Source organism: Nitrosomonas sp. Nm51 (assembly GCF_900111165.1).
Taxonomy (GTDB): Bacteria; Pseudomonadota; Gammaproteobacteria; order Burkholderiales; family Nitrosomonadaceae; genus Nitrosomonas.
Map to the genome: position 1 here is coordinate 115,344 of NZ_FOGH01000003.1, position 54,743 is coordinate 170,086.

48 protein-coding genes and 1 riboswitch (1 of these 49 only partly in view) are annotated in these 54,743 nt (G+C 48.9%); of the genes, 26 read left to right on the forward strand and 22 right to left on the reverse strand.

Going from position 1 to position 54,743, the window contains the following annotated elements; genetic code table 11:
- The 9 genes from BMY60_RS15615 to BMY60_RS02475 form a co-directional block, all read right to left on the reverse strand.
- On the reverse strand, positions 1–121 hold the 5' portion of the coding sequence (locus BMY60_RS15615; RefSeq protein ID WP_177166546.1) for a hypothetical protein. Its footprint begins 38 nt before the window's first position; only the first 121 of its 159 coding nucleotides appear in the window; its start codon is at positions 119–121; its stop codon lies beyond the left edge, outside the window.
- A 171-nt stretch (positions 122–292) separates the two neighbouring features.
- Positions 293–475 (reverse strand): hypothetical protein, encoded by a 183-nt coding sequence (locus tag BMY60_RS02435; RefSeq protein ID WP_090330925.1) that lies wholly within the window; start codon positions 473–475, stop codon positions 293–295.
- Between the two features lie 35 nt (positions 476–510).
- Positions 511–858, reverse strand: a complete 348-nt coding sequence (smbP, locus tag BMY60_RS02440) for a small metal-binding protein SmbP (RefSeq protein WP_090330927.1) — start codon at positions 856–858, stop codon at positions 511–513.
- 129 nt (positions 859–987) lie between these two features.
- Positions 988–1,872 (reverse strand): YfdX family protein, encoded by an 885-nt coding sequence (locus BMY60_RS02445; RefSeq protein WP_090330928.1) that lies wholly within the window; start codon positions 1,870–1,872, stop codon positions 988–990.
- Positions 1,873–2,142: 270 nt separating this feature from the next.
- Entirely contained in the window at positions 2,143–2,493 is a 351-nt protein-coding gene (locus BMY60_RS02450; RefSeq protein ID WP_090330930.1) for a YXWGXW repeat-containing protein, read from the reverse strand.
- A 90-nt stretch (positions 2,494–2,583) separates the two neighbouring features.
- Positions 2,584–3,957: a HAMP domain-containing sensor histidine kinase gene (locus tag BMY60_RS02455; protein WP_177166547.1), complete on the reverse strand. Its 1,374-nt coding sequence runs from the start codon at positions 3,955–3,957 to the stop codon at positions 2,584–2,586.
- The gene (locus BMY60_RS02460) at positions 3,944–4,621 is read right to left on the reverse strand and encodes a response regulator (RefSeq protein ID WP_090330932.1); all 678 of its coding nucleotides are present in this window, start codon (positions 4,619–4,621) and stop codon (positions 3,944–3,946) included. Before BMY60_RS02460 ends, BMY60_RS02455 begins: the two co-directional genes overlap by 14 nt.
- Positions 4,622–4,864: 243 nt before the next feature.
- Positions 4,865–6,109: an MFS transporter gene (locus BMY60_RS02465; RefSeq protein WP_090330934.1), complete on the reverse strand. Its 1,245-nt coding sequence runs from the start codon at positions 6,107–6,109 to the stop codon at positions 4,865–4,867.
- A 456-nt stretch (positions 6,110–6,565) separates the two neighbouring features.
- Positions 6,566–6,907, reverse strand: coding sequence for a hypothetical protein (locus BMY60_RS02475; RefSeq protein WP_090330937.1), 342 nt, complete (start codon positions 6,905–6,907; stop codon positions 6,566–6,568).
- A 373-nt stretch (positions 6,908–7,280) separates the two neighbouring features.
- Between BMY60_RS02475 and BMY60_RS02480 the strand changes: the two genes are divergently transcribed.
- On the forward strand, positions 7,281–8,672 hold the full coding sequence (locus BMY60_RS02480; protein ID WP_090330938.1) for a YecA family protein: 1,392 nt from the start codon (positions 7,281–7,283) through the stop codon (positions 8,670–8,672).
- 267 nt (positions 8,673–8,939) lie between these two features.
- A complete protein-coding gene (locus tag BMY60_RS02490) occupies positions 8,940–10,484 on the forward strand; it encodes an AbgT family transporter (protein WP_090330942.1) in 1,545 nt (514 codons plus the stop codon).
- Positions 10,485–10,628: 144 nt separating this feature from the next.
- On the opposite strand, the gene smbP (BMY60_RS02495) is transcribed toward BMY60_RS02490, so the two are convergent.
- On the reverse strand, positions 10,629–11,012 hold the full coding sequence (smbP, locus tag BMY60_RS02495; RefSeq protein ID WP_177166548.1) for a small metal-binding protein SmbP: 384 nt from the start codon (positions 11,010–11,012) through the stop codon (positions 10,629–10,631).
- 270 nt (positions 11,013–11,282) lie between these two features.
- Between smbP (BMY60_RS02495) and BMY60_RS02500 the strand changes: the two genes are divergently transcribed.
- On the forward strand, positions 11,283–12,176 hold the full coding sequence (locus BMY60_RS02500) for a TIGR01777 family oxidoreductase (RefSeq protein ID WP_090330945.1): 894 nt from the start codon (positions 11,283–11,285) through the stop codon (positions 12,174–12,176).
- A gap of 69 nt (positions 12,177–12,245) precedes the next feature.
- On the opposite strand, the gene BMY60_RS02505 is transcribed toward BMY60_RS02500, so the two are convergent.
- The 8 genes from BMY60_RS02505 to BMY60_RS02540 all read right to left on the reverse strand — a co-directional run bounded on the left by BMY60_RS02505 (position 12,246) and on the right by BMY60_RS02540 (position 21,747).
- Positions 12,246–13,730: a cobyric acid synthase gene (locus BMY60_RS02505; RefSeq protein ID WP_256250639.1), complete on the reverse strand. Its 1,485-nt coding sequence runs from the start codon at positions 13,728–13,730 to the stop codon at positions 12,246–12,248.
- An 88-nt stretch (positions 13,731–13,818) separates the two neighbouring features.
- Positions 13,819–14,433, reverse strand: a complete 615-nt coding sequence (gene cobO / locus BMY60_RS02510) for a cob(I)yrinic acid a,c-diamide adenosyltransferase (protein ID WP_090330949.1) — start codon at positions 14,431–14,433, stop codon at positions 13,819–13,821.
- Complete coding sequence (locus tag BMY60_RS02515) at positions 14,430–15,035, reverse strand: hypothetical protein (protein ID WP_177166549.1); 606 nt, start codon at positions 15,033–15,035, stop codon at positions 14,430–14,432. Before BMY60_RS02515 ends, cobO begins: the two co-directional genes overlap by 4 nt.
- A 20-nt stretch (positions 15,036–15,055) precedes the next feature.
- Complete coding sequence (btuB, locus tag BMY60_RS02520) at positions 15,056–16,936, reverse strand: TonB-dependent vitamin B12 receptor (protein ID WP_090330952.1); 1,881 nt, start codon at positions 16,934–16,936, stop codon at positions 15,056–15,058.
- A gap of 115 nt (positions 16,937–17,051) precedes the next feature.
- A riboswitch (cobalamin riboswitch) is annotated at positions 17,052–17,302 on the reverse strand.
- Positions 17,303–17,749: 447 nt separating this feature from the next.
- On the reverse strand, positions 17,750–18,445 hold the full coding sequence (trmB, locus tag BMY60_RS02525; RefSeq protein WP_090330953.1) for a tRNA (guanosine(46)-N7)-methyltransferase TrmB: 696 nt from the start codon (positions 18,443–18,445) through the stop codon (positions 17,750–17,752).
- Positions 18,446–18,471: 26 nt separating this feature from the next.
- The gene (locus tag BMY60_RS02530; protein WP_090330955.1) at positions 18,472–19,266 is read right to left on the reverse strand and encodes a thiazole synthase; all 795 of its coding nucleotides are present in this window, start codon (positions 19,264–19,266) and stop codon (positions 18,472–18,474) included.
- 119 nt (positions 19,267–19,385) lie between these two features.
- Positions 19,386–19,589 (reverse strand): sulfur carrier protein ThiS, encoded by a 204-nt coding sequence (gene thiS / locus BMY60_RS02535; RefSeq protein WP_090330956.1) that lies wholly within the window; start codon positions 19,587–19,589, stop codon positions 19,386–19,388.
- A 157-nt stretch (positions 19,590–19,746) separates the two neighbouring features.
- Positions 19,747–21,747, reverse strand: coding sequence for a GumC family protein (locus BMY60_RS02540; protein ID WP_090330958.1), 2,001 nt, complete (start codon positions 21,745–21,747; stop codon positions 19,747–19,749).
- A 278-nt stretch (positions 21,748–22,025) separates the two neighbouring features.
- On the opposite strand from BMY60_RS02540, the gene sdhC reads away from it, so the two are divergent.
- The 4 genes from sdhC to BMY60_RS02560 all read left to right on the forward strand — a co-directional run bounded on the left by sdhC (position 22,026) and on the right by BMY60_RS02560 (position 25,307).
- A complete protein-coding gene (gene sdhC, locus BMY60_RS02545; RefSeq protein ID WP_090331009.1) occupies positions 22,026–22,418 on the forward strand; it encodes a succinate dehydrogenase, cytochrome b556 subunit in 393 nt (130 codons plus the stop codon).
- On the forward strand, positions 22,412–22,765 hold the full coding sequence (sdhD, locus tag BMY60_RS02550) for a succinate dehydrogenase, hydrophobic membrane anchor protein (protein ID WP_090330960.1): 354 nt from the start codon (positions 22,412–22,414) through the stop codon (positions 22,763–22,765). Before sdhC ends, sdhD begins: the two co-directional genes overlap by 7 nt.
- A 1-nt stretch (position 22,766) precedes the next feature.
- Entirely contained in the window at positions 22,767–24,530 is a 1,764-nt protein-coding gene (gene sdhA, locus BMY60_RS02555; RefSeq protein ID WP_090330961.1) for a succinate dehydrogenase flavoprotein subunit, read from the forward strand.
- 93 nt (positions 24,531–24,623) lie between these two features.
- Positions 24,624–25,307 carry a TIGR04211 family SH3 domain-containing protein gene (locus BMY60_RS02560; protein ID WP_090330963.1) on the forward strand — a complete coding sequence of 228 codons (684 nt, stop codon included), beginning with the start codon at positions 24,624–24,626 and terminating at the stop codon, positions 25,305–25,307.
- Between the two features lie 40 nt (positions 25,308–25,347).
- Here BMY60_RS02560 and BMY60_RS02565 read toward each other — a convergent pair whose 3' ends face one another.
- Positions 25,348–26,184, reverse strand: coding sequence for a thermonuclease family protein (locus BMY60_RS02565; protein WP_090331010.1), 837 nt, complete (start codon positions 26,182–26,184; stop codon positions 25,348–25,350).
- A gap of 578 nt (positions 26,185–26,762) precedes the next feature.
- Between BMY60_RS02565 and BMY60_RS02570 the strand changes: the two genes are divergently transcribed.
- From BMY60_RS02570 to BMY60_RS02655, 18 genes are all read left to right on the forward strand, one after another.
- Positions 26,763–28,199, forward strand: a complete 1,437-nt coding sequence (locus BMY60_RS02570) for an alanine/glycine:cation symporter family protein (protein WP_090330964.1) — start codon at positions 26,763–26,765, stop codon at positions 28,197–28,199.
- Between the two features lie 118 nt (positions 28,200–28,317).
- Positions 28,318–29,130, forward strand: coding sequence for an ABC transporter ATP-binding protein (locus BMY60_RS02575; protein ID WP_090330966.1), 813 nt, complete (start codon positions 28,318–28,320; stop codon positions 29,128–29,130).
- On the forward strand, positions 29,123–29,917 hold the full coding sequence (mlaE, locus tag BMY60_RS02580) for a lipid asymmetry maintenance ABC transporter permease subunit MlaE (protein ID WP_090330967.1): 795 nt from the start codon (positions 29,123–29,125) through the stop codon (positions 29,915–29,917). The genes BMY60_RS02575 and mlaE overlap by 8 nt, the downstream gene beginning before the upstream one ends.
- A 3-nt stretch (positions 29,918–29,920) precedes the next feature.
- A complete protein-coding gene (gene mlaD / locus BMY60_RS02585; protein WP_090330969.1) occupies positions 29,921–30,388 on the forward strand; it encodes an outer membrane lipid asymmetry maintenance protein MlaD in 468 nt (155 codons plus the stop codon).
- 73 nt (positions 30,389–30,461) lie between these two features.
- Complete coding sequence (locus BMY60_RS02590; protein ID WP_090330970.1) at positions 30,462–31,073, forward strand: MlaC/ttg2D family ABC transporter substrate-binding protein; 612 nt, start codon at positions 30,462–30,464, stop codon at positions 31,071–31,073.
- Positions 31,074–31,112: 39 nt separating this feature from the next.
- Positions 31,113–31,415 (forward strand): STAS domain-containing protein, encoded by a 303-nt coding sequence (locus BMY60_RS02595; RefSeq protein ID WP_090330972.1) that lies wholly within the window; start codon positions 31,113–31,115, stop codon positions 31,413–31,415.
- A 63-nt stretch (positions 31,416–31,478) separates the two neighbouring features.
- Entirely contained in the window at positions 31,479–32,399 is a 921-nt protein-coding gene (locus tag BMY60_RS02600; RefSeq protein WP_090330973.1) for an ABC transporter ATP-binding protein, read from the forward strand.
- The gene (locus BMY60_RS02605) at positions 32,396–33,151 is read left to right on the forward strand and encodes an ABC transporter permease (RefSeq protein ID WP_090330975.1); all 756 of its coding nucleotides are present in this window, start codon (positions 32,396–32,398) and stop codon (positions 33,149–33,151) included. The genes BMY60_RS02600 and BMY60_RS02605 overlap by 4 nt, the downstream gene beginning before the upstream one ends.
- Before the next feature lie 380 nt (positions 33,152–33,531).
- Positions 33,532–35,568 carry a hypothetical protein gene (locus tag BMY60_RS02610; RefSeq protein ID WP_090330976.1) on the forward strand — a complete coding sequence of 679 codons (2,037 nt, stop codon included), beginning with the start codon at positions 33,532–33,534 and terminating at the stop codon, positions 35,566–35,568.
- Positions 35,569–35,920: 352 nt separating this feature from the next.
- Positions 35,921–37,846, forward strand: coding sequence for a 1,4-alpha-glucan branching protein GlgB (gene glgB / locus BMY60_RS02615; RefSeq protein ID WP_090330978.1), 1,926 nt, complete (start codon positions 35,921–35,923; stop codon positions 37,844–37,846).
- Positions 37,847–39,844: an alpha-1,4-glucan--maltose-1-phosphate maltosyltransferase gene (locus BMY60_RS02620; protein ID WP_090330979.1), complete on the forward strand. Its 1,998-nt coding sequence runs from the start codon at positions 37,847–37,849 to the stop codon at positions 39,842–39,844.
- A 14-nt stretch (positions 39,845–39,858) separates the two neighbouring features.
- Positions 39,859–43,194, forward strand: a complete 3,336-nt coding sequence (gene treS / locus BMY60_RS02625) for a maltose alpha-D-glucosyltransferase (RefSeq protein WP_090330981.1) — start codon at positions 39,859–39,861, stop codon at positions 43,192–43,194.
- Positions 43,191–44,456: a glucose-1-phosphate adenylyltransferase gene (locus BMY60_RS02630; protein WP_090330982.1), complete on the forward strand. Its 1,266-nt coding sequence runs from the start codon at positions 43,191–43,193 to the stop codon at positions 44,454–44,456. The genes treS and BMY60_RS02630 overlap by 4 nt, the downstream gene beginning before the upstream one ends.
- On the forward strand, positions 44,440–46,608 hold the full coding sequence (glgX, locus tag BMY60_RS02635) for a glycogen debranching protein GlgX (RefSeq protein ID WP_256250640.1): 2,169 nt from the start codon (positions 44,440–44,442) through the stop codon (positions 46,606–46,608). Before BMY60_RS02630 ends, glgX begins: the two co-directional genes overlap by 17 nt.
- Positions 46,609–47,696: 1,088 nt before the next feature.
- Complete coding sequence (locus BMY60_RS02640; RefSeq protein ID WP_371264180.1) at positions 47,697–48,434, forward strand: CPBP family intramembrane glutamic endopeptidase; 738 nt, start codon at positions 47,697–47,699, stop codon at positions 48,432–48,434.
- 62 nt (positions 48,435–48,496) lie between these two features.
- Positions 48,497–48,958: a helix-turn-helix domain-containing protein gene (locus BMY60_RS02645; RefSeq protein ID WP_090330987.1), complete on the forward strand. Its 462-nt coding sequence runs from the start codon at positions 48,497–48,499 to the stop codon at positions 48,956–48,958.
- Between the two features lie 355 nt (positions 48,959–49,313).
- A complete protein-coding gene (locus tag BMY60_RS02650) occupies positions 49,314–51,845 on the forward strand; it encodes a 3-hydroxyacyl-CoA dehydrogenase/enoyl-CoA hydratase family protein (RefSeq protein ID WP_371264178.1) in 2,532 nt (843 codons plus the stop codon).
- 69 nt (positions 51,846–51,914) lie between these two features.
- Positions 51,915–53,114 (forward strand): acetyl-CoA C-acyltransferase, encoded by a 1,200-nt coding sequence (locus BMY60_RS02655; protein WP_090330988.1) that lies wholly within the window; start codon positions 51,915–51,917, stop codon positions 53,112–53,114.
- Positions 53,115–53,182: 68 nt separating this feature from the next.
- Here the strand turns inward: BMY60_RS02655 and BMY60_RS02660 are convergent, their stop codons facing one another.
- From BMY60_RS02660 to BMY60_RS16550, 3 genes are read right to left on the reverse strand one after another with little or no spacing between them, the layout of a single operon-like run.
- Positions 53,183–53,488 carry an alpha/beta hydrolase-fold protein gene (locus BMY60_RS02660; RefSeq protein ID WP_090330990.1) on the reverse strand — a complete coding sequence of 102 codons (306 nt, stop codon included), beginning with the start codon at positions 53,486–53,488 and terminating at the stop codon, positions 53,183–53,185.
- Positions 53,473–53,763, reverse strand: a complete 291-nt coding sequence (locus tag BMY60_RS02665) for a BrnA antitoxin family protein (protein ID WP_090330991.1) — start codon at positions 53,761–53,763, stop codon at positions 53,473–53,475. The genes BMY60_RS02660 and BMY60_RS02665 overlap by 16 nt, the downstream gene beginning before the upstream one ends.
- Entirely contained in the window at positions 53,729–53,932 is a 204-nt protein-coding gene (locus BMY60_RS16550) for a BrnT family toxin (RefSeq protein ID WP_218141603.1), read from the reverse strand. The genes BMY60_RS02665 and BMY60_RS16550 overlap by 35 nt, the downstream gene beginning before the upstream one ends.
- Positions 53,933–54,425: 493 nt before the next feature.
- On the opposite strand from BMY60_RS16550, the gene BMY60_RS02675 reads away from it, so the two are divergent.
- Positions 54,426–54,686: a helix-turn-helix domain-containing protein gene (locus BMY60_RS02675; protein WP_090330993.1), complete on the forward strand. Its 261-nt coding sequence runs from the start codon at positions 54,426–54,428 to the stop codon at positions 54,684–54,686.
- Positions 54,687–54,743 lie beyond the last annotated feature (57 nt).

Here is a 54,743-nt window from a genome sequence, read left to right on the forward strand (position 1 = left end):
ACCCCGTCATATTTGGCCATATAACGACTGAACGTACGGTCACATACGCAAGTATCGATGCCGCTTCTTCTTGCGTTAGGCTTCCCTTCTTATAGCTTTTACAGGCTTCCTCAAATCTCATCTTCCGTGTCTCCTGTAGCCGTTCCATCTGTTTCATCCTTACCCTCCCGGGGTTAAAACAATCCGGACAGATATTTGCTACAAACAACACCATCAGGGCTGTCAATGTGCTCAAAAAGACTGATAATTTCTTCGACTGTAAATTTCGATAGCTGGCATTAACAATGTGACTTCAGGAGCCGCGAATAAATAAATGTGACACCTGGGCGCATCTGGCGGGTACACTGCGGCGTTGTTCGTCGTCGCCATGGCTGTGCCATGACTCATCCTTTCGGCTTGCATTGCATCCCGCCAGATGCGCCCAGGTGTTACAGTTATTTATGAACGACTCCTTAATGTACAATGAGCGCGGCATTTGTGTTCTCCAAATGATAGCTACAATGGCCTTGACTATTCAGTTGATGTATCCAAATGTTTAATTGCTTTTCTCATATGCTCGGCTCCTTCAGCGGGCTGGTCCATGTCAGCTTTTTTAATTGCTTCTTCGATATGTTTGACTCCTTCCTTTACATGATGATATGAATTTGCATGTGCTTCTTCAGCATCCATGGCATGTTTCAAGCTTCTTTGCGCATGCTTTTTTAGAACCTCCGCATGACCATCTTCACCATGCGCCAGTGCTTGCCCTGCATGTTCCATTGCCTCTGCCGTATGTTTCATTGCATTGTTTGCACTGACTTGAGTACTCATAAACCATGTTAAAAAACCAATGACTAAAATAGTTGATATATTTTTCATGATGTAATTGCCTCTTTGCTTGTTGATAAAGAATATCTAAGAAATATATATTATTTTCTTCTGTTATGTTAAATATCACACTTCATTGATGATCCGATAGGCAGCTCCTTCTCTTGATGCCAGACCGAGTTAATCGATCCATTCTTCGACTGTTTTTTTCCAGTGGTCGAGTTGATCGCTAATGCGTTGAGTCAGCGTTGGATCTTCTTTTCTTAATTCTGCTTTTAACTTATCCAAATCTGCCGAGAGATTTTTCACGGTCGCTCTATCAACGCCGGAAAGGCTCACATTGCTTGTACTAGCGCTGGCCAGGCGTTCCTGTACATACTGAAGTGTGAAACGGGCTTTATCATACTGTCCAATATTTAGAAATGATTTAGCAAGCGCCAGGTTTCCGCTAATCGCCAATATCGGGTCATCAATTTCTTCTTCATTAACGATGGCGTCCTGAAAGACTGCGGCAAGCGCATTCTGCGCCTTGCCGTAGTCTTTCCGGTCTATATCCCGGTGCGCCGCGTCAAGACCTTTCTTGACCTCGCGCAGATCCACCGAAACAGTTATCTGCACAATACCCGCGCTGGTCTCTTTCAGCCCCAGTTCCTTTGAACGCTCGAAGATGGCCTCATAGTCGCTGCTTACGAGAACGTCATTCTCAACGGGCACATAGTGCTCCTTGATCGTGCTAATGTCATCGTAAGTCACCTTGCCGTACTTAAACGACGACTTAACCGTGAGCTCCGGTAGCTGTTCCGCTAATTCGGCTTCTACAGCCTGTGCCTTCTCAATATGATGAGCCGCATCATCGGGAAGCTTGAGTCCAAGTGCAAACTGGGCAAGGTTAATATTCCCCATCATTTTGTGCGTAAGCGACTGGGTCCGTTCCTGTTGCAGTTCGACTGGCGTCTTTTTTTTTGCCGATTGCTTCTTTGGTTCATCCGCAGCAAAACCGGCGCCCGGCAGCATAAATGTAACCGCCAGAATTAATCCGCACACTAATAATGTGTTTTTATTCATCGCATTGCTCCTTGTTATCGTTTATCTTTTGTTACCTTGCGTGGACATGGAGTCAATCCCGGAAGATTCGGTTAGTGCCGGATTCCCGGTGGTCAACAGGCCAGGCTGGCTTCGCAACGGTTTTTCCTAGTCTTTTCCACCGTGGCCGCGACCGCTGCCGCTGCCTGCGTCGTATCCTTATGCACTGACGCCAGGCTGAATCTGGCTGATCCACTTGCTTGCACAATACCGCACGGACTTGTTAAATATTAAGCCACGCGGCGATAGAACCTAGAGCCAGTACCCGGGAACCCAGGTCACTCCCCACCACCGGTCCGCCCAGTGGCCGGGCACCCATACCGCGCCGGCAAACGGTCGGTCGAGCCAGTAGCCGTCAGCCCAGACCCAGTCGTCATCATCCCAGTACCAGGCGCCGGGCACCCAATACACATCCTCTTCTATCTCCACCACCGGCTTCGTTTCTTTTTTTGGCGCCGGCAGGGACTTGGCAGGCTTCACCACGGTTTTCGCGGTTGATGAAGCGTCCGGATGACTTACTGTCGCTTTGGCCGCATTGCCCGCGACCGGCAGAGCGGCGGCAGCTGTAAAAAGTAACATCGCTAAAATCGGTATTTTTCTCATGGGTCTCTCCTGTTGATAACGGCCGGGGCACCACTGGCCCGGCACATGGTTAGAATAGGAAAGTAAACTGCCGCCAGCCTTGCCCGGACTTTACAAATTCGACAAGTTGGACGGCAGGGCAGGGAAACGGATTTCGACGCGCAGGCCCGGGTTATTGTCCGTGAGACTGAGCGTCGCGCCGTGCCGGTTGACAATGGCTTTGACGAGTGCGAGGCCTAATCCGCTGCCCTCGTCGCTGCGGCTTGCGTCGAGCCGGCTGAAGGGTTTCAGCATGCCATCATGCGCTTCGGCGGGAATACCGGGCCCGTCATCGGCCACTTGCAAAATCGATCCGCCCGTGCCGAGCCGGCAAGCGGAAAGCGTCACCGTGCTTCCTGCAGGCGTGTGCCGATTGAAGTTCTGTAACAGATTGGTCAGCAGTTGCTTGAGCATTTGTTCGTCAGCGTGAACCGTAACGGGACTTGATGCATCCTGGATAATTACAGCTTGCTTCCTGTCGGTAAACGCCGGTTCAAACACTGCAGCGACATCCCGTATTACTTCGCGCAAGTCTATGACAGAGAATGCCGAACGGCTAGTAGAGGCTTCCAGTCTGGAGATGCGCAGCACCGTGTCAAAGATCGCTCCAAGATTATAGAGCGCCGCCTCCGCATCATTCAGCAGCTGCTGGCTGTCGGCCCGGTTTTCCGACGCTTCACGCACGAGAATGAATGCGCGATTGAGTGGCGAACGTAAATCGTGCGCAATAGCATGAATCGTATTTTGCGTACTCTTCATCAGCGTGGAAAGCTTTTCGAGCGATTCGTTGACCAAACGCGAGATGCGGTCGATCTGTGCGTTTCCATTGCTGATACGAACGCGTGCACCGGTGTCGCCTTGTGCAACTTTTTCCAGGGTTGCGGCGATTCGTTCAAGCTGCTGCAGGGAGCGGCGGCTCAGCAGCCATCCGATCAGCAAGCCAACCGCTATCGTGGTTATTCCTTCAGTAATGATGGCCCACGCAAGGGTGTCGAGTTCATCCTTCATCAGCTGCGTATTTCTGCCGACGACTACATGCCTGCTTTCGAGAACCACCGCGCGCGCAAACAGCGTTTGATCCATCCCGTTTGACACCAAAGTCATCGTGCTCCGGGTAGTCAGTTTATCCGGGATGACGGCAATATTTATATTGCCGGCAAGTTTTCCGCCGCTTTCGTCAAACAATCCCACGAAGCGTTCGCCGGCAACAGCGGGATCTTCCAGTTGATTCACAACATTTGCAAGCGCAGCTGGTCCACCTTCGTCGTAGATGCGGCGCAACAGCGAGATTTCTTCAGCCAGCCGGGCCTCCAGCTTTGCAAGCGTGGTGTTGCGTACCATATGATAAATAGATGCTCCGGCGATGAGGTACGTCAGGATGAACAGCAATCCTACAAACACCAGCATGCGGTTTGCGGAACCGAAAAATAAATCAGCGGGGCGCATGAATGGAATAGCCCATATTGCGGTTCGTGTGCAACAGCGCCACATCGAACGGTTTATCAATTTTCGCGCGCAACCGGCTTATGTGTGTCTCCACGACCGTCGTTCCAGGATCAAAATTGAAGTCCCATACTTGTTCAAGCAGCATGGACTTGGTGACAATTCGTCCGGCATTGCGCATCAGTACCTCCAATACGCCAAACTCCTTTGCCTGCAATTCAATAATAACATCCCCGCGTTGTGCAGTTCTTGACAGCAGGTCGAGTTCAAGATCGTGAACTCGCAAAATCGATGCTTCCTCTCCGCCGCCTGGGCGGCGAGAAATTGCGCCAATGCGCGCCACTAACTCAGAAAAATGAAAAGGCTTCGTCAGGTAGTCATCTCCACCCGCGTTGAGACCTTCAACACGGTCTTCGACGTTACCAAGTGCCGTAAGGAAAATCACGGGGGTCTTGTTGCCGGCGGCACGCAGCGCTTTGAGAACGGCCATACCGTCCATGCCGGGCAGCATTCGATCCAGAATAACAAGATCATAAGCAGAGTAAAGGCAGTAAGCCAGCACCTCGCGACCATCTGCGACGCAGTCTACCGTATGTCCTTCCGCAGTCAGGCCTTTTCTTACATACTGAGTCACCCTGGCATCATCTTCGGCGACGAGAATTTTCATGATCTTGACATCCTGGTTGGTTAGCTTCCGGCTAGCATATCAATGCAATGGCAGCTGTTATCCCGATGACCATTCGCGTTCCAATTATTCAGACTGATATTACGATTTTCAATTATTGATCCAATGTGCAGCACTTACTTGCAACTGAAAATTCTATTGAACTGACGCCAGCTGCTGTCTGATGCATTATAATGTCTAAGAGGGTATTGATCGAGGAGAGTCTGTCGGAATTTATTTTTAGATTTAAACCGTTGCCGGATCGTGTTTTGCGGCCTGTTGTCCGCGGATCACGTTGACGCGGGTCAAAATCAACAAACCAATAATGAAATAACTGCCGGTAATCAGCATTGCAAGCCGGTGATCGCCTTGTGAAATCCAGCTGACCCAGCCATAGGTGAGCGGCCCCAGTATGGAAGACAGTTTGACAGCCAGTCCCCAGAGCCCGAAAAATTCGGCACGGCGGGAGACCGGGCTGAACAAGCCTACCAGGGCGCGTCCGGCGGACTGGGATGCGCCCAGGCACAGCCCGGCAAGATTGGCCGCCGTCCAGAACATCACACGCTCTTCGGCGAGCCATACCAGCAATATCATAATAATCCAGCCGGTAAGCGTCAGCCCGATGGTCAGTAAGTGACCGAGTCTGTCTTGAATATGGCCGAAGGCAAATGCACCCAGTGCCGCGGTGATGTTGACCAGTAAAATAAGCAACAGCGTTTCCTGTGTATTGAATCCCATGGCCTGTTGCGCATAAATTGCGGCCAGCGCAATAACGGTTTGAATACCGGCCTGGTAAAATACCAGACATACCAGAAAGCGCATTAAATCCCGGTAATCGCGTACATGTCTTAATGTGTCTGTCAACCGCGAAAACGATTCATGAACGATCCGCCGCCCATGCCGGTGCGGCTGTGGCTGCGCGCGTTCTTCGAGGAAGAGAAATGTCGGCAGGCTGGCAATAGCGAAAATAACGGCTGTGATTATCATCGTGACCGGAACGTACTGACTGGTTTCGTGACCTTGCGCCTGAGCCCAGGTAACGTATGCAAGACAGCATCCCAGTGTAAACAGCCCGCCCAGATAACCCAGACCCCAGCCCCAGCCGGATACCTTGCCAATCGATTCGTTTTTTGCCAGTTCCGGCAGGAACGCAGCAATCAGGTTTTCACCGCTGCCGAAAAAGAAATTGGTCAGAATAATCAACGTGACGGCCAGCCATAAATCACCTGGTCCGGCAAGACAGAGCAGGGCGGTAAATACCACACAGCCGACTGTCGTGATGAGCAGTAGCGGTTTTTTCACAGCGTACGCGTCGGCATAGGCGCCCAGTGCAGGCGCGCTCAGCATAATGAGCAGATATGAAACAGCGAGCGATGCCGTCCATGCAAACGTACCCCAGTCTTCATTGTTTGCAATAACCGAGACAAAATAAGCGTTAAAAATTGCGGTAATCACGACAGTGGTGTAACCCGAATTGGCGAAATCATACATCGCCCACGACCAGATCTCACGCCCGGAGACGCCTTCGGTGAAGTGGGGTGATTGCGGTTTGTTTTTCAAGCGTATGTTGTTTGGTTCGTCGTAATCCAAGCGGATACTCTGCCAGCCAGTGTTTAACTGCAAAAATTATGTGTATTATTTTTCAGATCAGCCAATTGTTTTGTAATGAAATATTCTTTAAAAAGTATATGTCGAATTAATGCAATTAAACACCAGATAATGATGAGCACCGTTCCCGCTACTGTCAATGATAAATTAATTGCGTTCTTCATGGCTTTGTTGATGACATATTTGACTATTATTTTATACAGATTGCAGGGCGCAGAAATGTAACACGTCATCGCAAACATTGCGCCGGCCATTTCCGGGCAGGGAAAAGCATGCAAAAAAGGATCAACATTGCATTCGGGATTTGCTGCAACACAGGTTACAGATTGAGAGCGGAGATTATTTTGTCAGCTCATTCCGTACTTGGTCCGCTTCAGCGTTGATCCGGTTAATTTCGTCCTGTAACCGGGACTGCGCCTGATTTGCCGTGTTGGTAATGCGTTCATTATCAGCATTGGCTTCTTTAACCATGCAGGCGTGGTATTCCAAAGCGCGGTCCTGCCAGGCGTTAATCGCATCAATGCTGCGGTTGAAGTTTTCGATATTGGTTTTGTCAATAACGGGCGGTTCCGGCTCTGCGCCACAATGTGCGGGTGTCCAGTTGCCGTTGACTAGCGTGCCGGCATTGCCGGAAGCCTGCGTCAGTATCAATACGGCCAGGATTGCAATGATCTGTTTCATATGTCTTTGTCTCCGCTGGGAAAATGAAAAGCCTGAGACCGTATGGGTCTAAACAGCCCAAGCCATCCGGCGCACATAAAAATCAATGCGTACCGGCGTTGTACATCAGCAATGCTTTTGAATACGGCTAAAAAGTATCGAGCTGGTGTTTTATGATTACAATGGTCACAAGCAATTGTAATGATTGATCATCACGTACTGCAATATGCGAAACCCGACAATGTTTCAATCACAGAGTAATTGACTGCAAACAGGGTAAAAGCCGTTGGTATTGTATAAATTTTAATCATTGAACAACAAGTCGACAGCTAAGCGAACAATCAACTACAATCGTATTATCATTGAACGAAATGAATGAGTATTAATATCAAATATGTCTCCAAAAGTAGGAAGAAACGATCCTTGCCCCTGTGGAAGTGGTAAGAAGTATAAAAAATGCTGTGCAAACGTAGACGCTGACGCTGAAGTGGATACACAGGAACGAAAAAGTTTCGATGGCGCCGTGCCCCGGGCGCTTGACTGGTTAACGAACAAGCATCGCCGGGCTGTCAAAACAGCGCTCGAAGAATTACTGTTTGACAACTTATCCGAAGATGAATATAACGCATTGTCAGCACTCGACCAGGCAACCTGGCAGAGTATTCACATTAATGCAACCGAATGGCTGCTTGCCGAAGGGTATATAACGGTCAAAGATGAACATAAACGTGTTTCCGAATATCTGCTTGGACCAGGTGGACCGTTATTTACCGTTGATCAGCGCAACTGGATAGCGCAGCTGGGTGAACGTCCTTTGCGTCTGTATGAAGTGACTGACGTTATTGCCGGCCAGCAAATGACATTATGCGACGTGCTGGATTCGAAAGCGCAGCCAGTTACCGTACATGAAAAAGCCGGCAGTGATTCTGTATTACTCGGTCAATATGTTGGTTTTCGGATCATGGAAGTCGGCGGCCATTATGAACTTTCTGGTGCGACTTACCCTTTCTCTTTGTTAAAGTCCCAGGAAGTTGCAGAACAGCTGCATGCCGTCAAAAAACAGTTCGGCCGGAAACGAAAAGGGTTGCAGGAGTCAATCAGTACAATCATCCTGCGCAAATGGCTCGAGCAGTTTTATGCTCCGATGCCAATGCCCGCCATAAGAGACGTCTTTTCTGGCGAATCCATGCTATTGATCACGGATTATTACAATGTAAATAACTGGGATGCGCTGGCCAGCGCACTAAAAACACAAACGGATGTGGATGGCAGCCGCGAAACAGGCTGGAACCGTTTGATGGATTGTGAAAATGGACAAACCCGTTCACTAGCATCTATCAATATCGAGACGAGTCCTGACAGGATTTCATTGTTTTATAGAGCGCAAAGTTATGCCGACAAAGGCCGCCCCTGGTTTGAAGCGTTGGCGGGCAATGCTGTGAAGTTTATTTCGCGCGAAATAACCGATCCCATCGGCGCCATGAAGAATAGGCAGAAACAGGAAAAAACTAAGCCGCTACCGGCTGATCCGGATATTTCTCCGGAAATCCATACACAGGTTATCGAACAGACTTACCACCGCATGTATGCCAGCTGGGCTGATGAAGTTATTCCCAGGCTTGACGGCAAAACGCCACGGCAAGCGATCAAAACGCCTGCCGGTCTGGAACGGGTAAAAGGATTGCTGCGTATGTATGAAGCCCGGGAGAAAGAACAGGCCGCACAGGAAGGAAGAAAAGCAGTTTCATTTGCTTTTCTTTGGAAGTCGCTGGATATTTCGCCCTAACGTTCATTGCGGCAGACACCACCCCTGATCTTGAAAAAACGCTAAGATGAAAGGTGTCCGAGAGAGGGCGCACATTTTTTTGGTGATTTGATTGCGTACGCCAGCGCGGCCCGCCGAACTGATCCGGACCCCGGGCTGCTTCAAACGAAAAAAGGCGCGTTTATTATATGCATTAACACCGCTTTTCATGCCTGGCCCGAGTGACATTTCAGAGACTAAACATTGAATGGATGATGCGGAAACTTAAAAAAATAGCAATGGGGCAGCATGTCTGAAGACGCGCAACAGAAAAAAATCAGCTTTACCGCACGTATGCTGGGTACAGTTGAGCGTCTGGGCAACAAACTGCCCGATCCTGCAATTCTGTTTGTCGGGTTGCTGTTCATAGTCTGGGTGCTTTCGTGGCTGCTTTCGCATATAGCGTTCGACGTCATCGATCCGCGTACAGATGCGTCACTCGTTATCCATAATCTATTGTCTGGCACAGCAATAACCGAATTCATGTCGGTGATGGTAACGAATTTTTCACATTTTCATCCGGTAGGCGTGGTGCTTGTAGCGATGCTCGGAATTGGCGTTGCTGAACATACAGGTTTCATCAATTCCGCTTTGCGTGCTTTGCTGAATGTTACTCCCGAACGGTTATTGACACCGGTGGTCATTTGCGCCGGTATCATCAGCCATTCCGCTGTTGACGCCGGATACGTGCTGGTCATACCGTTGGGCGGTGTCATTTTTTATGCTGCCGGAAGGCATCCTCTGGCTGGTATAGCCGCTGCTTTTGCAGGTGTTTCGGGCGGTTTCTCTGCAAACTTTGTACCCTCATCGCTTGATCCATTACTGCAGGGTCTGTCGCAGGCCGGTGCTCAGATTCTCGATCCCGATATCGTGCTCAATCCGCTTAACAATTATTTCTTTACGGCGGCTTCATCCATTTTAATTATCGGATTTGGCTGGTTCGTGACAGAAAAAATCGTTGAACCGCGGCTGCGGCATACCGCGTTCAATAACAATACCGGAGATTTGCCTGCCATGCACGCGCTGGAACCTAACGAGCAAAAAGGGTTGCGTGCGGCGGGCCTTGTTTTTCTGCTCGGCGTCGTCGTTATGATTACAACGGCCTGGCCGTCTGAATCACCATGGCGGGATACAACAGGTGATCTCACTTCTGGCGAGGCACCAATCATGCGCTCGATTGTTTCATTGATTTTCCTGATGTTCATATTGCCGGGATGTGTATACGGTATTGTGGCTGGAACCGTGAAAAGCGCGAAAGACATTATAGATGGCATGACAAAAGCCATGCACCAGATGGCTTATTACCTCGTCATCATGTTTTTTATCGCCCAATTTGTCTATGCGTTCGGTCAGTCCAATCTTGGTGTTCTGCTTGCCCTGCAGGGGGCGGCTTTATTAAAGGCCTTGGCGCTGCCGTCGACTATTACGGTGATCGGGGTTGTTTTTATCACGGCATTCATCAATCTGTTTGTCGGTTCGGCCAGCGCAAAATGGGGGTTGCTCGCATCGATTTTTGTGCCCATGCTGATGCAGCTCGGCATTTCACCCGATCTGACGCAGGCCGCATACCGCATCGGTGATTCAAGCACCAATATCATTACACCATTGCTGCCATATTTCCCGCTTGTGGTTGTGTATTGCCAGCGTTACGTGAAGCATGCCGGAATCGGCACAGTTACAGCGATGATGTTGCCTTATTCGATAACTTTTCTCATTATCTGGACGTTATTTCTACTGCTGTTTATGTTCCTGGATCTGCCGCTTGGCATTCAATCGCGTTATGGCTATCCGTAATTGTACTGTTCAATCCGTTTGTTGACTGCGTGCATTTTTTTAGCTGTGCAGATCCGGCAATTTGCCCAATTTTCAAGAGGAAAAGGCCCGCGTTACCAGAGAGACTAAATGCGGTTTTTGATCTTCCGGATCCGCTCAAAAAAACTATTGTTCTACAAATTGACGCATAGCCTGTAACGCACCCGTCAGGTGTTCAGTAGCAATCAGCGTATGGCCTTCTTTCGCATGATTGATGGTCTCGACCAGCTGCTGGATGCTTTCGGTGATGTGTACTCTGCCTTCCGTATTGTTCTGTTCAATCGCAGCGATTTCGGCTTTTTTAACATATTCAAGGCTTTCTTTAGCGTGTTCAAGAATATGGTCAGCGTGTGCTTTATGTGATTTTGCGGTTTTTGCGTGCTCGATAGCTTCCAGCATTAATGATTTTCCACCATCGAACTCGGTGTCCAGAAAGTCCGATGCATTAATTGGGTAACTTAAAAACAGTGTAAATATTCCTGCAACCAGACATGCTGACAGATTTTTCATGATACAAGTCCTCATCATTTAAGATTCCTATGGATGTGCTGCATTTGTTTTGCTTATGCTGCATATTTTGTCATAATGGCATCCTGTTTTGAAGGCGCCGGCTGGCACAAGTTCCGCGTATTTTTCCAGCATTATGGCAGAATTCCTGATTTGGTGGTGACTTGAAATGAGGCAGTTACTGTTGATTTATATCCATGCCGGCCCAGATATACAACACATAATGTCGTCACGCAGTCAAATCCGGAGAAACCGTTAAAAAGAGGGCTTTATATGAATATTTTAATTACAGGCGGAACCGGCTTTATTGGCCAGTCATTGTGTCCGGCATTGCTTTCTGAAGGACACACAATTTCGGTTTACAGCCGTTATCCCAACAAAGTTGCGTCTATTTTTGGTAATCGGATAGAGCAAGTCGGCTCATTACGAAATCTGACAGAAGACGATCACTTCGATGCTATCGTTAACTTTGCCGGCGCGCCGATTTTTGCGGGCAGGTGGTCTGAAGAGCGCAAGCAGGTGCTTCTGAACAGTCGTTTAAATACAACACGCCTGCTGATTGATTTCATAGCAAAAGCGAAAACGAAACCGGCTGTTTTGTTAAGTGGCTCGGCAATCGGTTTTTACGGTGATCAGGGTGACACATTACTTGATGAGTCTTCTCCCGGTCTTGACGATTTTGGCCATCAATTATGCGCAGCCTGGGAACATGAGGCGGTGGCGGCAAAAGAATATGGCGTCCGGGTCTGTTTGCTTCGTACCGGATTGGTTATTGGCAAACACGGCGGTTTTCTTGAACTCATGATCCAGCCATTCAAATTTGGCCTCGGCGGCAGGCTGGGTTCAGGCAACCAGTGGATGCCCTGGATTCACATTGATGATTATGTTGCCATGTGTCAGACTCTGCTCAATAATAATGCGCTTGAAGGCGTTTTTAATTTGACTGCACCTAACCCCGCGACCAATCGTGATTTTACGCAGGCACTGGCAGCACAGTTAAAAAGGCCCGCATTGCTGCCCATGCCCGGTTGGGCTTTAAAATTTATGCTTGGTGAAAGGGCCGGGTTGTTACTGGGCAGCCAGCGAGTCATGCCCAAACGTTTACAAGACGCTGGATTTCAATTCAAATATCCGATGCTGGATGCAGCACTGGCAGATGTGCTTTAAACCGTTTTCAACGGCCTGTCGATGGCATTGAATACCAATCCGTGGCGCCGCAACACCCCTGGTTGTTGATTATGCAGATAAGCTGTTTAAATTGAGTAACTGGGAAAGCAAGCGTGTATCAAGATACTGATCGATACTGTCGGCCAGGCGGTTTATCGCGGCATCGCAAATAGCCGGATAATTCGGGGTTTCACTGCAGCTATTGAGTCCGGCCCATGTCAATAGTGCTGAACAGGCATCTGTAGACTCAAACAAACCATGCAGATAGCCGCCTATAATCAGGCCGTCTTCACTCATTGCGCCATCTGTCTCATGGTGCAAATAAACCATGGGCTTGTATTGCTTGTTGAAAACGGATACGCCGTTGTGCATCTCATAACCGGTGATGGCAGCGCCTGAAGATGCGAGTGTGCCGTGAACAGTGCGCAGTAATTTTTCCGGTTGCAGGGTCGTTTGCATATCGAAAAAAGCCAGCCCCTGGCTGCTGCCGGGCTCGCCTTCCAGCCCGGCGGGATCATGAATCAGTTTGCCCAGCATTTGAAATCCGCCGCAGACGCCCATCAGCTTGCCGCCATAACGCAAATGCCTGTGGACAGCCAGTTCCCATCCTTGTTTGCGCAACCAGTCCAGATCTGCGCGCACACTTTTCGAACCCGGAAGGATTATCAAATCAGCCGGTGGAATTGTTTCACCTGGCCCGACAAACTGCAGGTTTACCTGCGGATGCAAGCGCAATGGATCAAAGTCGGTGTGGTTGCTGATACGCGGCAATGCCGGAATTATGACTTGTAAATATTCATGTTCGACCGGTGTTATAAAACCGGAGGTATGCGGCAGCGCATCTTCGGCTTCAAGATGCAATCCCTGTAAATAAGGCAGAACACCCAGCACCGGTTTGCCGGTATACTCTTCCAGCCAGTCCAAACCGGGTTTCAGCAGTGCAATATCGCCACGGAACCGGTTAATGATGAATCCTTTAATTCGCGCGTTCTCGGTTTCGCTGAGCAAAGCGAGTGTGCCAATCAGCTGTGCAAAAACCCCGCCACGATCGATATCGGCAATCAGAATAACCGGACAGTCGACTGTTTCGGCAAAACCCATATTGGCAATATCGTTTGCACGCAGATTGATTTCAGCGGGTGAGCCCGCGCCTTCGACAATTATTTTGTCATACCGGGCAGCCAGACGTGCATATGATTCAAGTACAGCATTCATCGCAACAGTTTTATATTGGTGAAAACCATACGCATGCATATTGGATACCGCATGACCATGAATGATGACTTGTGCGCTTTTGTCTGTATTCGGTTTCAACAGCACGGGGTTCATGTCAGTATGCGGCAAAATACCCGCCGCGCATGCTTGTACGGCTTGTGCACGTCCGATTTCTCCGCCGTCAATACTTACCACGCTGTTTAGCGCCATGTTCTGTGGTTTGAACGGCGCAATACGTACCCCCTGGCGTGAAAGCCACCGGCACAAAGCAGTCACCAGCATGCTTTTTCCGGCATCGGAGGTCGTGCCCTGAATCATGAGTGTTTGAGAACCTATCATCGTGGTATGCGGGTTGTTAAATCAAAGCTGAAATCAAATACGGATACGATAGTGTTTTGTTAGGGGCTGTCAACCCCCTCAGTTCAAACTACAAATCGATTCCTTTTTGTGCGGTTATTCCGCAGCGGAATGCATGTTTGACATCACGCATTTCCGTAACTGTATCTGCCGCATCGCACAGTCTGTCAGGCGCGCCACGCCCGGTAATCACGACATGCTGCATAAGTGGACGGCTTTGCAAATCGTTTAATACCTGGTCCATATCCAGCCAGCCGAATTTGAGCGGATACGTCAGCTCGTCAATCACAACCAGATCAAACCGGGTATCACACAGCATTTTCTGTACGATAGACCAGCCGTTACGCGCGGTTGCAGTATCGCGTTCCAGATTTTGCGTATCCCAGGTAAACCCTTCGCCGAGCACATGCCAGACTATCTGTTTCTGTTTGCGGAAAAATGCCTCTTCACCGGTATCTGAACGGCCTTTGATAAACTGTGCAACACCTACACGCATACCGTGTCCCAGGGCACGCGCAGTCATACCGAATGCCGAACTTGATTTGCCCTTGCCATTACCGGTCAACACCAGCAACAATCCTTTTTCCTGGTCGGCGCGCGCAATGGCTGCGTCTACAACCTGTTTCTTTTGTTGCATGCGCTGCCGGTAACGTGCTGCTTTGTCGGCAGTGTTGGAATTTGTCATATTTGTCCAGCAGCATGTTTTTCTGTATTGAATCGTCGTGATATCAAAACAAAAATAATATGCAAGGTCATGGCTATGCCAGCATAGATAGCGAACGATTGGATATACATTGGAAAATAGGTAAAGGATCGCGCGATGAATTCAACCCATGCGGTGTCATCAAAACGGCCGGAAAAAAAATAAAAGCCGCCGCTGGAAAATAACTCGCATAATGTCAAACCCACGATCGCACACGATGTCAGTGGTATCAGTGTCTGCCATGTAAACCGATATTGACCGGCATACCAGCGACCTGCAAGCCATAGGGATGCATAGGCCGGCAGCAGGAAGCCATACGCTGGCGTCAAACAGTATCCGCTTGCGCCGCCCCAGGCATATGCGGCAAAATCAACCCACCAGCTTAACGCAAGAAATCCCAGCAAGGGCCACGTTGTTCTTAAATAAACACCGGCCAGAAAAAATATTGCCCACGAGGCGCCCGGCAGACTGTACACAGAGGAAAAGTGATAATCGCGCGTGGTAACCATCAGTACTACCAGTACCGATGCAATCATAAACTGAAGACGTCCTGATAACGGTAATGAAGTTGAGAGTGAGACCATTTTTTACTTACTCCTTGTTTTTAAGGTTGGTATCGCAACATTGCGAAGAAATTGCGTCCCGGTTGGTTGAAAAATGCGGCTGTTTCGTAATGCGCGTTAAACAGATTCTCGATACGGCCCTGTATGCGCCAGTTTTTGCCCAACTGGTATTCCGCGCGCAAGTCGAACTTGACGTAGCTATCCAGTTTACGTGTATTTCCCAGGTCGTCAAAACGTTCGCCTTCGGCCAGAAACATCGCTCCCAGCGTATATTTACCAAACTGGCGATCGGTATTAAGGCGAAAAGATTGCCGCGCGCGTCTAGGCAATACATTACCACGGTTTAAATCTGAAGAACGATTTTCCGGATCCAAAAAGGTCAGGTTGCCGTTAATCACCCAGCTTCTGATCTGTGTATTCAGAACGGCTTCCAGGCCTCTAATGCGCGCCTGATTGATATTATCAACTTCAAATGTATCGGCATCAAACGCAATCAGATCATTAATCCGGGTATCATAAACGTTCAGCGACCAACTGCCCCAGTCCATTTTTCCGCGCAACCCGAACTCCAGGCTGCGCGAATTTTCAGGATCCAGGTTGGGATTGCCTGAAATCGGGAAATACAGTTCATTAAATGTCGGTGCCTTGAACGCAGTGCCAAAGTTTGCCGTCAAGCGTATTGCTTTGGTAATCTTGTATCCGGTTCCTATCCCGCCGGTCAGTCGTGTTCCGAACTGCTCGTTCAGATCAACGCGGCCGGCAAGCTGGCCGTCAAATGATGCAATAGTTGCCTGATGTTGTGCAAAAACACCCCAATTATTGCGCGATGTAACGGTAAAAGCCTCCGTGCTGTCAACCTGGTCATTTTGATAATCCATGCCGATTGTCAGCAGCTGGTCTTTATGCACGGTAAAATCATTCAGAATTGAAATGGTATCGCGCACTGTATTAAACCGGGATGTCAGCTTGCGGCCGTTAAAACTGTCCAGGTAATCTTTGCTCCGGCCAGCTATCAGGTTTAGCTGCCAGAAATCCATTGGCGCATACTTGGCCGTTCCACCGAAAACCTGTTGCTGTAACTCGGATTTGTTCGGTGAAATGAACCCCGAAAAAGGATCGCTGGCGTCAAATTGAGTTTTACCAGCCGATTGCATAAAATTAACGCCGATTTCCACACCGTTTCTGAAGCGATAACCGGCATTGGCCGAACCGGCTACATTCCGGTAGCCATCCCGGTCGGGATCCGGACTGCTGGAAAAGCATCCCGCACTGGCCGATCCCGAACAGCTGTTAAAACCATCGGTGCCCCTGCCACTTGCCGTCAGATTAAACCAGCCCTGCTTGCTGTTACCGGACAAGCCCACGGAACCGTTCAGGGTACCGTAACTACCGCCGCCGAAGCTGAAAGTTGGTCTGAAACCGGTTTTGCCGTCTCCCTTGCGTGTAAAAATCTGTATAACCCCACCAATGGCCTCTGAACCGTACAGGCTCGAGCGCGGGCCGCGCACTATTTCAATGCGTTCGATTTGATCGATCGGAATATTTTCGAAGGGTGTTGTGCCCGATGTTGCATTGCCGACCTTAATACCGTCAATAAGCACAAGAATATGATCAGTTTCGGTGCCGCGCATCTGCATAAATGTACTTTTCCCGGGACCGCCGTTATTGACAATGTTAATGCCAGGCGCGCCCCGCAGCAGATCGTGGATTGAACGTGCCTGTTGGCGCTCAATATCTTCGCGGTCAATGATCGTCATGGATGCCAGAACCGCATCGGCTGTCTGTGCTGTTCGCGTTGCCGTCACTGTGACAGGCTCTCTTTGGTGTGCTGGCACATAATCAAATGTCCAGCCCGTTGCGCTGACAGCACTGCAAAGCCACAGCACTGCCGCCGGCAATATTCGTCTTCTCTGTTTTATCATTTTAATCCTTCGCGCCGCCCGCGCGCAATCCGTCTAAATTACGTGCGAAGGAATAAAAAATCAGTCCAGTCAGAGAAAAACCGGAAACCTGGATTTGAATACTGCCCTCCGCAATATATGTGTATTTACTTCAGGCCGGTCTCCGGACTTATGAGCGGAGATGACTCCAGATTTGCGCCTTCCCATGCAATAATCTTGTACAGTGGCATCATGCAAACCTTGAATAAAAACAGTATGATAAACTGTTTTCTTCACTCATTTACCGTTGCGGGGGCAGTGCTGGCTTTGTTCCGTTGATACCGGATCGCACCAGCTTCCCGTTTAATCTTTTAATGTTCAAAAGGCACCTAAGGTAAGGGTGCGAAGGCTACAGAAATGCATGTTTAAAGTCAAGACCGCTTTTTTCTATCTGCCGCTGTGCCCGCGCAATCTGCAATTTACTATCTGTAATCTCGTTTAGCTTGTTGTTTTTCCTCCTGATGATGAGATTTGATACAGTGTTTCATTGCAATCAGCAGCAACAATTCACAATTGTTAACACCCTCTGCTACTCTATCCATATGATACTGTCTGGTACAGTGTTACCGTGGTGTTATGCAACGACACAGTACGCAGCAAAGGATTGTTCCCTTTTCAAGTACTGTAACGCGGTTGCAGAACACCACGGTAACGCCCTGTGGGTGAGTTTGCCAGCGTCCATGGTCTGCGTTGCATCTTTTGACAATAGAACGGCTATTGCCTGCAAGGCAGGCGTTGCCATGTATACTGACAAGTTCACTGAACCCGGCAATATCATATGGATAGAACACTGGTTTATATATTTTTCGTAGGCGGAAAAGTATTTGGATAACGCCGGAAAATTAAATCCCATACCGCATGTCCGAGTCTGATACCACGCTGTTCAAATTTGGTTACAGGCCGATAATCCGGGCGGTCTGAATAATCGGCAGCTGTGTTGTACAGTAACGGTTCGTTGTTGAGTACGTCGAGCATATGGCAGGCATAATCTTCCCAGTCCGTAGCGAGATGAATATAGGCGTTGTACTTGAGATGCTTGCACAGACGGGCAATAAACGCCGGCTGAATCAGACGGCGTTTATGATGTTTCGCCTTCGGCCAGGGGTCAGGGAAAAAAATATGCGCGCCGTCAAGGCACATGGGTGGCAGCATATGCTGCATTACTTCAACGGCGTCATGTTGAATAATGCGCAGGTTGGAAAGTCCCCGTGTTTCGATCTGATTAAGCAGGCTGCCCACACCTGGCGTATGCACTTCGACAGCCAGATAATCCTGCTCAGGGTGAGAATGCGCGATATCTGCCGTTGTTTCCCCCATGCCAAAGCCGATTTCGAATATTCTGGGTGCCTGCCGGCCAAACACAGCTTCCAGATTGATTGGTTCATGCTTAAAAGGGATACCGTGTTTGGGTAGCAGTATTTCACAGGCGCGGCGCTGTGCGGTAGAAATTCTTCCCTGGCGCAAGACAAAACTGCGGATGGTGTGCGTCATGAGCGGCTGTTTCTGGTATTTGCATGTTACTGAGGTTGCGCGCTGGCAATCACGCCGTCAACCGGCGAACTCGGGCTGGCGGTATACATTTTTTTCGCCATGCGGCCGGCCAGATACGCCTCACGGCCGGCTTCGACGGCTTTGCGCATTGCCGACGCCATTAATACGGGATTTCTGGCAGCGGCAATGGCTGTGTTCATTAATACGCCGTCGCAGCCGAGTTCCAGCGCGATGGCTGCATCAGACGCCGTGCCGACACCGGCGTCAACCAGCACCGGCACTTTGGCGTTGTCGATAATGATCTGCAGATTCCAGGGATTCAGAATGCCCATGCCTGATCCGATTAATGAAGCCAGCGGCATAATGGCAACGCAACCGATTTCCTCCAGCTGTCTGGCGGCGATCGGATCGTCGGATGTATAAACCATTACATCAAAGCCTTCCTTGACCAGTATTTCTGCTGCTGTGATCGTTTCCACGATATTTGGATAAAGCGTTTTGGGGTCTCCTAGTACTTCCAGCTTGACCAGCGTGTGGCCGTCGAGCAGCTCACGGGCCAGACGCAAAGTGCGAACAGCGTCATCAACCGTATAACAGCCTGCAGTATTGGGTAACAGGGTATACTTCGACGGCGGGACGCTGTCCAGCAGATTTGGCTCATCGGCATGTTGGCCGATATTGGTGCGGCGGATCGCAACGGTGACAATTTCTGCGCCGCTGGCTTCAATGGCCGCACGGGTTTCTGTGAAATCCTTATATTTGCCTGTGCCGACCAGGAGTCTTGAGGTATAGGTTTTTCCGGCAATGATGAGATTATCCATGAAATACTGTAATGAGTCGGATCAAGGTTGAATGGTAAACCGGCTGTGCGTGCAAGGTGGAAGTCTGTTAACCCGCAGGCATGAAGGCATGCAAGCAGCCGACAGACGATCGGGCGGTGCTAGCCGCCGCCGACTGCAACGACAATTTCGAGGCGGTCTCCGTCAGCCAGGAATTGATCATTAAACTGACTGCGCGGCACGATTTCACCGTTTCGCTCGATGGCGATACGCTTATCCTGTAAATTGTTTTCATCAATAAATTGCGCAATGTTGATAGCTTGACTGAGCTGGCGGGTTTCGCCATTGATTGTGATGTGTATCATTAAGAATAAATTATCGAATCAATCGAAAAAACAAACTGAATTAACTTGCAGCGTACATTTTATCATGATGGTGAAAAACGATGGTAGTTCAGTATATGGTTCGCTGATTACCATTATTGATAGGAATATGCGCCCAAATACAACAGCCGCACATTGTTTACGACGCGATAAGGGTATTGTGCAATTCGGGATAAACCAAGTTAATCTCCCCGCTGAATCGTTTAGGTCCCGCGGGTTGGTAAATGCTGTAGCCGGACAGTTCTCTCGGTGGAATGTAGCCTGCTATTTTTTCGAGTTCTGCAAGACGGATACCCTGTCTGACCAGGTAAATCAAATAGGTCTGCCGCAGCGTGTCGGCGTTGATTTCATTATCGCCGTTATCTGATAAATCCGCGTCGGAAATTGCGCAGTTCAGTAATGCGGCAAGGTCTTCTTCGGACAGCGGTTCCCCCGAAGCGTGCATCAGGCCGCAGGCGGTGTTTGCTAAAAGCGCTTTTAATGCCGGATTCAGCAATAGCGATCTGGGTGACTTGCCATGGATCAGCAGCTTTTCATTTTCTAAATCAATATCTTCCTGTTTAATTGTTGCGATTTCTTCCATGGTTGCGCCGCTGAGCAGCAGCGCAATCAATAACTTTTCTTTGAAACCGGCGCTGTGCAGTAATAAGCTGATCTGCTGCGAGGGGATTTCCTGCGGAGGCGGACTATTTAAAACAGGGTTTTGCCGCGGCAGTTTATCAATTGACTGCCGCGGGAGTTCGAATGCATCCTGCTTGTTGATACGCCGGTCGTACAAATGGATGCCCGAAAGATTGACAACCGATTTCGGTTCGGTTTTACGCGTGAGGAATTCGGCGATCCAGACACAGAACAGGCCGAATAGAATCGATCCGATAACAGCGATGCCGGCATCACGCAGATAATTCGGCCGCACGGGCGCGCCGGGCAGAAAAGCGCGTTCAATCACATCGACATGCGGATACTTGCCTGCGTATTTTGTTTCAATCTGGACCAGTCGCTCCTGTGTCTCGCGATAAAGGGCTTCCAGCGTCTCGAGATCGCCTTTTAACGCTTCATGTTCTGTGAAACGGGCAGAAAAGGCGGTCGCTTTGGCCTTATGCGCATTGAGTTGCTGGCGTATTTCATCGGCAGATTGCTTGGCTGCGGCATATTCCTGCTCCGCATCGGATTGAACAACCGTTTGGCCGTGCCAGCGCATGCGTTTGATTTCTGCTTCTAGGTCGCGGAGTTGTTCTGGAATGACCTTGAGTGCGGGTGATAAATTCAGATATTCCTGGGTATAGCGCAGATTCAGTTCCGCCAGTTCCTGACGCAGTTCCTGCGCCCGGTCTTCAAGCAGGCTCAGTGTGCGTGTATCTTCCTGTGGCACTACGGCCTGTCCGCGCTCAATTGCCGCATTGACTGCATCCAGTTTTGCCTTGGCTTTAACTTCCTCTTCCATGGCATCATTAAGTGATTCGTTCAGGCCCACCAGCCGTGCTGATGCTTCGTTTTCTTCGCGCTCAATGGAAGCGATATCGTGTTTCTGCCTAAACTGGTCAAGTCCGGCGCGTTTTAGTTGAATTTTTTCCGCTAATCCGTCGAGTTCCTCCTGAATAATCAGCGTAGTGTCACCCAACAACCGGGAAACTTCGGCCGCTCTGGCGTCCAGATACACATCAATCCAGGTATTGATCAGTGCCGGCAGAACTTCCGGCCTGGAACCTTCGGCAACCATTTCAACCAGATTGGTTTCGACAACCGGCCTGACATCAAGCATTTGACGGATTTCGTTGGCATTCAAGTCGATCTGGGCCGTCGTATCGTTCGCTGTTTTTAACCGTCTCGACGTTTCCGCCAGCAGTTCCGATCCCAGCAGAATTTGTTTTTGAATGGCGACATGCTGAATATCGGCATCTCCACTTGGCAAATCAATCGCGGTTTTAGCGACAGTTAACAGGGTCGCGTAGCTCAGGTATATTGCAGGGCGGGAATAAACATAACCTAACGTTAATGCCACGCTGACCAGGAAAGCGGCGGCAAAAATGATTAATCTGCGGGATTTAAACCATGGTTTGAGGTCATGCTGCGAAGGATGCCAGTCATCGCTGGCATCATTGAGAGATAAAACTGTTTCCGGAGGTAAGCGGTTAGACATGATCTACGAAATGATGCGCTTTTTCTGGATTGTTACATTTTAACAAGTTCAAAATGGATAAAAACGGATGCAGCTATATATAAAATCAAAATTTGCAATCTGCAGCATGATTTTTTCCAGTCGTAAATAAGAACCTGAAATTTAATCCGAGCAAATACGATCCAGGCAACACTCTCCATTGAGTTATTATGACTTGTATCAAGGAGTATAACAGACTACACTTATTAGCAGTGAAGCGCATCGTAATTGCTTTGAACTATCATAATAAGGTTTTATGCATGGAAGCGAAACTTTTAAAAAAACAACGCCCCAAGCATCTCAATTTGTTCAAAATCAGTCAACCGTTACCGGCCATCGTTTCGATCATGCATCGTATCAGTGGTGTACTGCTTTTTTTCCCGGGCATACCGTTGTTGCTCTATGGCCTGCAGATGCTGCTCGAGTCAGCAGATAGTTTTCAAGCGTTACTTACGCTTATGCAGAACCCGGTCGTAAAAGGCTTGGTTCTACTGTTTGTCTGGTTTAGTCTGCATCATTTGTGTGCTGGCATCCGCTTTCTTGTGCTGGATTTACATTATGGAGTCGCGCTTGCTCATGCGCGAGCAAGCAGCAAATGGGTGCTGGTTGTGAGTGTTGCACTGACGCTAGCTGCAGGAATTGTCTTATGGTAAAACAGAATGGACGTATTGTTACAGGTGCGCACTATGGCCTGAAAGACTGGCTGGCACAACGCGTGACAGCGGTGTTGATGGTTGCCTATATCGTATTGTTTGCAGTCATTGTCTGGATTTCAGCGCCGCAGAATCAGGTGGAGTGGGCGGCAATTTTCAGTTATCCAGGAATGCGCGTTGCATCGTTTCTGTTTTTAGCATCGTTGATGTGGCATGCCTGGGTGGGTGTTCGCAATGTGTTGATGGACTATATCAAGTCTGCAGCCATTCGGCTGACATTGCAGATTCTGGTGATTGTTTCCCTGCTGGCTTACCTGGTGTGGACTGCCGAAATTTTATGGAGTTGATGTGCCGGTTGTGACAAGAAAATTTGACGTTGTAATCGTTGGCGCTGGGGGTGCCGGCATGCGTGCCGCGCTGCAATTATCCGAGGCCGGACTTAAGGTTGCGGTGTTGTCCAAGGTTTTTCCGACCCGGTCGCATACTGTTTCGGCGCAGGGAGGAATTGCTGCTGCGCTGGGCAATGTAACAGAGGATAACTGGCACTGGCATATGTACGATACCGTCAAAGGTTCTGACTATCTTGGCGATCAGGACGCCATCGAATTTATGTGCCGTCAGGCCAGTGAAGTAGTGTACGAACTGGAGCATTATGGCATGCCGTTTGACCGGCTGGATAACGGTAAAATTTATCAGCGCCCGTTCGGCGGGCAGTCCCTGCATTTTGGCGGTGCGCAGGCAACGCGTTCCTGCGCGGCTGCAGATCGAACCGGTCATGCGCTGTTGCATACGCTGTATCAGCGCAACGTCAGTGCGAATACTCAGTTTTTTGTCGAATGGATGTGTCTGGATCTGATCCGTGACCAGATCGGTGATGTGCTGGGTGTTGTGGCGATGGAAATGGAAACCGGCGACGTGATGGCTTTGCAGGCAAAAGCTACATTGTTTGCAACTGGCGGCGGTGGACGTATTTTTCAAGCGAATACCAATGCGCTGACCAACACTGGCGATGGCCTCGGTATTGCGGCGCGCGCAGGCATTCCGCTTGAGGATATGGAATTCTGGCAGTTTCACCCGACCGGCATTCACGGTGTTGGCGTATTGATTAGCGAAGCGGTGAGGGGCGAAGGCGGTTACCTGATTAATCAAGGCGGCGAACGTTTTATGGAACGTTACGCGCCCAACGCCAAGGATCTGGCCAGCCGCGACGTGGTCGCGCGTTCAATGACGATTGAAATCAAGGAGGGGCGCGGTTGCGGCGAAGAAAAAGACCATCTGCTGCTAAAGCTGGATCACCTGGGTGCAGATATCATCAAATCAAGATTGCCCGGCATCCGTGAACTCGCGATGAAATTTGCGCATGTTGATCCGATTCATGATTCCATTCCCGTGGTGCCGACGGCGCACTATATGATGGGCGGCATTCCGACCAATTTTTTTGGACAGGTTGTGGCGCCGTACAAGACCGGGCCTGAAGAAATCGTTACCGGCTTTTATGCGGTGGGTGAATGTGCTTGCGTCTCGGTACATGGCGCTAATCGACTAGGGACGAATTCTCTGTTGGATATTGTCGTTTTTGGCCGCGCCGCGGCCAATCAGATAATTGAAGATCTGAAAATAAACGCGCACCACAAACCACTGCCCTCCGACGCCGCCGAAAAGACGATGGCCAGGCTTGAACGGCTGGAAAACCAGACGGATGGTGAAAGTGTTGCACAAGTGACCGATGCGCTATGCAAGACAATGCAAACCTATTGCGGCGTGTTTCGTTTCGAGGATACGCTGATGCAAGGTGTAGAGAAAATAAAAGAAGTGGCGAGCCGTGTAGAACGCACCGAAATCAAGGATAAAAGCAAGACCTTCAATACTGCCCGGATCGAAGCATTGGAACTCGATAATATGAAAGAAATTGCGATGGCAACGATGGTTTCCGCCGAGGCGCGGCGTGAAAGCCGCGGCGCGCATGCACGCGATGATTTTCCCGAGCGCGATGATGGCAACTGGCTAAGACACACGCTGTTTTTTAGCGAAAACAACCGTCTGGATTACAAGCCTGTCCGTCTTAAACCATTGACAGTGGATTCATTTCCTCCCAAAAAAAGAACCTATTAACGTCCCCTGATTTATATTGTTGTCTATCTATTCTGTCCTGATCCTGTCGGGTCTGGAAATTAACTCTTAATAGCCCTCTATCTAAAGATCACGATGAAAAAAAGTAATCTCGTTATACTATCGATTTTTATAACCGTTTGCTTATTTTTTTCTGCCCAGGTGGCAGCAGAGCAACGCTACGTCACCGACCGTTTTGAAATCATGCTGCGCAGCGGTCCGAGCAGCAAACACGCAATTCAACGCATGATAAAAAGCGGTACCGCGCTTGAATTGCTGGAACAGGACGCAGAAAACGGGTATTCACGTGTCAGGACGCATGGCGGTACCGAGGGCTGGGTGTTGAGCCGCTATTTGATGCGCGAGCCGGCGGCAAGAGTCCAGCTGGAGCATCTGGTCAAACACGTAACCGACGACGATCCTCAAAACAGCAGCATACGAAACCAGGCGAACCTGATTAAAGCTGAGTACGAAAAGATTAATAAACACATCACGCAACTTGAACAGGAAAAAAAACAACTGGAGTTGCAGCTGGATGACATCAAAAGCACAGCCGCAAATGTGCTGGCGATAGATGCGGAGAATCAGCAATTGCATCAGAAATTTGTCGAAACGAAATCGCAACTTGAAGTACTGCAGGCAGACTACAGCGCACTTAGCAACAGTAATGAAAAAGACTGGTTTATCACTGGGGCGCTGGTTCTGCTGGGCGGTTTGTTGCTGGGCATGATCATACCTAAAATCAGCTGGGGCAGGCGGTCCCGTTATGGCGGTTTTTGATTATCAGTCGAAAGTCCGCATAGTGTTTTTCAACTGTTTGTTATAATCGTATCAGTGCACTAGGATGGCGAATCTGCATTGAAAATTTATCACTTCTGCGGGAAACCCAACCGCGAATCTCCACTGTTTTTCCCAGATAGCTCTCCAGGTCAGGGAAGTGCCCGAGATGATCGTTATCGATGCGGATATTGGTCTGATTGCTGAAAATCAGGTATGTAAACCGTTTTTTTTGTTGTACTGACTGAGGTACCCCGGTATAACGCCGCCAGCCTCTGTTATCCGATGTGATTGCTGTTAGTGCTTGAGCCTGGTACCGCGGTAATCGCCATATCCCCAGCTTGCTTTGTTCAGCCAGTTTCTGCGCCAGCTCAAATTGATCTGCATGCCGTAAATTCGGCGGCATGATACTCACAAAAGCCAGGCCGTTTTTAATCAACTCGAGGTTGATGTGTTTGCCATCGGGTAAAAACACATGCGCCAGTAGTCGCCGGTATTTGTCCTGTTTTTCCAGATCATACTCCAGATAAACTTTCCGGCCTTGAAGCCTTTTTTGCAGCCATGTCTTGGCTAATTTTCCGCCTGGTTCGCCAGCACGGTGGCGGCTTTCAATTTCAGGTGTATTGACACCCAATAACCGGACACGTTTGCCGTTCTCCAGAACAAGGGTATCACCATCATAAACTTTTTTTACCCGGTGCAGATGCCGATAAACACGGTCAGGTAGTTGAACGGGTTTCGCACCATCAGTCGCTTTATCTGAATAGGTGACTCTGCCCGACGCATCTTCAACGCGGAAGATTTCAGTACTGAAGACCGTTTGAAATGGTAACCCGAGACTGATTGCCAGTACGCATGAAAAAAATTTAATGTGTTGCATGCGCATCGCTTGATCTGTTTTTTTCTGGAGACCTGACATACCGCGGTAAATGATCATGCATGTCCCGAAGACAGCAAATATGCTTTAACATAAAAATATGGCAAAATAAAAGAATTTTAATTGACAGACTGTTTGTGTGCTATTGCGTGTGTGGCCATCGCTTTTCTCGTATTCAATCTGAGCTTAAGGAGCCGCGAATAAACAAGCGTGACAATTGGGCGCGTCTGGCGGGATGCAATGCAAGGCGAGAGGATGAGTCATAGCCAAGCTATGGCGACGGCGAACAATGCCGCAGTGTACCCGCCAGATGCGATCCAGGTGTTACAGTTATTTATGAACGGCTCCTAAGTCAAAGGATGTGACATATTAACCGCAGAGTTTAAGCAACAATTACCGGGTAAAAAGCGGTTTTCTGTTTTACTTTCTAGCGATCGCAAAATATAAAGCCGGATGAGTCCGGACTGATTGAATCATTGGATACATTGTGCCGGTACGTGCTTCAAAAAATACATAATCATTAATAACGCAAAACAGTATGAACGGTACTTTATCAAAATACAGGAGTGAAAATAGCGTAAATGGAAATCGATAAAATCATCGATACCGCATTTGAACCTATTTCAAACGCCGTTGCTGCAGTTATTTTTTATAGCATTCCGTTCTTTGATCTTGAAATCAAGCTGGTGTTGTTATGGCTTGTCGCTGCCGGGCTTTTTTTTACCGTGTATCTCGGTTTTATCAATATCCGCTGCTTTTGGCATGGCATCGATGTGTTACGAGGGAAGTACGACCAGGACAATGCAGATGGACAAATCAACCGGTTCCAGGCATTGATGACTTCGCTCTCCGGTACTGTTGGTTTGGGCAATATTGCCGGGGTGGCCGTTGCTATCTCAGTAGGCGGTCCCGGCGCAGCATTCTGGATGGCGGTGATGGGTTTATTCGGCATGTCGACCAAATTTATAGAGGTTACCTTGGGCGTCAAATACCGCCAGCACGGATCCAGGCGGCATCCGGAAGCCATATCGGGCGGTCCGATGTATTATTTGAGAGCGGCTTTTAATCAATTTCACAAGCCCAGGCTGGGTAAATTTATGGCCGGGCTATTTGCGCTCTGTTGTATCGGTGGAACCGTTGGCGCCGGCGGGCTGTTTCAGGCGAATCAGGCGTACCAGCAGGCCTTGGTTGTAACCGGCGGCGAAGCCGGATTCCTGGCCGAACGCGGTTGGCTGTTCGGTATATTTATGGCGCTGCTTGTCGGATTGGTGATTCTGGGTGGTATCAAATGGATTGCGGCAGTGGCCAGCAGCGTCGTACCGATTATGGCAATAACCTATATTCTCGCAGGATTTGCGGTGATCGGCGTGCATTATGAGGCGATACCGGACGCGCTGCAGACAGTTTTTGAAATGGCGTTATATCCGGAGGCCGGAATTGGCGCGATGATGGGCGCGCTGCTAATGGGTGTGCAAAGGGCTACTTTTTCCAATGAAGCGGGTCTTGGTTCGTCTGCAATCGCGCACAGCGCCGTAAGAACAGACGTGCCTGTCAGTCAGGGTATGGTGGGTATGCTGGGGCCTTTTATTGATACAGTGGTTATCTGCATGATAACCGCGCTGGTTATCGTAATATCCGGCGCTTATGTCGAAGGCGGCGGCATTGAAGGCGTGGAACTCACATCGCGTGCCTTCGCCTCAGGAATTTCATGGTTTCCCTATGTGTTGTCGGTAACGGTCTTTTTGTTCGCTTACTCAACCATGATTTCCTGGTCCTATTATGGATTAAAATGTACGACCTATCTGTTTGGTGAGTATGATATTGTTGAAAACATTTATAAAGTTATTTTTTGTGTATTTATTGTGATCGGATCGGCGACGCAGCTGTCAAATATTATCTTGTTTACAGACTCCATGATTTTCGCCATGGCAATACCGAATATTATTGGACTGTATTTGCTCGCGCCCGAAATCAAGAAAGACCTGCAGGTTTATCTACAGAAGCTGGGAATCCGGTAGTTTATTGTCCACGATATCATCAACTGTAAACGATCTTAATGCAACACGCATCCAGGCCTGTTAGAATCACGCCGGTGCGATGTATGCGCCTTAATCCGCTGCATAACCATTTGTGACTATGACAACCGAAACGCTTGTAGAAATCAGCGATTTAAATTTTTCGTACAATACACGCGTCATCCTGAATGGCGTTAATATGACCATGAAACGCGGTCAGGTAATTGCCATCATGGGTGGAAGCGGTTCTGGAAAAACAACGCTGTTGAAATTAATTGGTGGAGTAGTGACGCCATCATCCGGCTGCGTCAAAGTCTCAGGACAGGTCATCCATGAACTTAATCGCGACAACCTGTTTGCCATGCGCCGCAAAATGGGCATGCTGTTCCAATTTGGCGCATTGTTTACCGATTTGTCGGTATTCGACAATGTGGCATTTCAAATGCGCGAGCATACCAATCTGCCGGAATCGATGATTCGCGACCTGGTGTTGATGAAGCTGCATGCAGTCGGTTTGCGTGGGGCGCACCATTTGATGCCTGCTGAGTTATCGGGTGGTATGTCGCGCCGCGTCGCTTTAGCCCGTTCGATTGCGCTCGATCCCATGCTGATGATGTTTGACGAACCTTTTACCGGCCTGGACCCGATTTCGTTGAGTGTAATCGGCAGTCTGATCCGCCGTTTGACGGATGCGCTGGAAATGACGTCAATTATAGTTACGCATGATGTACGGGAGTCGTTAAGTATCGTCGATTATGTTTATTTTATCGCGGACGGCGTAATTGCCGCGCATGGAACCCCTGATGAAGTACGAGCTTCCAAAGCGCCATTTGTGCATCAGTTCGTTCATGGCGAGACCGATGGTCCTGTGCCTTTTCATTATCCGGCACAAACATACCTCAAAGATTTGCAACTGGAGAAAACCGTTGCCTAAGCGTATTATTGCAGGCATTCAAAAGACCGGCCACCGTACCATCGAAGGTGTCCGCAGGCTCGGACAGGCTACTCGTTTTTTTCTGCTAGTGCTGTTGAAATCGGGCGCCAGCGTACGGCGTTTCAATCTGGTCGTGCGGGAACTATATTACGTCGGCGTTCTATCACTGATTATTATCGTTGTTTCAGGTCTGTTCGTGGGCATGGTGCTGGGCCTGCAGGGGTACGAGACACTGCAGAAGTATGGTTCGGAATCGGCTGTCGGCACACTGGTAGCATTATCGCTGGTGCGCGAGCTCGGACCGGTGGTGGCCGCATTGTTATTCGCCAGCCGTGCCGGTTCGGCAATCACTGCCGAAATCGGCTTGATGAAAGCGACCGAGCAACTCGCTGCAATGGGCATGATGGCCGTTGATCCGGTCGCACGCGTGGTAGCGCCGCGTTTCTGGGCGGGCGTGATATCCATGCCATTGCTGGCGGCCATATTTTCAGTTATGGGTGTATTCGGTGGTTATCTGGTTGCCGTAGTGTTTATCGGCGTTGATGCGGGTTCGTTCTGGTCGCAAATGCAAAGCAACGTTGATTTTCGCATCGATATTTTGAATGGATTTATCAAAAGCTGTTTTTTTGGCGTCGCGGTGACGGCGGTTGCCGTGTTTGAAGGGTATGATTCCCTCCCTACGGCCGAAGGCGTTTCAGGCGCGACAACCCGTACAGTTGTCACTTCATCGCTGGCTATACTGGGGCTGGATTTTATTCTGACGGCTTTCATGTTTAGAGGATTGTAAGTAATGCAACGAGCAACGCTGGATTTATGGGTCGGTTTGTTTGTTTTGGCTGGAATTGGTGCGCTCATGATTTTAAGTCTGAAAGTGGGTAATCTGGATACCTACAACGGATCGGATACGTATGTGATTAAAGGCAATTTTGAAAATATCGGTGGGCTAAAGGTCAGAGCGCCGGTTAGAAGCTCCGGTGTTTTGGTTGGTCGTGTGACGTCTATTGAGTTCAGTACGAAAACCTACAACGCCATTGTTACCATGAGTATTGAGCAGCGCTACCAGTTTCCCAAAGATACGTTTGCAAGTATTCTGACATCCGGGTTATTGGGTGAGCAGTATATCGGACTGGATGCGGGGGGTGATGAAATGATGCTTAAGGAAGGTGATACAATTATGAAAACAAACTCCGCCTTGGTTCTCGAGGAAATGATCGGGCGCTTTTTATTTGACAAGGCATCGGAAGATAATGCTTTTTAATCCGTCTGAATAGAATCCTCGTTGCTTATATTTCTATGGTTAATCAAACATTCAATGAATTTGTGAGAGAACAATGAAAAAATTGCTTGGTGTTATGCCGCTTCTGGTTTCGTTCCTGTTCGTGTTCCCGGCGTGGTCGATGATGGAACCGGACCGGCTTGTGGACGAAACTGTCCAGGAGGTTCTTGAGATTATCGGTAAAGACGATAAAATCGGCGAAGATAAGGAAAGGATGCTCGACCTGATCGAAAACAAAATCCTGCCGCACTTTGACTTTACACGCATGACAAGCCTGGCAATGGGCAAGCACTGGTCTTCTGCGGTGCCGGAACAGCAGAATGTACTGGTTAAAGAATTCAAAACACTGTTGGTCAGAACCTATTCCAATGCATTAACGACTTACCGCGATGAAACGGTAAAGGTCAACCCCATCAGAGACTTGGGAAATAAAGACGATGCCACGGTCAGGACAATCGTTCACCAGGGCAGCGGCAAGCAGCCTGTCCCGATTGATTACAGCATGAAAAAAGGATCAGACGGCTGGAAAGTTTATGATGTAACCGTTGCCGGTGTCAGTCTGGTCACCAACTACCGCGGGTCATTTAACAGCCAGATCCGTAAAGGTGGCATTGATGGATTGATCAAGGCCCTGTCGGACAAGAACCGTTCGCTGGAAGGCAAGTAAATTATTTGACATGCTTATAGATTGAAATATTGCTTCGCTATGGTGCACCGGGAAGGCAATACAATCGTAGTCCAGGGGGCTGTTACTATCCATAACGTGGTTGAATTGATGCGACAGGGGACTGCCTGCATCAATGAAGACGCTGCAAGCAGTCATTTGCAAGTCGATCTGCAGCGGATTAGCGAAGTGGATTCAACGGCCATCAGTATGCTGTTTGAGTGGTTGCGCGCGGCAAATCAAAAGAACTGCCGGCTCGAAATCATCCATCTGCCCCAAAGCCTGGAAAGCCTGGTGCAGCTGTATGACGTAACCGAGATTGTTACACCGGGCTCAGGCGGTTAATATCCCTGAAATTTCAGAAAATTCCGGTTTCATACCTACTTCTTCAACCGAAAAATTGTTTCTATGCCCGCAGCTATAGCAGTCCGGAATGTATGCAAATATTTTGGTGCGTTTTGTGCGCTTGATCATGTGGATCTGGAAATACAGGCAGGGGAGTTTTTTGCTTTGCTGGGACCCAATGGCGCCGGTAAAACAACCCTGATTCATACCATCGCAGGGCTGTCCGTTGCCGATAGCGGGTCAGTCCATGTCATGGGCAGTCATGTGGTCAGCCAATACCGGCAGGCCAGGCGGCAATTAGGCGTAGTACCGCAGGAACTTGTTTTCGATCCCTTTTTTACAGTGCGTGAAACGTTGAGAATTCAATCAGGTTATTACGGGATTGCAGATAATACTGCATGGATTAATGAAATTATTACCCGGCTGGGTCTCGCAGACAAAGCGAACACCAACATGCGCACACTCTCCGGCGGCATGAAACGGCGCGTCATGGTGGCGCAGGCACTGGTTCACAAACCGCCGGTGATTATCCTGGACGAACCCACGGCAGGCGTTGATGTGGAGTTGCGCCAGTCGCTCTGGGATTTTATCCGCCAGCTTAATATTGAAGGTCATACCATCGTATTGACCACACATTATCTGGAAGAGGCCGAAGCGTTATGTAATCGCGTTGCCATGCTCAAACATGGAAAAGTGATTGCCTTAAACAGTATGCAAAACCTCATCAGCACCATGGCAGTGGGTTATACATTGTGTCTGAAGCTGCAGCCGGACACTAGCTTGCCACCGGCGCTACAGGAGAAAAAAACAGGCTGTCGCAACGGATGTGTTGAATTGAAAATAGACAATTACACGCAGATCGAATCGATACTGGCGCAACTGCGGCAGGCCGGAATTCAGATTCAGGAAATGCAGTTATTACAGCCCGATCTTGAAGATGTGTTTGTCAATTTAATGAACAGCTCACTGCCGCAAACGCAATGACAGGCTTTCTGACCCTATTATATAAAGAGCTGTTGCGTTTCTGGAAAGTCGGTTTTCAGACCATACTGGCACCCGTTGTTTCAACGCTGTTGTATCTGCTGATATTTTTTCATGTGCTAAAAGCGCATGTGGAAGTATACCAGGGGGTATCGTACGCGGTCTTCTTGATACCGGGACTGGTGATGATGGCGGTAATGCAAAATGCATTTGCCAACGCATCATCCAGCATGATCCAGTCAAAGATCAGCGGCAATATCGTCTTTGTTTTGTTATCGCCGCTGACATACCGGGAGATCTTTTTCGCCTATATACTGGCATCGGTCGCGCGCGGCCTGCTGGTGGGCGCTGGCGTGTATTTGGTAACTGAACTGTTTTTTGAAACGCCGATTTACTGGCCTGTGTGGATCTGGATATTCGCCATACTGGGCAGCGGACTGCTGGGCGCGCTCGGCGTGATCGCCGGCATTTGGGCGGACAAATTCGATCAGCTGGCCGCGTTTCAGAATTTTATTATTATTCCATTGACATTCCTCTCCGGCGTTTTTTACTCGATTCATTCGCTGCCGCCTGTCTGGCAGTTTTTATCGCATCTCAATCCTTTCTTTTATATGATCGACGGGTTCCGCTACGGCTTTTTTGGTGCCTCGGATTTTTCTCCATACGTAAGTCTCTGCATTGTCATTGCATGTTTTACAGCTGTTTCTCTGCTGGCGATCAGAATGCTCAGGAGCGGTTATAAATTAAGGCATTGAGGGCAAAAGCGACTTGAGAAGCCGCATATGGTCGCATACGGTTTTTGATGTTCCGCATATCATCATATGCCTGGAACACTAAAAACCGTAGTCCCGGCATGATCGTTCATTTGTGTATGTAAAAACTCACACTGCTACGCATGGCTGCGGGCACCGTCGCGTATTTTGCCAAGAGACAACGATCTGATTCACTGATTGAGATAACCCCTCTGGCAATTATCCAATTTTCAATTGCCGCAAGACCTTCAGAAGTTCGAATCTACAAAAAAATTTGGGATGATCAAATCCAAAGTAGTTCCGTGCCCGTATAGATTAATAGCAATAAATGATTCAGCAACAATATCATTATCTACAAACTATTAATCTTGAAGGAGGCCAAAATGAATAATTGGTTCTTAATCTACTTGAAAGCAAGCGCTATTGTGTTATCAGGATTTATCTTATGCTCTCTGGGATGGGCGCAATCATCCGGCGAAGCAGGCAGTTCTTTCCAAGAAAAGCAATTTGAGATCATCAAATCTGATGAATCAGCGCTTGACACGATCACACCGGTCTCAACTAACACCAGGTTAGAAGCGGCTCCGCTAAAGTTAACAACAGGGCTGGCGCTCAAGACAAATGCAGCAACTATAGATGGTCCATCTGGCTGGGAAGAAGTTGAGCCACAGTATGTCATTGCTTTCGAAGAATGGGCAAAAGAAGCCGGGTTTGAGCCGACACAACAGGAAAGGGCCGAACAAAACGAAACAGGTGCCTATGTGGGCATTGCGGACCGGCCTGTGATTCACAAGAATCTCAACCTCATTGAAGTTCCTTGGGAAAGGCTGAATGCGTATCAAGCCGAAAGACAAAGTCTTCGCTTTCAAGATGCCGATACGCCACAAGCGGTTGTTGCGGCGCTTTGGCGGCACGGCCTGTTGCTAAAAGACGATCCTGTAACGCGAGAACACCTCACGGCGCTCATTGGAGAAGTAGATCCAAATCAACCTGCTGAGGTTGAATTCTCCCGGTCAGTGCCGGCTGCTGCCCTGTCAGATCAGGTAATCCGGTTTGATGGAACGTTGGCGCAAGCAAAGCCACAAAAGAGCGGCATTGGCAACAGCGGTGATATAACGCTGCCACCGCAAAAAAAAACCAGTACAGACGATACTCTCCGACCGCCTAAGCCCGGCAACGGACAGGATGGGCCAAGGATTTCCGGAACGGATGAATCAACGCCGGAACCGCCAGAAGAGCCACCAACCTTCCATGGCGAACCGATGATAAAAAATAAATGTATCGCTACAGTATATGCATTGATGAGCAGGGCCGGCAGTCATGGGCCGAATAATCTGTCTACCGCTGTGAAAGATAAAAGCACTACGGACAAAAGTGACGGTGCCAAAGAAGCAGCCTTCTATCTTGTTTTTGAGCTTATTCCAAAACACAAGGAGCACTGCGCGGATACAGACGGCGCCAATCTTAAAAAACTGACATTGGATGGCTCAATAGCCATGACAGCTTCTGCCGGCAATGTCGAAGGCGTGAGCGCATCCGCGACCGGTCAGGCCGAGTTGTCGGGATTTATAAAAGGCGGCTCTAAAGCACAAGGTCACGAGCGGTGGAACTGGAGTGACGCTGTCAAACGTGATGTTTCCGTCCGGATCGGTGTCAAAGATGTCAAATCGGAGACTGTAAAGGAAATAGGAGGCGGGGGAAAACTGATTCCCGGCGGCGGCATTGTTGAAGGAAGCGGTGGATTTCGGCAAAATAAATCGTGGAGCAGTAGCGTTGGTGAAGTGACCACAGACGCATCGGCGACTGCCACATTTAGCGCGACTGATTGGGGTTTAAGAATAGCCGATTCCCAAAGAGACCTGGAAGTAAGACTTTCAGCCAAATTGTTGACGTCTATTTCCAAAGTCCAGGAAGAAGGCGGTTTGACCGGGAACAGCAAAGGTTCGGCAGGCCAAACGTCCAGCGGACGCGTCGACTTACGATTTGTTGGAAGAGGACTGGATTGCTCCGCGGTAGGGAATATCGAAATCAAATACTGTGGATATAAATCCGATGAATTCCGGAAAAACAGCTCGACTGCCCCTGGCGGATCAGGTGGCGCTACTTCAACGGGAAGCGGATCAAAGTTTCCCGGCAGCACATTATCCAGTGGTGAAGGCAGTGAAACCGGTATAGAAATTCAGATAAAACCAAAAGGTTACATTGGCAAGGCATATTTGCAGAACGCGCCGCAGGAATGCGGGACGCCGACCGCTGAAGCATGCGTTATGGGTAAACATAAGCATAACACTTGTACAATCGCCAAAAATAATGCCAGGACAATGCTGTCTAATATCCTGAAAAATAAAGGACTTCATGAAAAGTGTGGAAGGTTGATTCAATCAATGAAACCATGCAAAGTGGTGGATAAATGCTCATGATTTAATTGGATTAAACAAAAAACGTACCGGTCTTTTATGTGATGCAAATCCGGCCATCATCGTTAGTACTGCCGTTTTGTTTGGTTCGGATGGTATGGAATACGATATTTCTTCGGATTCTGAATACACCGGTTGTGAAAATGACTTACCCGATATTGTAAATTGCTGTAAGGTAATAAACAGGTGAAAGAATAAGGATGGACGGATTATTTTATGATGCGGATGGTTTATTACCCTTTAGGTTTGCCGCCCATTTGCGGGTTCTCAAATATGACAATTCTGCATTTTACTGTGCGGCTAATGATCCGGATTAACTTGTAAACATACATATATCCAGCAAGGAAGCATTGATATGGATAAGACAGAATCAATAAAGCATGACATTACATTGCTGACGGAAGGAGATATCTACCTTTTCAGACAGGGTACGCATGCAAGGTTGTATGAAAAGCTGGGCGCCCACCCCTTTGTACATAAGGATCAATCCGGTACGTTATTTGCCGTGTGGGCGCCGAATGCGCAGTCTGTTTCGGTCATCGGTGATTTTAATAACTGGAGCGCCGACGCGCACCCGCTTAAATTACGGAATGATGATTCGGGGATCTGGGAAGGGTTCATTCCGGGTCTGTTACCGGGTTCGGTTTATAAATATCATATTGTTTCGCGGTATCACGGTTACCGCGCAGATAAAGGCGACCCTTTTGCCGTATACTGGGAAACGCCTCCCAAAACAGCGTCAAAAATCTGGGAAATGGATTATGCGTGGAGCGACGAGAACTGGATGAATCGCCGTAAAGCCGCTAATGACCTGGATGCGCCAATTTCCATTTACGAAGTGCATTCAGGTTCCTGGCGGCGGATGCTTGAAGAAGACAATCGATCGCTCAATTACCGCGAATTGGCCAAATGGCTGCCTGAATACGTGCGTGAAATGGGTTTTACGCACGTTGAATTTCTGCCGGTCACGGAACATCCTTTCTATGGTTCCTGGGGTTACCAGACGACGGGTTATTTCGCTCCGACTGCGCGGTACGGAACCCCGCAGGATTTTATGTTTCTGGTAGACAGCCTGCACCAGCAGGAAATTGGCGTCATTCTGGACTGGGTGCCTTCTCATTTTCCTGACGACACACATGGTTTGCATTATTTCGATGGCACCAATTTATTCGAGCATGCCGACCCCAAACGCGGTTACCATCCCGAGTGGCACAGTTATATCTTTAATTACGGGCGCCACGAGGTGCGCGCGTTTCTGATCAGCAGTGCTTTGTTCTGGCTGGACAAATATCATATCGACGGTCTGCGCGTTGACGCCGTCGCCTCCATGCTTTACTTGGATTATGGCCGGCGCGAGGGAGAATGGACGCCAAACGAGCATGGCGGCAACGAGGACCTTGAAGCAGTCAGCTTTCTACGCAGCCTGAACGAGGCGGTATACAGGGATTATCCGGGCGCGCAGACCATTGCTGAAGAATCCACCGCCTGGCCGGCGGTTTCCCGGCCGACATATTTGGGTGGACTGGGTTTCGGCATGAAATGGAATATGGGCTGGATGCACGATACATTGGCTTATTTCACCAAAGACCCGATTCATCGCAAGCACCATCATAATCAGCTCACATTCAGCTTGTGGTACGCGTTTCGCGAAAATTTTCTGCTTCCTTTTTCGCATGATGAAGTGGTTTACGGCAAGGGTTCAATGATCGGCAAGATGCCTGGCGATGACTGGCAGAAGTTTGCCAATTTGCGGGCGCTTTACGGTTACATGTACGGCCACCCCGGCAAAAAGCTGCTGTTTATGGGAAGCGAATTTGCGCAGCGCCGCGAATGGAATCATGACCAGAGCCTGGAATGGGACCTGTTGCAGTATGCCCCACATCGTGGCATACAGGATTGGCTGAAAGATCTTAACCGTTTCTACCGCGAAGAAGCAGCGCTTTATGAGCAGGATTTCGTGTCCGAAGGTTTTGAATGGATTGATTGTAACGACTGGGAAGAGAGTACGCTCAGTTTTATCAGGACAGCAAAGCGCAGCGGAGAAATCATTCTGGTGGTATGTAATTTTACACCGATTCTCCGCATCAACTATCGTGTGGGTGTGCCGCGCGGCGGCTGGTGGCGTGAGGCGTTGAACAGTGACGCAGAGCTGTATGGCGGCAGCGGTCATGGCAACCTGGGCGGCGTCGAAGCGGCGCCCGTCAGTGTTCACGGCAGATCGCATTCCCTGGTATTGAGCCTGCCGCCACTGACTACACTTTTTTTAAAAGCGGAGGGATAGATGGCCCTGAAGTTACCTGAAGCCGGGCAGCGTCGGGTTGTTATCGAACATGTCGAACCGCAGGTAAACTACGGACGCTTCCCCATAAAACGCTCCGTGGGCGAGACCGTCACGGTGGATGCGGATGTTTTTACCGACGGCCATGACCGTATTCACTGCTTGCTGCTGTATCGCAACGAACATCAGCCGGCATGGCATAAAACCCCGATGAAGCCGCTGCCAAACGATTGCTGGCAGGGCGCATTTCCGGTGCACGATTTGGGACGCTACTATTACACTGTGACTGCCTGGATCGATCATTTTGCCTCCTGGTCTCACGATCTGAAACGGCGTACCGAACCTGACGATGTCGATTTGGCGCTGCTTACAGGCGCGGAACTGGTCGATGCGGCCGCAAAACGTGCGAACAAAAGCGATACGAAAAAACTCAGGCATTTTGCTAAATTGTTGCACAGCAATAATGACCGGAGCGCACGTCTTGATACGGCAATGGACACGAGTCTGGCACAGTTGATGACCCGGTATGCAGACCCGGATCTGGTTAATGTGTATGACAGGGAGCTTGTTGTTGTGGTTGAACCTGCGCTGGCCCGTTTTGGCGCCTGGTATGAGGCGTTTCCCCGTTCATGCAGCACTGAACCCGGATGCCATGGTACCTTCGCTGACTGCGAGGCGCGTCTGCCGTATATTGCCGCAATGGGCTTCGATGTTTTGTATTTGCCGCCCGTCCATCCAATTGGTTATACAAAGCGCAAAGGACCGAACAACACGCTGATTGCAAAGGATCATGATCCGGGCAGTCCATGGGCTATCGGATCAAAGGAGGGCGGTCACCTCAGCATTCATCCGGAACTGGGTACATTGAAGGAGTTTCGCAATCTGGTCGACCGCGCGCGCGAGCACAAACTGGAAATCGCCATGGATATAGCATTTCAGTGCTCTCCAGATCACCCGTATGTTGCAGAACACCCCGCATGGTTCCGGCACCGTCCTGACGGCAGCGTGCAATACGCGGAAAATCCGCCAAAGAAATATGAGGACATCTATCCTTTTGATTTCGAAAGTGCTGACTGGGAGCGCTTATGGACTGAACTGGAAAATGTGTTTCGTTTCTGGATTAAACAGGGTGTGCGGATTTTTCGGGTGGACAATCCGCATACCAAAAGCTTTTATTTCTGGGAATGGGCGATCGGCAGGATCAAGCATGACCACCCTGATACGATCTTTCTGGCGGAAGCATTTACCCGCCCCAAAGTGTTGCATTATTTAGCCAAACTGGGATTCAGCCAGTCCTATAATTATTTTCCCTGGCGCAATACCAAACAAGAAATCACCGAATATCTCACACAGTTGACGCAAAGCAGGGAACGTGAATACCTGCGTCCCAATCTGTGGCCGAATACCCCGGACATCCTGACGGAATACCTGCAGTTCGGTGGACGCCCTGCCTTCATGATCCGTTTCGCACTTGCCGCAACACTGGGCGCCAGTTACGGTATTTATGGTCCTGCATATGAGCTGTTCGAAAATACGCCGAGAGAGCCTGGTGGTGAGGAATATTTGAATTCTGAAAAATATCAGATCCGGCACTGGGAGCTGCATCGGCATGACAGCCTGAAAGACTATATTGCACGCATTAACCGTATCCGCAAAGAAAATCCGGCCTTGCAACATGACTGGATGCTGCAGTTTCATGCCGTGGATAACGATGCGCTTATCTGCTACAGTAAAAATACTGATGACCTTGCCAATATTATTCTGGTATTGGTCAATCTTGACCCGCATCATACACAATCCGGATGGCTGAATATTCCGCTGGATGCTTTCGGGCTGGACGCAGACCGTTCGTACCAGGTGCATGATTTATTGAGCAATGCACGTTTTATCTGGAATGGTCCACGCAATTATGTTGAACTGAATCCCCAAATAGTACCGGCGCACATTTTTCGTCTTCGCAGGCGTGTGCGCAGCGAACGGGATTTTGATTACTATATGTAACCAAGGAAGCAAGTATGGACTGGCAACTCACGGATAAGGAAGACGATCCACTCTGGTACAAAGATGCAATTATCTACCAACTGCACGTCAAGGCTTTTTTCGATCATGACAATAATGGTATTGGTGATTTCATCGGGTTGACGCAGAAACTGGATTATATTCAGGACCTCGGTGTCAATACCATCTGGCTGCTGCCATTCTACCCGTCACCGCAACGTGATGACGGTTATGATATATCCGATTACCGCAATATCCACCCAGATTATGGTACACGCAGGGATTTTCGAAACTTTTTACGCGAGGCGCATCGGCGCGGCTTACGTGTAATCACTGAACTGGTGATCAATCATACGTCGGATCAGCATCCGTGGTTCCGGGCCGCACGCGAGGCGCCTTCAGACAGTAAGAAAAGAAACTTTTATGTCTGGAGCCAGTCCAGCCAGAAATTTTCCGAAACACGGATTATCTTTACGGATACCGAGAGTTCGAATTGGACCTGGGACGATACGGCCCAGGCATTTTACTGGCACCGTTTTTTTCATCATCAACCGGATTTGAACCACAATAATCCGGATGTGGTCAGGGCTGTGATCCGGGTTATGAACTTCTGGCTCGACATGGGGGTGGACGGATTGCGTCTTGACGCAGTTCCCTATCTTTGCGTACAGGAAGGCACCAGTAATGAAAACCTGCCGCAGACCCATGCCGTACTCAAGCATATGCGCTCGGTTGTGGATGCGCATTACCAAAATCGCCTGTTCCTGGCAGAGGCCAATCAATGGCCAGAGGACGTTCAGGATTACTTCGGACAGGGTGACGAGTGCCATATGGCTTACCATTTTCCATTAATGCCGCGGATGTATATGGCTGTGGCACTGGAAGACCGTCATCCTATTGTCGAAATCATGCAACAGACCCCGGAAATTCCTGATAGTTGCCAGTGGGCGATTTTTCTGCGCAATCATGATGAACTCACGCTGGAGATGGTAACTGACCGCGAGCGGGATTATATGTATGAGCGCTATGCCGCCGACCCCCGCATGCGCATTAATGTTGGTATTCGGCGGCGGTTGGCACCGCTGATGGACAACGATATCGACAAAATCAAATTGATGAACAGCCTGCTCATGTCCATGCCGGGTTCGCCTATTATTTATTATGGCGATGAAATCGGCATGGGTGACAACTTTTTTCTGGGCGACCGTCACGGTGTACGCACGCCCATGCAGTGGAGCCCTGACCGCAATGCCGGCTTTTCCAAGGCAGATCCGCAATTTCTGTATTTGCCGCCCATTATGGATCCGGTATACGGTTATGAAGCCGTAAATGTGGAAGCCCAGAACCGTGAGCCATCTTCATTGTTAAACTGGATGAAGCGAATCATTGCAGCGCGTCAGTCGCACCCGACATTCGGACGTGGCACATTGAATTTTTTGAACCCCGGCAACCGCAAGATTCTTGCCTATATCCGCGAATACGGTGAAGAATCCATTTTATGCGTGGCAAACCTGTCGCGTACTGCGCAGCCGGTTGAGCTCGATTTATCCCGGTTCAGAGGAAAAATACCCATTGAGTTGCTGGGGCAGACTGCTTTTCCGCCCATTGGCGATCTGCCTTATTTGTTAACGCTGCCTGGTCATCAATTTTATTGGTTTTGTCTGACTGCCGATACTGAAGCGCCGGCCTGGCATACCGACACGCCGTTGCCGTTGAAACTGCCTGTCATGGTTTTGTTCGATGGTTTGCGCAGTTTTTTATGCGAGCAGGCAGAAACGCGCAAATCGACCATGGCGGAAAAACTGCGAACGCAACTGGAACGCGAGATTCTGCCGGATTTTTTACCGGTTCAGCGTTGGTTTGCAGCTAAAACCGATCCAGTGGAGCGTGTTGAAATCGTTCGCCTCATTATCCGTTCACATGAGGACCATGAGTGGCTTTGGCTATGGGTAAAGGTTTATTTTTCACAGCAAGAGGCGCAGATTTACTTTTTGCCTTTGTCGATCATCTGGGGGGAAACTGACGACGACCATATCCGATCGTTACTACATGTTGCGCTTGCAAGGACGCGTCAACGCGCCAAGGTGGGTATAATTTATGATGCGGTATACGACGAAGGATTCTTTCGCGCCATGGTCAGATCCATGAGGCAATCTACGAATGCCAAAGCCGATTCCGGAATCATTCGCTTTTGTGCCACTTCTGCTTTTGACAAGCATGTTGACGATAGCAGTCTGGCCGCTTCTCAGCGGCCTTTGGCCGAGAGCACCAACAGTACGGTTGCATTGGGGGATCACCTGTTTCTGAAGCTTTATCGACAGATGCAGCCCGGTGTTAATCTGGAGATCGAAATGGGACGTTTTCTGACCGAAGTTTCTCCTTTTTCCAATATGTCGCCTTTAATCGGCTCAGTCGAATATGTGGAGCACAATACTGTTTCAACAACACTTGCCCTGATTCAGGCATATCGGCCCAACCAAGGCGATGGATGGAGCTATACTATCGATTATTTGCGGCGGTTTTTTGAGGACTGCCTGATTAATCCGGCAGGGGTAGAGGAAGCTGAAAACTGGCATGCTGACTATAAGTGGTTGATGCATATTCTGGGACTGCGTACTGGAGAACTGCATAAAGCGCTTGCGGTTTCGGACAGCCACCCTGATTTTGCACCGGAACCGGTTCTGCCGGCAGATCTGAAAAAATGGTGTGAGCAGGTTTGCGAGGATTCGCACAAAACACTTGAAAAACTGGCGTTGCATCACGCCGCTCTTTCGGAACATGAGCGGGCAAGCGCAGTTGAGCTGCAAGAAATGACAGCGATATTGCTGGAGCGGATTAATGCGCTGATCCCGACAGATCTTCACGCTGTCAAAACGCGTTATCATGGCGACTTTCATCTTGGCCAGGTGCTGCTCACTGAAAACGATTTTGTTATTATCGATTTTGAGGGAGAGCCGGGCAGGACTTTGGCGGAGCGCCGCCTTAAACATTCTGCGCTGCGGGACGTCGCGGGCATGCTCCGTTCTTTCAGTTACGCCGGCGCTGTTGCGCTGACAGGCTGTGCGTCAGTACGTCCGGCAGACCGTGACCGGCTGTTACCCTACGTACAGGAATGGGAAATGGCCGCACGCGATGCCTTTTTGTCCGGTTATCGCGAAGGCGTAGCGGACTGTCCTGTCTGGCCGTCCGTCGACAAGGATGCGGAACATTTAATTGAGTTGTTCATGCTGGAAAAAGCACTGTATGAGCTGCGGTATGAACTGGATCATCGCTTGGAATGGGCAGGTATTCCACTGGCAGGATTACTTGCTATTTTACACACGGCAACAAATGCATCCGGAGAAGAACCATGAAAGAGAGGAGAATCCAGCCGAACATTATGGCTTTCGTAATGGCCGGCGGCGAAGGCAGCCGCCTGCAGCCACTGACTGAAAAACGTTGCAAACCGGGTGTGCCGTTCGGCGGACGTTACCGGATTGTGGATTTTGTTTTGAGCAATTTGATTAACTCAGAGATCCGCTCAATTTATCTGCTGGTTCAATATAAGTCCCAGTCATTAATAGAGCACATTCGCAAGGCCTGGACAATTTCACCGCTGCTTCCGGAACATTTTGTAACCGTGGTGCCGCCGCAAATGCATAGAGGCAAGTCCTGGTTTACCGGCACGGCTGATTCGGTTTACCAGAATTTGGGCCTGATCAAGGAGCACCGGCCGGATCTTGTCGTGGTATTCGGCGCGGATCATATCTATCGAATGGATATCCGGCAAATGGTGCGATTCCACGTGCAGCGGCGTGCCGATGCCAGTTTGGCAGCATTGCCAATGCCCATTGGGCAATCGTCTGACTTCGGTATCATAGAGGCAGACGTTGATGGCCGGGTGATGGGTTTTCAGGAAAAACCCGCTCACCCCAGGGCAATTCCTTCTGATCCATCGCGTGCTTATGTATCCATGGGTAATTATATATTTAATACCGATGTGCTGATTGATGCGCTGCATAATTTGCACCAGCGCGAAGAAACTGATTTTGGGCGTCATTTGTTGCCGATGCTGCTGGAAAGCCATCAATTGTTTGCCTATGATTTCGCTTCTAATGATATCCCAGGCATCAAATCCTATGAGGAAAAAGGTTACTGGCGCGATGTCGGTACACTTGACGCCTATTTCGAGGCACATTTTGATGTGCTTGGGATGGAACCCCGTTTTGACGCCTTCAATCCGCAATGGCCGGTATATTCCAGTAATTATCCTGGGCCGGTAGCCCGGGTAATTGGCGGCCGGATTGACAACTGTCTGCTTGGAGCGGCCACTGTGATCAACAATGCCAATGTCCGGAATTGTATTCTTCGCCGCGAGTCTGTTATCGAGCCGGGTGCTGAACTTGAAGATTGTATTATCATGGATTATGTAAGGGTTTGCCGCGGTGCAAAATTGCGCCGCACCATTGTCGACAGGCATAACATCATCGAAGCAGGCGCGCGCATTGGTTATAATCCGGATGAAGACCGGTGCCGCTATCACGTCACGCCAACCGGCCTTGTGGTGGTGCCGTCGGGGGAAACCAGTTTTTTCGCGCGCGATTCGCGTGGAAAAGGTCATGGGTATAATGAATAGCGACATCCAAAATAAAATCAATAAACCCTTCCCGCGCTTCTGGCCCGGCAAACCGTATCCACTGGGCGCCACGTGGGACGGATCAGGTGTTAATTTCGCGCTGTTTTCGGAACATGCAGAAAAAGTCGAATTATGTTTGTTCGATGAAAAAGGACACCGTGAAGTCCAGCGAATTGTATTGCCGGAGCAGACCGATCAGGTATGGCACGGCTATCTTCCCGAGGCGCGGCCCGGCCTGTTGTATGGTTACCGGGTGTACGGGCCCTACAAACCTGAAGAAGGGCATCGCTTTAATCCGAACAAGCTGCTGCTTGATCCGTATGCTAAAGATATTCACGGCATGTTGCGCTGGAGCGACGCGCATTTTGGCTATAAGATTCACAGTAATCGCAAGGACCTCTCGTACAACTGGAGCGATAATGCGCGTGGCATGCTCAAATGCCGCGTTATTGATCCTGCATTTACCTGGGGGGATGACCGTTCGCCCCAAACGCCATGGCATGAAACTGTTATTTATGAGTTGCATGTCAAGGGTTTTACCCGGCTGCACCCGCTGATACCGCCGCGTCTGCGAGGCACTTACGCTGCACTTGCCAGCGATCCGGTCATCGAGCACTTCCACCGTCTGGGTATCACCGCAATTGAGTTGATGCCGATACATACATTCATTAACGACCATTATCTGGTTGAACGCGGGCTGAGCAACTACTGGGGTTATAACTCTATTGGATTCTTTGCGCCGGATAATCGTTATGGTACCAATGGGCGGGTGAATGAATTTAAAACGATGGTGAAAACATTGCATGCTGCGGGAATAGAGGTGATCCTGGATGTTGTTTACAACCATACGGCTGAAGGCAACCAGCTGGGACCGACACTGTCTTTTCGTGGCATCGATAACGCTGTGTATTATCGTCTGGAACCTGAGAACCCCCGTTATTACAAGGATTATACAGGTTGCGGTAACACCATGAATATGATGCATCACCGTGTACTGCAACTGATCATGGACAGCCTGCGCTACTGGGTATTGGACATGCATGTGGACGGTTTTCGCTTCGATCTGGCCGCGGCGTTGGCCCGCGGCCTGCATGACATGGATCGCCTCGGCGCATTTTTCGACACTATTCATCAGGATCCTGTGTTATCGCAGGTTAAACTCATCGCCGAACCCTGGGATCTTGGCGCTGGCGGTTATCAGGTTGGCGGCTTCCCGGTTGGTTGGGCTGAATGGAACGGCAAATACCGTGATGTTGTGCGCGATTACTGGAAGGGCGAAGGCGGTGTCATCGACGAATTGGGCTATCGGCTCACCGGCTCCAGCGATTTGTACGAGCATAACGGACGCCGTCCTTATGCGAGTATCAATTTTATTACCGCGCATGACGGATTCACCCTGCATGATCTGGTGAGCTATAATGACAAACATAATGAAGCCAATCTTGAAGAAAACCGCGACGGCGAAAACCATAACCGTAGCTGGAACTGCGGCGTGGAGGGTGAAACAGACGATCCTGAGGTCCGTAGTCTTCGAATGCGTCAGAAACGTAACTTTCTAGCCACGCTTTTCCTTTCCCAGGGTGTTCCGATGCTGGTGGCTGGTGATGAGATGGGGCGCAGTCAAGGGGGTAACAATAATGCCTACTGCCAAGACAACGAAATCAGCTGGCTTGACTGGGAGCTGAACCGCGAAAACCAGGAATTACTTAATTTTGCGCAAGCGCTGATCAGTTTAACAAAAAAGCACCCTAGCTTTCGCCGCCGCAATTTTTTTCAGGGGCACAGTATCAAGGGGAAAAAAGATATTGTCTGGCTGAACCCGGATGGCAAGGAGATGAGCGAGGAGCAATGGAAACATGACTTTGCACGTTGTCTTGGTGTTTTTCTGGCGGGATCCGGTATTAACGAACGTGACACCCACGGTCACCTGATTACTGATGACGATTTTCTCATGCTGCTAAACGCCTATCACGAAGAAATACCCTTCAAATTGCCGGACTTTGCCGCAGAACAAGACTGGACAGTACTGGTTGATACCATGGACGCAGCAATACCTCCCATTGATGCATCGCACTACCGCGGTGGTGAGAGTTATCCTTTGCAGGGGCGTTCACTTGCGCTGCTCGTACATGAACGAAAACGGGTTCCATAACGAAACCATGCTTCCTCATGTATTGTCGGAAATTCACGAATGGTTATAACGCTTTCTAGCGGATAAAGTGTTCTCTAAGAACGCAGCATGAATTTGACAATGCATTTTCCATTCATTACGTGCAATCGACAGGTGCGTCGAGTAAATCGATCCGGTTAATAGTGAATTTATTGATTCCAAGCAGCCGAGAACTTAAATGCCGAGGCGGTTGTGCTGTAGTGGAAACGTAATCCCAATAAACGATTCAGATCACGACGCCTTCCGCGCGCGATCTAATCTTGTTTGTTAAATAGGAGACGGTCAGTTACAAAGATTGCGGAAGCGCTGTTGATAGATTGCGAAACAGCTCGTAATCACTTTGAACGTTATCGCAAAGTGGTCTGACAGCATTCAGAGAAGCGATGCTGGCAGCAGCGACACGATGCTGACAAAAGAGCAATGACAGCTTCTGGACCAACATCTGAGGGACAATCTTTATCTTACCGCCAGGGAGATTGCACATTAGGTCGAGCGGACGTGGCAAGTATCAATCAGCGAAAGCGGCACGGCGCAATTGTTGATGCTTCTTTTGTCTGTCTATTCCTGGGTCTTCAATACTTGAAAAATGATGAATGGTCGATGCCGTTGGTTTGCCTGCCATTTGAAATCAAAATGATAAAATCAATTCCTCAACTTGTTTCTATTTTCAAGTGCTTTTTAGCCCGATTGCCCTGCTTGTATCGGTTATCTCGATTGAAGCTACCCATAAAATGAATTTATAATAAAGCCCTCCAGGCTGGATAGAGGGTATTTGACAATTTGCTTCAGAGTAGTTGTAAGTCGACTACAGTATCGGAATTATATCCGGATTTCGGCAAATATTGCGGCCGGGACCAGAGTAAAAAATATTAAAAGCGGCAGGTCGTAAGAATCATGCAAAATTCTGTTTTTTTAATCATTGGTTTTGTATCAAGCAAAAATGATCCATGAGGCGGTTTTTATTTACGTTTTATAGAACATTTGTTCACGCAGAAAGTAATTCATATAAATCATTAAGACTTCATCTAACGCACATCGATTATAAGCTGGTGCTGGTATGTTTGACGACTGTGCTGGTGTTGACCTGTACCTATTATTTTGGTGATTTCAGGTTTCTTGTTTCAATTCTGCAGGATGTAGGCCTTGATGGTCTTGCATTGAATCTGCATCGCGCAATGACTATTCATCCTGACGCGGACCTGTACAGGGCGTTTTACTGGGCCTCGGTCGTTATCTTTTTTTACAGTATTTTGCCGGCGATCTGTATTAAATGGATATTCAAGGACAAGTTTTCCGACTACGGAACAAGTTTTGCAGGTGCCTTTAAATACTATCGGTTATATCTGGGGATGCTGGTTGTCATGGTGCCATTGGTTATCTATTTTTCAGCAACCGATAGTTTTTTGAGAATGTATCCGTTTTATAAGGTCTCACCAGGCGACAGTTTGTTTCCGAAATTTTTTATCTGGGAGATCTTTTATTTTATGCAGTTCGTGGCGCTGGAATTTTTCTTTCGCGGGTTTATTTTGCATGGAACCAAACACCGGTTTGGATTTTATGCGATTTTTTTTATGATGGTGCCTTATTGTATGATTCATTTCGGCAAACCCATGCCGGAAACGATAGCAGCCATCATAGCTGGCGTGGTCCTGGGTTATATGAGTTTGATGAGCCGCAATATTTGGATGGGGGTATTCGTTCATTGCAGTGTTGCTTTTATGATGGATATCTCGGCATTAATCCGCCAGGGGGTATTTGGCGGCCTGGGCGCCCATGCAAGTATTAGTATAGCAACAACTTTGCAGTGACAGGAATATCATGTAATCTCCAGCTAAACCTTTCAACTTATTGATGCTTCGGAGATATGGTGATGTCAACGACAGCGAATTACAGAGTAGAGCTGACACAAGAAGAACATGAGATGCTGAGTACGCCGGTATCGACCGGCAAAGCTGCTGCCCGCAAGATAACACATGCAAGAATATTGTTGTTTGCGGACGAATACTTATCGAAGAACAATTATACTGATGAATCAATAGCCAAAAGCCCTACAAACAGGGATCGCCGCCGTAGGGCGGTTAGACGCCGCTTTATTGAGAAAGGTTTGGGCTCGGCGCTAAACCGTCAAGTGCAAGAGAACAGAAGGGCAAAGAAACTCAATGGCGAGGCGGAGGCATTCCCGGTGGCGACAGCCTGCCCTGCGGCACCGGAAGGAAGGAAGTCCTGGACATTGAAGCTGTTGGCAGACCACTTGGCAGCATGTGATATCGTGGCTTCCATCAGTCCGGAAGCTGTCAGGCAGACGCTTAAAAAACGAACAAAAGGCGAATAAATTCTGCGCAAGATTCAGCGTGCTCATGCGTCGTTAGCGCAGTCACGGGCAGCAGCTATAAAAATGCTTATTAAGAGGCACTGCGCTAGCGGCTATCCATATCCGATGTATCGCTATTTGGGCTAATACCGCATGACGACACTATCTAGGAAACTTAACATGGCTGGATTGGTAAAAAAACAACACTGCAACGTAAACACTGCTGATTATTGATAGTAATGAAAGAATGAGCAGGGTTAATATACGCCACTGTCCACTGGTGACTATTCTGCTCTGGTAGAGAAAGAATATTGAGCTGCTATACTGGACAAAGCCAAACAACAATTCAACGGTTGAATTGCTTGATAACCGAATCATGCAGGAGGCAAAATTGAATAACGCTCAATTTATTGTGCGCAAGGCAGCAGTACTGGGCGCAGGTGTCATGGGTGCCCAAATTGCAGCGCATATGGTGAATGCCAATATTGAAACTTTATTATTTGAGTTGCCGGCTGAAGCGGATGAGCCTAATGCCAATGTAGTGAAAGCGATCGAGAAATTAAAAAAGCATGAACCGGCGCCGCTGTCGGTGAAGGCCAAGGCTGCGTTTATTCAGGCTGCCAATTATGATCAGCATCTTGAGCAATTGAAAACATGTGATGTCGTAATTGAAGCAATCGCTGAACGCATTGACTGGAAGCAGGCACTTTACGAGAAAGTTGCGCCACACTTGGGTGAACAGACTATCTTTGCAAGCAATACATCCGGTCTCTCCATTAATACGCTGGCGCAGGCATTTCCGCAAGCATTGCGGCATCGTTTTTGCGGTGTTCACTTTTTTAATCCTCCGCGGTATATGCATTTGGTCGAATTGATTCCTTGCGAACAGAGCGATGCGTTGATGCTCGATAGCCTGGAATCTTTTCTGGTAACGTATTTGGGCAAGGGAGTAATTCGTGCTAAAGATACACCAAATTTCATTGCCAACCGCATTGGCGTATTCTCATTATTGGCAGCCATGCATCACGCACGTTCATTCGGACTGGCATTTGATGAAGTGGACGCCTTGACGGGTACACTGATCGGGCGGCCTAAAAGTGCGACTTTCAGAACTGCAGACGTCGTTGGTCTGGATGTGCTGGCGCATGTTATCCATACGATGCGCGATACGTTGCCGGACGATGACTGGCACTCCTATTTTGAAACACCCGATTGGCTGCGCGGATTGATTGAGGAAGATGCGCTCGGACAAAAAACCAAACGGGGTGTTTATCAGAAGGTTGGCAAGGAAATTCAGGTGCTGGATCCTGCAGAGAATACATACCGAGTTTCCTGTGGCGAGGTCAACGAGGCGCTGAAACAACAGTTAGCGTACGGCAAACCTGCGGATAAAATCGCTGTGATGCACGATAGTCAACATACTCACGGCCGGTTTCTGTGGGCAATTCACCGTGATTTATTTCATTACTGTGCTGTTCAACTGGAGCATATTGCCGATAATGCGCGTGATCTGGATCTGGCGGTACGGTGGGGTTTTGGTTGGGAGCGTGGCCCATTTGAAATCTGGCAGGGTGCCGGCTGGAAACAGGTGGTGGATTGGATTAATGGTGATATCGCAGCAGGGAAAAGTATGTGTGCTAAACCGCTGCCATCCTGGGTTATGAAAATCGGCGAAAAGGAAGTTGCGGCTGTGCATACATCCCATGGTTCTTACGCACCGGTATCGGAAACAGTACACAGACGTTCGGAGCTGCCTGTTTACCGTCGACAATTATTCCCTGACCGGCTGATCGGAGAAGATGCGACGTACGGTGAAACCATATTCGAAACCGATGCGGTCAGGATGTGGCATACAGGCGATAAAATAGCCATCCTCAGTTTTAAGAGCAAAATGCATACCATTGGCAAGGATGTGTTAAACGGAATTCTCGACGCGATCAAAGAAACCGAGAAAAACTGGCAGGCCATGGTGATCTGGCAAACTGAACCGCCGTTTTCTTTAGGTGCAAACTTAAAGCAGGCAACCGAACGTCCGAAACCGCAACATGTGGCAAAACATGCGCCGGCACAACCTTCCCCGTTAGAAAATTTTTTCAAACGGTTTAAAAAGTCAGCGCAGGCGACAGTTCACAAAGCAGCCAGAGAGTTCGATACGGCAGATGCGCTGATGGCCAGAAAACTGGCTGAAGTGGAGGTGATGGTTGCGCAATTTCAGCAGACATCGCAAGCATTGCGGTATGCTATGATACCGACGGTTGCAGCGGTGGATGGACTGGCGCTGGGCGGCGGATGTGAATTCGTTATGCATTGTGACCGTACAGTTGCTACGATGGAGACTTATATTGGTTTGGTAGAAGCAGGCATCGGCCTGTTGCCGGCGGGTGGCGGATGCAAGGAATTTGCGCTCAGGGCCGCGCAAACCGCGGTGGGAAACGATCCATTTCCACAATTGAAAAAATATTATCAAACCGTGGCCATGGCTGAATTGGCCAAAAGTGCGGAACAGGCAAAAGAATTGGGTTTCTTGCGTCCTGCAGATACCATTATTATGAATCGTTTTGAGCTGTTGCATGCGGCAAAACTACAGGCGATGACGCTTGCCGAATCGGGTTACCGGCCTCCGCTGCGGTCACGGACTATACCGGTAACAGGAAATACCGGTATTGCGACGATTGAGAGCATGCTGGTCAATATGCATGAAGGTGGATTTATTTCCGATCATGACTATTTGATTGGTAAAAAAATAGCATATGTAATGTGTGGCGGGGATTTAACGCCGGGCAGCCTGGTTGATGAAGAATGGTTTCTAGAGCTAGAACGTGCGGCATTCATGGAACTGCTCGCGACAGAGAAGACGCAGGCGCGCATTGATCATACGTTGAAAACAGGAAAGCCACTTAGAAATTAACCGGTAATCTGTTGCGAAAATGTTTTATGAATACGGGCGTATGGCGTCTGAATTCCCAGGGAGAAATAAATGACCAAGCAAATACAAGATGCCTATATTGTGGCAACTGTACGTACGCCGGTAGGTAAGGCGCCGCGCGGCATGTTCAAACATGTACGCCCCGACGACATGCTGGTTCACGTGTTGAAAGCCATCGTGGAACTGTGTGATGGACTTGATCCTGCTGCGGTTGACGATGTGGTTGTTGGTTGCGCTATGCCGGAGGCCGAGCAGGGGATCAATGTTGCACGCGTGGCTTTGTTGCTGGCGGGTTTGCCTGACAGTGTGCCGGGTATGACTATTAACCGGTTTTGCGCATCCGGCCTGCAGTCAGTTGCTATTGCGGCCGACCGTATTCGTCTGGGCGAAGCGGATGTGATGATAGCTGGCGGAACGGAAAGTATGAGCATGGTGCCGATGATGGGTAATAAGGTGGCGATGAATCCGGCAATGTTCAAGCATGATGACAATGTCGCTATTGCTTACGGTATGGGTATGACCGCTGAAAAAGTTGCCGATCAGTGGAAAGTGGATCGTGAAGCGCAGGATGCATTTGCCCTGACGAGCCATCAACGTGCTTTAAAAGCCATAGAAGAAGGAGAATTCAGGCAGGAAATCATACCCTATTCTGTTACTGAAAGATATCCAGACCTCGATACACATCAAGTGCGAGAAGCGGTGTCCGTTAGAGACACCGATGAGGGACCACGTGCGGATACGGATTCGGCGGTACTGGAAAAACTTAGGCCTGTATTTGCAACGCAAGGATCTGTAACGGCGGGTAACAGTTCGCAAATGTCTGACGGTGCCGGTGCAGTAGTTTTGATGAGTGAGTCTGCAATCCAGCGTTTTAATCTTTCTCCGCTGGGCCGTTTTGTTGGTTATTCAGTCGCCGGCGTGCCACCGGAAATTATGGGTGTCGGACCTATCAAAGCGATTCCGAAAGTGCTTGCGCAAACGGGCATCAAGCTCGATGAGCTTGACTGGATTGAATTGAACGAGGCTTTTGCCGCGCAAAGTCTGGCTGTTATTCATGAACTGGGGCTGGATCGCGAAAAGGTAAATCCGCTGGGTGGCGCGATTGCCCTGGGGCATCCTCTGGGAGCTACGGGTTCCATTCGTGTGGCCACGCTCATGCATGGCTTGCGCCGCCACAAAATGAAATACGGTATGGTGACCATGTGCATCGGCAGCGGCATGGGTGCGGCTGGCGTGTTTGAAGCGCTATAGCATTGAATCGGACACGGCACTTGAAAACGGCAGATGCGGACAAATTGCCAATAATCAGCGGACAGTGTTTAACAGTTTAGCCTGTCCTGATGGTATTTCAGGTGCTCTGCAATAAACGTGCTGATGAAATAATAGCTGTGATCGTAACCGGGATGATACCGCAGCGTCAGTTTTTGTCCGGCATTCCGGCATGCTTTTTCTAACCGGTCAGGGCAGAGTTGTTCAGGCAAAAACGGATCTTCCAGACTCTGGTCAATCAATATATCGGCTATCTGTTTGTCGTCCTCTATCAGGGCCGTTGCATCGTGCCTGCGCCAGATGCTCTGGTTTTTCCCAAATAATGGGTGAATGCAGTTGCTCAGGATGAATGCAATTCTTCCCGTATCACTTGCCGTATCGTCTCTTCAATCGTTTTTTTCTGTATTGCTTCTCGTAAGGCGGCATTGATAAGTGTCTGGTAGCCACGCCCTCCGGCTTGTTGTTTGAACCAGGCTACTACATCGGGATCAAGCGTGATGTTTATTTTCTGTTTCTTTTGTGGCAATGGTTTCAGTCCAATGCGTTGTACCGCATGCTTAAAATCATCGTCAGTCCAGACTGGTGCCTCATCCAGATCATTGGAGGCTGGCAAAATAGTTTTTTTGTTCATAACGTTTTGCTCTTCGCATTGAAATAATGTGTATCTCGTCAACGGTTTCAGTGTGTGCAATAACCACCACGTCGACACCAAGCAAACCTATTGTGGAGAATCTATTTTCTGTGTAGGCAAAGCGCGTATCAGGACGGGTAAGCGTGTGACCTGAGAAAACCCTTGGCATCAGCAAAATCCAGTCTGTGCTTTTTAAGGTTAGCTTTGCGCTTTGTTTCGTTCCACGTAAAGTTCATAGTACAAATAGTATAGATTAATATCTATACTTTCAAGGCACAGTTGAACTTATAACCGATTCAATGGTAAAGAAGGGGAGTCCTCATTGGCTCTGAAAACCTCAAAGGCGTATACAAAGACGACTAGCCAAACGGCTCCAGCGAGAAGCCACGTCATCATGTGGATCAGCGACAGTCTGAAGGGCACAAATTGTTGACTCAAAATAGGTCAAAAACACCGATTTTATAACAAAGGATTTGTCGTCTTTGAAATTATTGTTCTATTACTGTTGGTTATTTGCCTCATATTGTATTCTGTGCTTTTGATAAAAAGCAACTATCTGCCACCGCGACTAGTACATCAGCCATATTATTTTGACGGATGCAAGTACACTTAAAAATGAGTAAGATATATAGATAATCTAATCTTATTTATGAGGTGTATTGATGCCTGCCAAGAAATATATTGTCCGCTTGAGTAAAGAAGAATGCGAAACACTCACCAAATTGGTAAGAACAGGAAAAGTTGCTGCTTACAAACGGCAACGGGCACAAATTTTGTTAAAAGCGAATGTAAATCGCTTTGACGGCGGCCTGCATGACAAAGAAATAGCAAAATCACTTGATGTTGGCAGACGGACAATAGAGCGGGTCCGGCAACGACTGGTTGGAGACTGTCCCACTAACTGTGTAAATGTCTATCATTAGATTTTTAAAAGGATAGACGATGAATAAAAAGGAATTGGAGCAATTTGCCCGCAAGGC

Coding starts and splice junctions, on each gene's coding strand:
- thiS (WP_090330956.1), bottom strand. CDS start 19,589: ATGATACACATCACAATCAATGGCGAAACCCGCCAGCTCAGTCAAGCT.
- BMY60_RS02600 (WP_090330973.1), top strand. CDS start 31,479: ATGCCCGCAGCTATAGCAGTCCGGAATGTATGCAAATATTTTGGTGCG.
- BMY60_RS02435 (WP_090330925.1), bottom strand. CDS start 475: ATGCCGCGCTCATTGTACATTAAGGAGTCGTTCATAAATAACTGTAAC.
- smbP (WP_090330927.1), bottom strand. CDS start 858: ATGAAAAATATATCAACTATTTTAGTCATTGGTTTTTTAACATGGTTT.
- BMY60_RS02540 (WP_090330958.1), bottom strand. CDS start 21,747: ATGTCTAACCGCTTACCTCCGGAAACAGTTTTATCTCTCAATGATGCC.
- BMY60_RS02530 (WP_090330955.1), bottom strand. CDS start 19,266: ATGGATAATCTCATCATTGCCGGAAAAACCTATACCTCAAGACTCCTG.
- BMY60_RS02630 (WP_090330982.1), top strand. CDS start 43,191: ATGAAAGAGAGGAGAATCCAGCCGAACATTATGGCTTTCGTAATGGCC.
- BMY60_RS02450 (WP_090330930.1), bottom strand. CDS start 2,493: ATGAGAAAAATACCGATTTTAGCGATGTTACTTTTTACAGCTGCCGCC.
- mlaD (WP_090330969.1), top strand. CDS start 29,921: ATGCAACGAGCAACGCTGGATTTATGGGTCGGTTTGTTTGTTTTGGCT.
- BMY60_RS02480 (WP_090330938.1), top strand. CDS start 7,281: ATGTCTCCAAAAGTAGGAAGAAACGATCCTTGCCCCTGTGGAAGTGGT.
- glgX (WP_256250640.1), top strand. CDS start 44,440: ATGGGTATAATGAATAGCGACATCCAAAATAAAATCAATAAACCCTTC.
- BMY60_RS02505 (WP_256250639.1), bottom strand. CDS start 13,730: ATGATAGGTTCTCAAACACTCATGATTCAGGGCACGACCTCCGATGCC.
- BMY60_RS02500 (WP_090330945.1), top strand. CDS start 11,283: ATGAATATTTTAATTACAGGCGGAACCGGCTTTATTGGCCAGTCATTG.
- BMY60_RS02465 (WP_090330934.1), bottom strand. CDS start 6,109: ATGTATGATTTCGCCAATTCGGGTTACACCACTGTCGTGATTACCGCA.
- BMY60_RS02445 (WP_090330928.1), bottom strand. CDS start 1,872: ATGAATAAAAACACATTATTAGTGTGCGGATTAATTCTGGCGGTTACA.
- BMY60_RS02515 (WP_177166549.1), bottom strand. CDS start 15,035: ATGGTCTCACTCTCAACTTCATTACCGTTATCAGGACGTCTTCAGTTT.
- BMY60_RS02645 (WP_090330987.1), top strand. CDS start 48,497: ATGTCAACGACAGCGAATTACAGAGTAGAGCTGACACAAGAAGAACAT.
- smbP (WP_177166548.1), bottom strand. CDS start 11,012: ATGAAAAATCTGTCAGCATGTCTGGTTGCAGGAATATTTACACTGTTT.
- BMY60_RS02665 (WP_090330991.1), bottom strand. CDS start 53,763: ATGAACAAAAAAACTATTTTGCCAGCCTCCAATGATCTGGATGAGGCA.
- BMY60_RS02490 (WP_090330942.1), top strand. CDS start 8,940: ATGTCTGAAGACGCGCAACAGAAAAAAATCAGCTTTACCGCACGTATG.
- BMY60_RS02655 (WP_090330988.1), top strand. CDS start 51,915: ATGACCAAGCAAATACAAGATGCCTATATTGTGGCAACTGTACGTACG.
- BMY60_RS02460 (WP_090330932.1), bottom strand. CDS start 4,621: ATGAAAATTCTCGTCGCCGAAGATGATGCCAGGGTGACTCAGTATGTA.
- BMY60_RS02675 (WP_090330993.1), top strand. CDS start 54,426: ATGCCTGCCAAGAAATATATTGTCCGCTTGAGTAAAGAAGAATGCGAA.
- BMY60_RS02455 (WP_177166547.1), bottom strand. CDS start 3,957: ATGCGCCCCGCTGATTTATTTTTCGGTTCCGCAAACCGCATGCTGGTG.
- trmB (WP_090330953.1), bottom strand. CDS start 18,445: ATGACGCACACCATCCGCAGTTTTGTCTTGCGCCAGGGAAGAATTTCT.
- BMY60_RS02570 (WP_090330964.1), top strand. CDS start 26,763: ATGGAAATCGATAAAATCATCGATACCGCATTTGAACCTATTTCAAAC.
- BMY60_RS02565 (WP_090331010.1), bottom strand. CDS start 26,184: ATGCAACACATTAAATTTTTTTCATGCGTACTGGCAATCAGTCTCGGG.
- BMY60_RS02560 (WP_090330963.1), top strand. CDS start 24,624: ATGAAAAAAAGTAATCTCGTTATACTATCGATTTTTATAACCGTTTGC.
- glgB (WP_090330978.1), top strand. CDS start 35,921: ATGGATAAGACAGAATCAATAAAGCATGACATTACATTGCTGACGGAA.
- BMY60_RS02595 (WP_090330972.1), top strand. CDS start 31,113: ATGGTGCACCGGGAAGGCAATACAATCGTAGTCCAGGGGGCTGTTACT.
- btuB (WP_090330952.1), bottom strand. CDS start 16,936: ATGATAAAACAGAGAAGACGAATATTGCCGGCGGCAGTGCTGTGGCTT.
- BMY60_RS02605 (WP_090330975.1), top strand. CDS start 32,396: ATGACAGGCTTTCTGACCCTATTATATAAAGAGCTGTTGCGTTTCTGG.
- BMY60_RS16550 (WP_218141603.1), bottom strand. CDS start 53,932: ATGCCAAGGGTTTTCTCAGGTCACACGCTTACCCGTCCTGATACGCGC.
- BMY60_RS02475 (WP_090330937.1), bottom strand. CDS start 6,907: ATGAAACAGATCATTGCAATCCTGGCCGTATTGATACTGACGCAGGCT.
- BMY60_RS02620 (WP_090330979.1), top strand. CDS start 37,847: ATGGCCCTGAAGTTACCTGAAGCCGGGCAGCGTCGGGTTGTTATCGAA.
- BMY60_RS02610 (WP_090330976.1), top strand. CDS start 33,532: ATGAATAATTGGTTCTTAATCTACTTGAAAGCAAGCGCTATTGTGTTA.
- BMY60_RS02590 (WP_090330970.1), top strand. CDS start 30,462: ATGAAAAAATTGCTTGGTGTTATGCCGCTTCTGGTTTCGTTCCTGTTC.
- BMY60_RS02575 (WP_090330966.1), top strand. CDS start 28,318: ATGACAACCGAAACGCTTGTAGAAATCAGCGATTTAAATTTTTCGTAC.
- cobO (WP_090330949.1), bottom strand. CDS start 14,433: ATGACAAATTCCAACACTGCCGACAAAGCAGCACGTTACCGGCAGCGC.
- treS (WP_090330981.1), top strand. CDS start 39,859: ATGGACTGGCAACTCACGGATAAGGAAGACGATCCACTCTGGTACAAA.
- sdhD (WP_090330960.1), top strand. CDS start 22,412: ATGGTAAAACAGAATGGACGTATTGTTACAGGTGCGCACTATGGCCTG.
- BMY60_RS02650 (WP_371264178.1), top strand. CDS start 49,314: ATGCAGGAGGCAAAATTGAATAACGCTCAATTTATTGTGCGCAAGGCA.
- sdhC (WP_090331009.1), top strand. CDS start 22,026: ATGGAAGCGAAACTTTTAAAAAAACAACGCCCCAAGCATCTCAATTTG.